Here is a 55,767-nt window from a genome sequence, read left to right as displayed (position 1 = left end):
CGGCGTGCCGGTCGGGATGATATTTCTGGCTCAAGGACTTGTAGGCGGCCCGAATCACTTCGGTCGGGGCGTCGCGTGAAACCTTGAGGTTGTCGTAGTGGGTGTGCATCAAGCAGAAAGACGCAATGGCGGTGGTCGACAACAGATAACGGCAAGTCGCCGCGAATATCAAGCCTGATCGCGCGGGCCGGGCCTGGCGCGGACAAGTCTCGCGCAACCGGGGGATGGGGTCTGCGGGGTGGCGAACAAAGCGCCGCCGGCACGTGCTGACCGGATGGAGGATGCCATGCCCGGCCCGCGCCGGGGCGGGAAACGCGCGCGGCGGCCTGCCTGGCGCCGACGCTGCTGGCGCCGCGCCGCGCCGCCGCGCCGCCGCGCCGTTGCGCTGGCGAGGCTACGACCCCATGCCCTGGCGCTGCTGGTGGTGGCTTCGGTGGCGAGCGGTGTCTGGATGCTGTCGACCGCCATCGACCTGTCGCGCATGTCCTGGCATCCGGGGGTGGCGCGCGATGTGTCGGTCTGCGTGGCGGGGCTGGCCGGCGTCACGGCCTTGCGCATCGCGCCGTGGCCGCTGGTGTTGTTTTTTGGCGGCAACATGGTCTGGATGGCCCTGACTTTTGGCATGCTCTTCGTCGACGCGCAAACGCGGCTGTGCGCCAACTACCTGCTGGGTGACCAGCGCGTGGCCGGCTTCGGGCTGATCGTCGGTGCCGTCGGTCTCGGCGCGTGGCTGCTGGCCCGGGTCGCGTGGGTGGCGTTGGCGGATGCGGATGCGGATGCGGATGCGGATGCGGATGCGGATGCGGATGCGGATGCCGCAGGATCGGCGCGCCAGCAGAAAACACTAAAGAAATCCAGCTGCCTGCCGATAATGGCGGCCAATGATGAGCATCAGAGCGAGGGGCCAGCCTGACCAGAGCCCCGCTTGAACGGGTACGCGAGGCAGGGGCTTCGTGCGCCATTTGATAGGGGCGAGTGCATGCTGAGAAGAATCAAGGCGGAACAGCTGCAGATTGGCATGTTCGTGGCAAGGCTGGGCGGGCCGTGGATCAATCACCCGTTCTGGCGCTCGCGTTTTCTGGTGACGAGCGACGAGCAGGTGGAGCAGATCCAGTCGGCCAACGTGCAGGACGTCTGGATCGACATCCTCAAGGGCCGGAACCTGCCGACACCGGCGGCGCCGGAAACGATGGAGGCCGACGACGCCAGCGACGATCCCGAGTCGAGTTTCGAGGACGAACTGGAGCGTGCGCGCGAACTGATCAAGACCGGCCGCGTGCTGGTCGGCAACCTGTTCAACGACGTCCGCATGGGCCGCGCGCTCGAAACCAACGGCGCGCTGCTGCTGGTGGACTCGGCGTCGACATCGCTGTCGCGCCATTCGCAGGCGCTGCTGGCCATGGCCCGGCTCAAGGTCAAGGACGACTACACGTACCTGCATTCGTTCTCGGTCTGCGCGCTGATGATCGCCGTGGGCCGCAACCTCAAGCTGCCGGACGGCGAGGTGCGCGAACTGGGCCTGGCCGGGCTGGTGCACGATATCGGCAAGCTGACGCTGCCCGAGTCCCTGCTGATGAAGGGCGGCGACCTGTCGCCATCGGAAGAGGAGCAGATGCGCCGCCATCCGTCGGCCGGCTACCGCATCCTGAACGAGGCTCGGCTCTACACCAACATTCCGCTCGATGTCTGCGTGCACCACCATGAGCGGGTGGACGGGCGCGGCTACCCGTTCGGGCTGCTGGAGCACGAGATCAGCGTGCACGCCAAGATCGCGGCCATCTGCGACACCTACGATTCGCTGACCTCGCCGCGCCCGAACCACCCGGCGTGGTCGCCGGCGCGCGCCATGGAATACATCGCGGTGCGCGTGGACACGCTGTTCGACCGCCGCGTGTTCAAGGCGTTTACGCGCACCATCGGCATCTACCCGCTGGGCACCGTGCTGCGGCTGCGTTCGGGCCGGCTGGCGGTAGTGTGCGGCCAGAACGAAGGCGAGCCGCTGCGGCCGCGGGTGATGGTGTTCTACTCGGTGACCGATGCCAGGCCGTTGCCCCCCGAGGTGCTGGACCTGACCCAGGCCGACGACACCGTGATCGCGTTCGAGGACGCCCGCCAGTGGGGCTTCAGCGACGAACAGCTCATGGCGATGTACGCGCCGCACGCAAAGTAGGGCGGCGCGCAGGGGGTCTCAGTCCTGCAGTACCCAGGGCGACAGCCGCAGCGCGTCGGTGACGAAGTCGTTGAAGGCGCGCACGCGGGCGCTGTGACGCAGGTCCGGATGGGTCAGCAGCCACAGCGGGGTGTCGAGCGCCGGGTCGGGTTCGTCCAGCCGCACCAGCGACGCGTCGGCATCGCCCAGCATGCATAGCAGCATGCCGGCGCCCATGCCAAGCCGTACGGCCTGCGCCATGGCCACCAGGCTGTCCGCGCGCACGGCGCAGCGGTCCGGAGACACGTTGGCCAGCGCCCAGCGGGACTGCGCCAGATGCGCGAGGCTGTCGTCGGGCACTACCCACCAGTGGCCGGGCCAGTGCGCCTGGGCGGGCGCTTCCATGCGGCCCAGATAATCGCGCGACGCATAGGGCGCGGTCTGCAGCCGTCCCACGTGCCGGCCCAGCAGGTGCTCGGGCGGCGCCGAGGCTGGCCGAACGGCCACGTCGGCCTCTCGGCGGGTCAGGTTCAGGAAGTTGTTGTGGATCACCACCTGCAGTTCGATACGGGGATGCCGGGCCCTGAAATCGGCCAGGATCGGCATCAGCAGCCCATAGGCGAGCGTATCGGTGGTGGTCACGCGCAGCGGGCCGCCCAGTTCGGTGTCGCGCCCGGCCAGCACGCGCTGGGCGGCGTCGATCTGTTCGCCCACGCCGTCAAGCTGCCCGGCCAGCGTTTCGCCGGCCGGCGTCATCACATAGCCGCCCAGGTCTCGCGAAAACAGCCGTGTGCCCAGGTCTTCCTCCAGCTTGTTCAGCCGCCGCAGCACGGTCGAATGATTGACCCGCAGCGCCCGCGCCGCCGCCGCCAGCGACCCGTGCCGGCTCACGGCCAGGAAGACGCGCAGGTCGTCCCAGTCTGCCTCCTGCATTTTTGCATTGCCTTTCCGCGATTTGTGCGAATGGTTATGCCGATCTGCAGAGCCTACAGTGTGGCGGAAGGAAGGGCAACCGGGGTTGTCCGATAGGAGGAGAGCACCATGGCGTGGACGCTGTTGGTCGTGGCGGGACTGATCGAGATCGTGATGGCGCTGGCGCTGAAGCACACCGATGGCTGGACGCGCCCCGTGCCGACGCTGCTGGGCATTGGCGCGGCGCTGGCCAGCATCTACCTGCTCAGCGCGGCGTTGCGGCAACTGCCGGTGGGCACCGCCTATGCGGTCTGGACCGGCATCGGGGCCATTGGCGTGACGCTGGTGGGCATCCTGTTCCTGGGCGAAAGCGCGTCGCCGGCCCGGCTGGCGCTGATCGCGCTGATCTTCGTCGGGATCGGCGGCCTGAAGCTGCTTCCGGCTTGAGACAAGTCCGAATTTGCAGGATCAGGCACGCAAAGTGTGGCGCCGGGGCGCATGGCTAGTAGACTTGTCGCCTGTTCCGAACCGAATGCCTTTGCATTGCCTTGATGACATTTGACGCCCTGCTGGACCTGTTCCAGCAACGCATTCCCGCCCATCCGTGGGCGCAGATCTCGCTTTATGTGCTGGCGCTGATGGTGATTGCCGCCATCGCGCAGTGGCTGGTGGCCCGTGTGGTGGGCCGTGTGGTGTATCGCGTGCTGAGCCTGTCGGGCAACCGCGACTGGGCGGCCGCGCTGATGCGCCACCGCACCTACCGCCGGCTGGGCTACGCGGTGTTCCTGGCAGTGATCACGGTCGGCATCAGCCAGGTGCCGGACCTGGGCAAGTTCTCGATCCTGATCGAGCGGCTGGCGCATGCCGGCACGTGGGTCAGCGTGTTCCTGATGCTGTCGGGCGTGCTTGGCGCCTGGCAGACCGTCTTCGCCAACAGCCGCCGCGCGCAGACGCGCTCGATCAAGGGGTACGTGCAGATCGCCCAGCTGGCGCTGTGGCTGGTGTGCGGGGTGCTGGTGCTGTCGATCCTGATCGATCGCTCCCCGCTGTGGATGCTGTCCGGTATTGGCGCGCTTTCGGCGGTGCTGCTGCTGGTGTTCAAGGACACGCTGCTGTCGCTGGTAGCCAGTACGCAGCTGACATCGAACGACATGCTGCGCATCGGTGACTGGATCGAGATGCCGCAGTCGAATGCCGACGGCTTCGTCATGGACATCGCGCTGCACACGGTCAAGGTCAAGAACTGGGACAACACCGTGACCACGGTGCCGACCTACAAGCTGTTCTCGGAGAGCTACCGCAACTACCGGCACATGTTCGAGTCCGGCGCCCGGCGCATCAAGCGCACGCTGCGCATCGACGCCACGTCGGTACGGTTTCTGGACGATGCCGAAGTGCGCGCGCTGATGCGCTTCCGGCTGCTGCACGACTACCTGGAGGTCAAGCAGCAGGAGGTCGAACAGACCAACCGGGCGCTGCAGGGCCCCGACGCCGATCCCGTGAACCGGCGCCGGCTGACCAACCTGGGCACGTTCCGCGCCTATGGCATCGCGTTCCTGCGCGCGCATCCGGATATCCATCACGACCTGCTGCTGAACCTGCGCATGATGGAACCGGACTCGCAGGGCATTCCGATCGAGGTCTACTGCTTCAGCACGCGTACGGGCTGGATGGACTACGAGCGCATCCAGGGCGATATCTTCGACCACCTGTTTGCGATCCTGCCGGAGCTGGGGCTACGCCTGTACCAGGCGCCGTCTGGGGCCGACCTGAGCGGCCTGCGCGATTCGCCGCGCGGCGCGCATGCGGCGCTGGCCGCGGCGGCGGCCGACCCGGGCGCGCGCGAGCCGATGGCGGCGCCCACGGACCGGGCAGACCGGGTGATGTGACGGGAGTCAACCGTCGGGCCGTGCGTCAGGGGGTGCTCAGGCCTTGCGCGGCTTGACCTTGCTGGCGGCTTCCTTGGCGCGATGGCGGGCGGTATCGACATCGCCGGCGTAGGCCAGCGCCACGCCCATGCGGCGCTTGGTGAACGACTCGGGCTTGCCAAAGAGGCGCAGCTCGGTCTGCGGCACACGCAGGGCATCGTCCACGCCGTCGAACACGATGCCTTGGGCGTCGACGCCGCCGTAGATCACCGCGCTGGCACCCGGGGCGCGCAGGCTGGTGTCGACCGGCAGGCCGAGGATGGCCCGGGCGTGCAGCTCGAATTCGTTCTGCCACTGCGAGATCATCGTCACCATGCCGGTGTCATGCGGACGCGGGCTGACTTCACTGAACCAGACCTGCTCGCCCTTGACGAACAGTTCCACGCCGAACAGGCCCTGGCCGCCCAGATCCGCCGTCACTGCGCGGGCGATATGCTGGGCCGTTTCCAGCGCCTTCGGGTGCATCGGGTGCGGCTGCCAGCTTTCCACGTAGTCGCCAGCCACCTGCACGTGGCCGATCGGCTCGCAGAATTGCGTTTCCACCTGGCCATTGGCTCCGACCGCGCGCACGGTCAGCAGCGTGATTTCATAGTCGAAATCGATGAAGCCTTCCACGATGATGCGGCCGTGGCTGACGCGGCCGCCGGCCATGGCGTAGTCCCACGCCGCCTTGACGCCCTCGGGGCCGTCGATCTTGCTCTGGCCCTTGCCCGAGCTGCTCATGACCGGCTTGACCACGCACGGGTAGCCGATGCCGCCGTCGATGGCAGCCTGCAGTTCTTCGAGCGAATCGCAGAACTTGTACGGGCTGGTGGGCAGGCCCAGCGTTTCGGCGGCCAGGCGGCGGATGCCCTCGCGGTCCATCGTCAGGCGCGCCGCGCGGGCGGTGGGGATCACGCGGACCACGCCGGCGGCTTCCAGGGCCTCAAGCATCGGCGTGGCGATGGCTTCGATCTCCGGCACCACCAGGTCGGGGCGCTCGGCTTCGATCAGCGCCTTGAGCTGGTCGCCATCGCTCATCGTGATGGTGCGCGCGCGGTGCGCCACCTGCTGACCCGGCGCGTTCTCGTAGCGGTCCACGGCAATGGTTTCCACGCCCAGACGCTGCAGCGCGATCAGCACTTCCTTGCCAAGCTCGCCGGAGCCCAGCAGCATGACTTTGGTGGCGGACGGGGAGAGGGGGGTTCCAAGGGTGGTCATGGCGGGGGCTCGGCGGGAAGGAAAAAACGGGATTGTATACGGCTGGCAGGGGCACGGGCCAGCGTCGCGCCAAAAACGGAAAGCCCCGCCGGAGCGGGGCCTTTCCACGGTCTCTGGCCTGACTCAGGCCATCGGGGCCGGCAATCAGTAGGCGATCTTCGCGCTCAGGCTGATGGCGCGCGGGTCGGCCGGCTGGGCGTAGTTTTCGTACTGGAAGGCCCAGTATCGCTTGTTGGTCAGGTTGGTCAGCGCCGCGCGCAGCGTTAGCTCCTTGCCGGACACGCGCGTGTTGTACGTGGCGCCGAGGTTGAACACCGTGTACCCGCCGAGGTTCAGGTTGTTGGCGGCGTCGGCCTTCATCGGACCGGTGTACTTGCCGTCCACGCCCACCTTCAGGCCAGGCACGAACGGAATGCGGTACGCCACGCGCCCTGTCAGCATGAAGTTAGGGGCGCCCGCCACGCGGTTGCCGATGTTGGTATCGCCTTCGGTGTACTCGGTGTGCAGGAACATCGCGCTGCCGCCCACTTCCCACTGCGAGCCGATCCGCGACGAGCCGGCCAGTTCCAGGCCCTGATAGACCGACTGGCCATCCTGCACGAAGGTCGGCAGCGCGCCCGCGCCGTTGTCGCGCGAGAATTCGCTGCGGCGCTCGATGCGGAACAGCGCGGCGGTACCGGTCCAGACGCCCTGGTCGGTCTTGGCGCCCACCTCGTACTGGCGGCTCTTGGCCGGCGTCAGGCCCTGGCCGGCGTTCGCGTAGTTGGTGGCCACCACGCCGCCACCGTCGAACGACTCCACGTAGCTGGCGTACAGCGTGGTGCTTGGCATCGGCTTGAACATGATCGCCGCGGTGGGCGTCAGCAGGCCGTTCTTGGTGAAGCTGGTGTCACCCGTGCCCGTGCCGGTAAAGCTGTTCTGTTCGTAATTGGTCACGCGCAGGCCGGCCAGCACCGACCACTTGTCGGTCAGGTGCATCGTGTCGCTGACGAAGGCGGCCTTCTGGGTGGTATCGCCGGCGCGGTACTTCTGGAACGCCGTGTTGCTGTAGTGCACGCCCGTGTACGGACCATACAGGTTGCCGGAGGCCAGCAACGGGTCGTTGAAGAAGTTGCTGGTATAGCGGTCGATCTGCTGCTGCCAGCTCACGCCGGCCACCAGCTCGTGGCGGAACTGGCCGGTGCGGAACTTGCCCTCGACCATCGTCGTCCAGTTGCTGAACTGCTGGTTCTCGGCGCCGTCGTAGCGCGAGCTGGTGTAGTTGCCGGCAGCGTCCGACACGAAGAACGTGCTTTCGTTGCGGCTGCGCGCCTGCTTGCTGAAACTGTAGGTCGTGCTGACCGTCCAGTCGGGGTTCAGGTTGTAGCGCAGGCCGGTCTGGTAGACCTGGAGGTTCGAGTAGAAATGCGTGTCCGGACCGGCGTAGAGACCGCCGCGGCCGCTGATCACGCCGGGCAGCTGGTTGCCGCCGAGGCCGCCAAAGTAGAACGACGGCGTCGCGCCCCAGGTATTGCGGTCCTGGTAGATGCTGTCGAACGTCCAGGTCAGGTCGCGCGTGATGCGGGCATCCAGGCCCAGCGACACCGAATTGCGGTTGATGCCCACGGCATTGGCCGGCTTGCCTTCCTCGTGCGTCACGTTCAGGCGGTAGCCGAACATATTGTCCGGGCCGGCCCGGCCGCCCACGTCCACGTGCTCCGTCCATACATGCGACGACCGGTAGCCCAGTTCCACGCTGGCCGTGAACTGGTCCGTCGGCTTCTTCGTCACGTAGTTGACCGTGCCGCCCGGGTTGCCAAAGCCGTACATGAAGCCGGACGCGCCCTTGAGCAGTTCCACCTGTTCAAGCTGCTCGTAGGGCAGCGTAATGCCGTAGGCGATGAACGGCATGCCGTTGATCTTGTACGCATTGCGCCAGTCCAGCTGCAGGCCGCGCACGGTGGTGTACGACGCCCAGGCGTTGTTGCCGTTGCTGTTGTCCGACACCGAGGCGTCGTTGAAGAACACATCGCCCACCTTGGTCACCTGGCGGTCAGCCAGGTCTTCGCCGCTTACGACCGTGGTGGAGAACGGCGTGTCCAGCTGCGAGCGGCTGCCCAGCGCACCGCCGGAAGCCTTTTTCCGAAGCTGCGGACCCAGATCGATGTCCTGCGTGGCGCTCACGGTCACCGACGGCAGGGCCTGTTCGGCCGGCGCGGTCTGGGCCATGGCAGCGCCGCACAGCGGAAAGCCGGCGAGGACGGCCATGCGGGCAAAGGCGGCGAGAGGGCGGATGCGCGAAGGTGCGTGCTGGCGGCGGGATGCCGGCGACGGGCAGGACGTCATGGTGCGGTTTGGCTCACAAATGAAAACGTAAACCGTAATGCGAACAACTCGCATTACGGAATCAAGGGGCGAATGATGCCCAGTGAGCCGTTGAATCGTCAAGGAAAAGCCATGGTCCCGGCACGGCCTTCGTCATATTTCCAACACGTCGCCGCGTGGATGCAATCCGGACAAGACAGGCGCGCCGGTCCGCTGCTTGCCGGGTGTCCGGCCGAGGGTCAGCGCAGCCCGAGCAGGTCTTCCAGCGTGCGGGCCAGGGCGGACACGCGTGGCCCGACGCGCTTCTGCATGGTGTCGAACGTGCCCGTCCGTGCCGGAACGCCGCCATTGACCACGAACCATTGGGAATCGACCGGCCTGCATAGCGGAACGGCGAAACCGAACACGTCGTGCCGCCATTCGGCCCGGTTCGAGCAATAGCCGAGCACTTCCAGGTCCTGCCGCGCCTGCGCCAGGGCCGGTGCGGCGCGGCGCCAGGCGTCGGGCGACGCCAGCCGCAGGCGGTTCAGTACCGGATCGCGCAAGGCGGCCGGCACGCGCCACAGCCATGCCTTGCCGATGGCGGTGGTCAGCATCGGCAGTGCCGCGCCGATGTCGGGCGGCATCACCAGGTTGTCGGTCGAGCGCGCCGTTTCCACGTAGATCATCTGGGTGCGGTCGCGGATGCCCAGCGACACGGCGCCGCCTATCTCGTCGGCCAGCGCCTTCATCAGCGGGCGCGCCACCTGGCGGATCTGCATGCTCGCCAGCAGCGGGTAGCCCGGCGCCAGCACCGGCGCGCCCAGCCAGTACTTGCCCAGCGCCGTCTCATGGCGCAGGTAGCCCAGCACGGCCAGCGTGTGGGTGAGCCGCGCCACCGTGGATTTCGACAGTCCGGTGCGCTGCACGAAATCGCGGTTGCCCAGCAGCGCCTCGCCGGGTCGATAGGCCAGCAGGATGTCGATGCCGTTGGCCAGCGTGCGGGCGAACTGGCGGTCGGCCGGGTCGTCGCCCGGGGCTGGCAGAGACGAGGCGGGGCTGCCGGGGAGGCTGTCGCGTGTCATGCCAGCAGCGCCTCGACTTCTGCCACCAGTTCGATCAGGCGCGGTCCCATCTCGCGTTCGAGCTTGCCGGGCTTCATGCGCGTGGCGGGCACGCCGCAGTTGAACACCAGCGTTTCGCCATCGGTCGGCTGCCGCATGGGCACGGCCACGGCGTGGACATCGGGCAGCCAGTCGCCGGCCGAGCGCGTGAAGCCGAGCGCCGCCAGATCGTCGATGGCGTCCTGGATGGCGCCTGCATGGCGCTGCCAGTCGTCGGGCTCGGTCTCGCGCAGACCGGCCAGCACGGCGGCGCGCAGGTCGGCAGGGGCCTGGGCCAGCCAGGCGCGGCCGATGGCCGAAGCCAGCATCGGCAGCGACGCGCCAATATCGGGCCGGAACGCGATGGCGTCGTGGCCCCGGCTGGTTTCCACATAGACCATGCGCAGGCGGTCGCGCAGGCCCAGCGACACCGACCCGCCCATGCGGTCGGCCAGCGCCTTCATCAGCGGGCGGGCCACTTGGCGCACGCGCAGGCTGGCCAGCAGCGGATACCCGAGCGACAGCGCCGTCGATCCCAGCCGGTAGCGGCGCAGCCGGTCGTCGTAGAGCAGCAGCCCGCGCACGGCCAGCGTGTAGGTCAGCCGGCTGATGGTGGCCTTGGACAGCCCGGTGCGCTCGGCCAGTTCCTTGTTGCTGAGCACCGTTTCGCCCACCCGGAAGCACTGCAGCAGCGCCAGACCGTGCGCCAGGGTCGTGGCGAAGGCCGGATCGGGATGATGGTGGGGGAATTTGGGTACGGGCATGGGCTGTCATCCTACCGAAGCCAGTATGGCGCCGGGCCGTCCAACGTTCAAGATAGCGAAACAACGATGCCGCCATATCGAAGCGGGGCGTACGCTTCGGTTCCATCACAAGACAAGAGATCGATGGAGCGAGACGATGATTCGTGATCCGGACGTATTCCAGCCGTTCCTGCTGTCGCTGCGCCGCTTCGTGCGCGAGCGGCTGGTACCGCGCGAAGCCGAGGTGGCCGAGCGTGACCTGGTGCCCGAGGACGTGGTCAATGCCATGGCCGCGCAGGGCATGTTCGGCTATTCGATTCCGGAGGAATACGGCGGCGCCGGCATGACCACCGAGGAACTGGTGCTGGCCGCGATGGAACTGTCGCAGTGCTCGGTGGCGTTCCGCGCCCGCGTGGGGACCAATACCGGGATCGGCTCCGAGGCCCTGGTGGCCGACGGCACGCCCGAGCAGAAGGCGCGCTACCTGCCGCGGCTGGCCAGTGGTGAACTGACCGGGTCGTTTGCGCTGACCGAGCCCGACGCGGGGTCCGACGCCACTGCGCTCAAGACCACGGCCGTGCGCGACGGCGACCACTACATCCTGAACGGCACCAAGTGCTTCATCACCAACGCGCCCATTGCCGGGTTATTCACGGTGATGGCGCGCACCGATCCGGACAAGGCCGGCGCGGGCGGCATCTCGGCGTTCATTGTGCCGCGTGGTACACCCGGGCTCGGCACCGGGCAGCCGTACCAGAAGATGGGCCAGGCCGGCTCGCCGGTGTCCGAGGTCTATTTCAACGATTGCCGCGTGCCGGCCGCCAACCTGATCGGCGGCGAGGAAGGGCAGGGCTTCAAGACGGCGATGAAGGTGCTGAACAAGCAGCGCATCCACCTGGCCGCGCTGTGTACCGGGCCGGCCATCCGCATGCTCGACGATGCGGTGCGGTTTGTCACCGGGCGCAAGCAGTTCGGGCAGGTGCTGGCGGACTTCCAGCTGGTGCAGGCGATGATCGCCGACTGCCAGACCGACATCCACGCGGCCCGTGCGCTGATCCTCGACACGGCGCGCAAGCGCGACGACGGGCAGGACGTGACGATGGAGGCGTCGATCTGCAAGTATTTCGCGTCGGAGATGTGCGGCCGCGTGGCCGACCGCTGCGTGCAGCTGTTCGGCGGCTACGGCTATATCGCCGACTATGGCATCGAGCGTTTCTACCGCGACGTGCGACTGTTCCGGCTGTACGAGGGTACCAGCCAGATCCATCAGCTCAACATTGCCAAACGCACGTTCGCGCAGGCCGGCACCCGCTGAGCGGCACCGTGCCATCGACAAAGACGGAGACAACATGTTCAAGCCCATCCTGATTGCCGCCGGCCTGGCGTGCGGCATGGCCCTGATACCGATGATGCCGGTCCACGCGGCGGATGCCGATGCGAAATATCCCGGCAAGGTCATCCGCCTGGTCGTGCCGTTCGCGCCGGGCGGGTCCACCGACATCGTGGCGCGGCTGATTTCCGAGCCGCTGCGCGAGGAACTGGGCCAGACCGTGATCGTCGACAACCGCCCAGGCGCGGGCGGCAATATCGGGGGCGATATCGTGGCCAAGGCCGCGCCGGACGGCTACACGCTGCTGATGGCCGCCGCCGGGCAGATCGCCATCAATCCGAGCCTGTACGCGAAGATGAGCTACGAGCCTGCGCGCGACCTGGCGGCCGTGACGATGATTGCCCGCGACCACAACATGATGGCCGTCAACGCATCGCTGCCGGTCAGGAACGTCAAGGAGTTCGTGGCCTACGCCCGCGCGCATCCGAACCAGATCACCTTCGGCTCGCCCGGCAACGGCAGCCCCGCGCAACTGGCCGGCGAACTGCTGAACCAGACCGCCGGCCTGAAGATGCAGCATGTGCCCTACAAGGGCAGCGGCCCGGCCGTGGCCGACCTGATCGCCGGCCATATCACGCTGATGATCGACAACATGCCGGCGATCTGGCCGCACGTGCAGTCGGGCAAGCTGCGGGCGCTGGCGGTGACCAGCGAGAAGCGCGCCTCGGGTGCGCCCGACGTGCCCACCGCCGAGGAAGCCGGGCTCAAGGGCTACGTGGTGACGGCGTGGAAGGGGCTGATGGTGCCGGCCCATACGCCGCGCCTGAACCAGGCCATGGTCAAGGTGCTGGCGCGGCCCGAGATCCGCAAGCGGCTGATCGAACAGGGCGCCGAGCCGGTGGGCAATTCGCCCGAGCAGTTCGCGCAGCAGATCAAGACCGATACCGCCTGGTGGGCGGCGCTGGTGAAATCCACCGGCACCACGCTGGACTGACCATGACATACGTATCCCCGCCCGCATCCCCGCTCGGAGGCGCGCCCGCATCCCCGCACGGAGGTCCGCATGCAGGCCCGCCCGCAGGCCCGGGCCCGCTGGCCGGCGTCCGCATCCTCGACATGGCCACGGTGCTGGCCGCGCCGTTTTCCAGCACGCTGTGCGCCGACATGGGCGCCGAGGTGGTCAAGCTCGAACTGCCCGACGGCAGCGATCCGCTGCGCGGCCTGGCGCCGGTCAAGGGCGACCTGGCGCTGTACTGGAAGGTCACGAACCGGGGCAAGCGCGGCATCACCCTCGATGTGCGCAAGCCGGCCGGCCGTGCACTGTTCCTGAAGCTGCTGCCCGAATTCGACGTGCTGGTCGAGAACTTCCGCACCGGCACGCTCGACCGCTGGGGCCTGGACCTGGCCACGCTGCACCGGGCCAATCCCCGGCTGACGGTGCTGCGCCTGACCGGCTTCGGCCAGACCGGCCCCTACGCGCAGCGCGCCGGGTTTGCGCGGATCTTCGAGGCGATGAGCGGGTTCACGAACCTGACGGGCGAGCCCGGCGGCGCGCCGCTGCACATGAACTATCCGATGGGCGATATGGTGGCCGGTCTGTTTGGCGCATTTGCCATCGCCAGCGCCATGGCCGAGCGCCGCCGGGCGGGCAACGAGGCGATGCCGGGCCAGGAGATCGACCTCGCCGCAACCGAGGCGCTGTTCCGCGTGCTGGAGCCGCTGGCGGTCGAATACGAGCAACTGGGGCAGGTGCGCGAGCGCGCCGGCAACCGGGCCACGTACACCGCCCCGTCGAACATGTACGCGACGGCGGACCGCCAGTGGGTGTCGCTGGTAGCCTCGTCGGGACCGATCTTCCGGCGGCTGTGCCAGGCCATCGGCCAGCCGGCCATGGCCGACGATGCCCGCTTTGCCACCAATCCGTCGCGCGTCAGGCATCTGGACGCCCTGGACGCCGCCATCAAGCAGTGGTTCGCGGCGCATGCCTACGCGGACGTTGCGCAGGCGCTGGCCGCGCACGAGATTCCGTTCAGCAAGATCTTCTCGATTGCCGATATCGTCGACGATCCGCACTTCCAGGCGCGCCAGGCCATCGTGCGGCTGCCCGATCCGGATCTGGGCACGATTCCGGCGCCCTGCGTGGTGCCGAGATTTTCCGGACATGCGCCGGCCCCGGCGCGCAGCGGGCCGGGCGTCGGCGAACACAATGCGGAGGTGTATGGCGGGCTGGGGCTGACCGCCGACGATATCGACGGGCTGAAGCGCGAGGGGGTGGTCTGAGGCGGGCTGCCGGCGGGAACGGCGGCAATCAGGCGTCGATCACCCGCCGCGCGAACCGTTCCAGATAGTCCATCAGCAGGTCGGCGCCGCGCGCGGCATCGGCCTCGTTGCCGCTGGCGATGGCGCTGGCCATCGCCAGGTGCGCCTGGGCGCCCTCGGCAATCTCGCCTTCGTGCTGGTAGGCGTACCAGAAGCGGCGGCACTGCACGATCAGCGGGATCACGGCCTTCACGGCCGACCGGTTGCGGCAGGCGGCATGATTGACGTGGTCCAGCGCCTGGTCGGCGGCCATGTATTCGTCCAGGTTGCCGCGCTGGGCCGCCTTGACCATCTTCTGGGCGCTGGCCAGCAGCGCCTTGCGCTGGGCGTCGGTGGCGCGCCGCGCGGCGCTGGCGGCGATCAGCCGTTCCAGCACGCGGCGGGTGGCAATCACGTCCAGGTGGTCCATCACGTCGATGGTCGACACCATCAGCCCGCGGCGTGGCTGCTGCACGATCAGGCCCATCGACACCATGCGCATCAGCGCCTCGCGCACCGGCGTGCGGCCCAGTTCGGTCATTTCGGCCAGTTCGGCCTCCACCACCGGGCTGCCGGGCGCGATCTCCAGCTTCGAGATCATGGTCTCGATCCGGTCATAGGCGATATCGGCGGCGCGGCGCTTGCCGGTTTCCGGCGCGTGTGCGGTCGTACCCAGGGAACTGGAAGCGTTAGGCATCTCGAACGAAGAAGCGGGGCCCGCCAGCCGGCAGGGCTGGCGGTGGCCGTCATTATGCCGCAGGAGGGCGGTGCGTCAGAGCGTGGCGCCGATCTTGCGCAGCTCGGGGATGGCCGGGGCCTTGGCCACCCAGAGTTCGTCGAACTTCTTCACGACCGGCTGCGGGTCGTAGCTGGACGCGCTCTTGAATGCCACCGACGACTGCTTGAGCTTGTCCACCAGGCCGGCTTCGGTGGTCACGATGTCGTTGATCTGCGCCGTCAGCGCCTGGTTGACCAGCTGCCGCACCAGGTCGCGGTCCCTGGCATCGAGCCCGGCCCAGATGCGGCCCGACACCAGCGGCGCGAACGGCATGAACAGAGCGTTCATCGGCAGCAGCGCCTTCGAGATCTTGTCGTATCGCTGGTTCCAGGACAGTTCGATGTCGGCTTCCAGCCCGTCCACCTGGCCGTTGGTCATGGCGTCGAACACAGCCGGGGTGGGGATCGGCGTGGGTGCGGCCCCCAGCATCGAGTAGAAGTCGCGGTAGACCGGCGTGGGGTTGATCCGCAGCTTCATGCCCTTGAGGTCGTCGGGCGAGCCGATGTCCTTGGTGGCGAACACCACGCGCATGCCCGTGATGCCCCAGCCCAGGCCGATGGTGCCGGTTTCGCGCGGCAGGGCATCGAGCAGCTTCAGCGCGGCCGGCGTGCGCACCAGCCTGGCCACGCTGGCCGTGGAGCGCACCAGGTACGGCGCGTTGATGGCGGCCACGCTCGATACGCGCGAGCCCAGTTCGGCGGCCTGGATCCAGCCCATGTCGAGCGCGCCCGACTGCAGTTGCTGCATCATCGCCGATTCGTTGCCAAGCTGGCCCGAGTGGAACACCGTGACGCTGAGCCGGCCGTCGGTTTCCTTCTTCAGCGATTCGCCGAACGCCACGGCGGCACGGTTCCAGGAATGCCCGGCCGGCGTGATCAGGCCCAGGCGGAATTCCTTCGTGGTGGCGGCGCGCGTGGTGGACGTGATCACCAGCGGCGCGGCGGCGGTGGCCAGCGCGGTGGTCTTCAGAAAGCGGCGGCGGGTGAAGTGGGACATGGCAGGCTCCTGTACGTTCGGGGGGATGTCGAGGGGTAGAGGGAAGGGGAAACGGCTACTTCAGCAGCCCGATGGACAGGCTGGGGAACAGCGACAGCAGCACCAGTCCAACGCAGCTGATCAGGAAGAAGGGCAGGGTGATCATGAACATCTTGCCGGGCTTGGCGCCGGTGACGGCCGACGCCACGAAGAAGCTCAGCCCCACGGGCGGCGACATCAGCCCCAGCACCAGGTTGATCACGATGACCACGCCAAAGTGGCGCGGATCGATGTGATAAACCTCGGTGGCCACGGGCAGCAGGATCGGCACGGTCATGATCAGGCCCGGAATGCCGTCGATGACGGTGCCGATGATCAGCAGGATGACGTTGGCCAGCAGCAGGAAGGCAATCGGGCTGTGCGCCACGGTCTGGATCCAGGTGGCCACCATCTGCGGGATCTTCCCGTAGATCAGCAGCCACGAGAACACGGCGGCCGCGGCCACCAGGAACAGCACGATGGCCGAGTAGATGGCCGAGCGCAGCAGGATGGCCGGCAGCGTGCGCATGTCGAATTCTTTCGTCACATAGCGCCCCACCAGCGCCGCGGCCAGCGCGCCGACGGCGGCGGCCTCGGTGGGATTGGCCAGGCCGGCCAGGATCGAGCCGACGATGACGATCGGGATCAGCAGCGTCGGGCTGGCCTGCAGCACGGTCGTCGCGCGCTCGCGCAGCGTCCGGCGGGCGCTGCGCGGGTAGTTGTAGAACATCCCCATGATGGCGATGATCACGAAGAACAGCAGTGTCAGCAGCACGCCGGGCAGGATGCCGGCGATCAGCATGTCGCCCACGGCCACCTGGGCCAGCACGCTGTAGACCACGAACATCACCGACGGCGGAATGATGGGCCCGAGCATGCCGCCGTAGACGGTCAGGCCAGCCGCGAAGGTCTTGTCGTAACCCTGCTTTTCCATCTCGGGCACCATGACCTGGGCCATGATGGCCACCTGCGCGGTGGCCGATCCGATGATCGACGACACCAGCATGTTGGCCAGGATGTTGACGTAGGCCAGGCCGCCCTTGACCGAGCCGACGAAGGCCATCGACAGGTCCACCAGCCGGCGCGTGATGCCGCCGCTGTTCATGATTTCGCCGATCAGGATGAACAGCGGGATGGCGATCAGGCCGTAGCTGTCCACGCCGGCAAACATCTGCGTGGGAAACGACTGCAGCAGCACGGTGTCGCCGGTGCTGAAGATAAAGGCCAGGCCGGACAGGCACAGGCAGATGCCGATGGGCACGCCGGCCAGCATCACGGCGCAGAAGAAGAGGGTGGTGGTCATGGCTTCAGTTCACCGATTCGGCATCGCCGACGTAGAACTCGGGGTAGGCCCGGCGCGGCGCCAGGTCCAGGTCTTCAAGCAGGTTGGCCAGCGCATGCAGGCTCAGCGTGAAGGCGAACAGCGGCATGATCAGCTGCAGCACCCACATCGGCCATTCCAGCGTCTGCGTGTGCTCGGTGTAGAGGAAGTTGAACGACTGGGCCGCGTATTCCCTGGCGTCGAAGTGAAAATTGGCGATGCCGACCGGGTCCATCCACAGCCAGCACATGGCAATCATGGCCAGCCCGAACACCAGCACGCCGCCCGTGGCAATGACCTTGGCGGCGCGGGCCAGCTTTGGCGGCAGCTGCTCGGTCAGCAGGCCCACCGCGAAATCCAGGCGCAGGCGCGTCATGACCGATGCGCCGACGAAGGTCAGCCACACCACCGCATAGACCGATGCCTCGTCCACCCAGTAGAGCGGCAGGCCGGCATAGCGCGTAGCCACGTTCAGCAGGATCAGCAGCACCAGCAGGGTCATCAGCCCGCCAAGCGCCAGGCGCTCCACGGCAAGCACCGCATCGGAGGCGCGCAGCACCCAGCGCACCGGGCGCGCCACGGGTGGGCTGGCGGGGGCTGCGTCCGCCGTGATCGAGGAGAGGTCGGGCATGCTGTAAAGCTCCTGTGCGTGGATGTCGGACGGGCCGGATCGAGCAAGTTGGATGCCAGTCGGCGCGCCAGGGCGCCGGCCGGCATCGCGGGCGTCAGGCCACCGACTGGTACTCGGCCGGCCGCGTGGCCAGCGCCTGGTGCACGACCTTTTCGACGAAGGCGCGTTCCTCGCCGATCAGCGGCAGGCGCGGCCGGCGCATGTGTTCGGTGCCCACGCCCACGATGGCGTCGATCAGCTTCAGGTTCTGCACGAGCTTGTTCGACACGTCGAGATGGAGCATCGGCGTCATCCAGCGGTAGAGCTTCAGTGCTTCGGCGAAATTGCCGGCGCGCATGAGGTCGAACAGCGCCACGGTCTCGCGCGGGAAGGCGCAGCCCACGCCGGCCAGCAGGCCGTCGCAGCCGAGCGCCAGCCCTTCGTAGGCCAGGTCGTCCACGCCCATGAAGATCTGGTAGCGGTCGCCCACGGTGTTGCGCAGGTCGGTCACGCGGCGGATGTCGCCGGTGCTTTCCTTGACGGCCGCGATCCACTTGCAGTCGGCCAGTTCGGCCATGTGCTCGGGCTTGAGATCCACCCGGTAGGCCACCGGGTTGTTGTAGACCATTACCGGTTTCTGGGCCGCCTCGGCCATGGCGCGCACGTTCTGCATGGCCTCGCGGGCGTCGGCCACGTAGATCACCGACGGCATGACCATGAAGCCGGCGACGCCCAGCTTGTTGGCGCCGTCGATATAGCGCAGCGCGTCGCGCGTGCTGGTCTCGGACACATTGGCCAGCACGGGAATGCGCCCGTCGGCGGCCTCCAGCGCAATGCGCGCCACGTCGAGCTTTTCTTCCAGCGACAGCGTGCTGGCCTCGCCCAGCGATCCGCACGTCACCAGGCCGTGGATGCCGTTGCGGATCTGGAAGTCGATATGGCGGATGGTGCCTTCGGCATCGATGCGCTCGTCGGCGTGGAACTTGGTCGTGACGGCCGGGAAGATGCCGGTCCAGCGCGGATTGCTCATGAGGAACTCCTCGGTTGGGAAGGTGAGGCTGCGCACCTGGCGGTCTGTCGATCGCTCCGGTCCGCCGCAAGAAAATATCTTCTAAATATATTAAGGATATCTTTGCAAAGTAATCCAGCACGATCCATGCCAGTGGAAACCCGGATAGGCGGCGGGGCGGAAAACGGCGTCAGGCCGTGGATTGGAGCGGGGTACGCCTCGTCAGGCGTGGGTCAGGGCAGGGCAGGACAGGGGCTGAAGGGGGCAGGATGGGGCATCGCAGGGCACGCATGCACGCCGTCATGCACCGCAGGCGGGGGGCGTGCACCGAGACGGCCCGCACGGCTCGGCATCGGTCGATCGGACACCGGCTGCGCACCGGAGGCGTCCGGACAGACATGGACGCTCCGGGCGTCGCCGTCCCCGTTTCGCAGACAAAGCCATTCCCCGGGGACCGGTCTCGCCGCCCCGGGTCCGCCGCTTTTTTGTAGCGACTTAATTCAGTTCGTCATCCTTGTAGTATTTGGTGCCTTTGGCAGTCAGTTCCAGCGCCAGGCCCTTGTCCGTGATCTGGTACAGCCAGATCCCCGGCCCGACGGCCACTGCGCCCTGGTAGGAAGAGCCGCTGTCGCCGGCCTTGGCTGCGGCGGTCGACTGTCCGCCGAAGGTCCAGCCTGACTGGATGAAGTCGTTCAGCGCGGATTCCTTCTCGAACACCCAGACAAGCTGGAACTTCTTGACTCCGATGCCCAGCCCCGCCTGCAGCTCGACCATCTTCATGTAGGTCATGGCCTTGGTCTTGTTATTCACCGCGATGCCTTCGCCAGTGCCGCTGCCGGCCAGCAGGATCTTCATGCCGAAATTGCTGAAAGCCGCGTAGCCGGCCGCCGAAGCCACGGCGCTGCGGGCCGATGGCTGCGCCTTGTACAGCGCATCCAGTGCCTTCTGCGCAGCAGTGCGCACCTCGGCCTGCTTTTCGGATTTGCTTGCGCCCAGTGCGATCGCCGGGACCGCGATCAGGGTAGGGAGTGCCAGGATGGCGATTCGTCGATTCATTGCTGCCCCCTTTCTTCGTAATGGGGCGCCAGGCCCCTTGCTTTTGCAGCACGGCCAGTATGCAACGCGTCGGTTGCCTCGTTCGATCGCCGGTTCACCGTACTGTCGGGCGCCCGCCGGGCACCTCTTTCTTGTGAAACGCCGGATCGTATCCCAGACTAGACGATGGAAGGCAGTGCGGCAATCTGGCCCTGATGCGGCCAGCTTTCGGCCTGCTTCGAACCCGTGACAGTCGGTTCCGCGTTCGCCGGGGCAGCCATGAAATCTGCCGCTATGGTTTGTGCGTTGATGGCGTTGCTGGCGTTGACGGCTTGTGCCGCGCCGGAGCGCCGGCAAGCAGTGGGCGACTTCCGCTCGAGGGCCGTCACGCGTGCCGATGGCGGCGTCAGCGTGGCCGTCTCGGTACTGTCCGCGCGCGAGAGCGCGGAGGTCTATGGCGTGCCGTTGGCCGACAAGGCCACGCAGCCGGTCTGGGTTCAGGTTCGCAACGACGACGACCGGCCGTACTACCTGCTGTTCCCCGGGCTCGATCCCAACTTTGTCCCGGCCTCCGAGGCCGCCGACGCGTTCGCCGAAAACGAGCCTGCCGATGTGCAACGCCAGTTGCGCGACCGCTTTGCGGCGCTGGCTTTCCGCAATCCGGTGCCGCCCGGTCAGACCGTCTCGGGCATGGTGCTGACCAGCCTGGAGGAAGGCGTCAAGCTGGTGCAGATCGACCTGGCTGCCGATGGCCGCACGCGCACGTTCTCGGTGTTCACCGTGGTGCCTGGCTTCCGTGGTGACTATCACGCCAGCGAGGTGTTCACGCGCGAGATCTATCCGCCCGAGGCCATCCGCTATCTCGACGACGATGCCGCATTCCGGGCCGCCCTGGAGGCGCTGCCATGCTGCGCCACCAACGGCGACGGCTCTCGCAACGGCGATCCATTGAACCTGGTCATCGTGGGCGGCCTCGATGACGCCTTCCCGGCGCTGGTACGGCGCGGCTGGCGTCCCACCGAGACGAAATGGTCGGGTGCCATCATGCGCGTGGTGACATCGGCGCTGTCTGGCGATCGCTACCTGAACGCGCCGGTCAGCGATCTCTACCTGTTCGGCCGTGCGCAGGACCTGGCGCTGCAGAAGGCCCGCGATTCGGTTCACCAGCGCAACCACCTCCGGCTCTGGCTCAGCCCCCTGCGGTATCAGGGCAAGCCGGTATGGGTGGGCCAGATCAGTCGCGACATCGGCAGCCGCATGACGATCCATTCGCCCACGCTGACTACCCACAAGATCGACCCCGATGTCGACGAGGCGCGCACGGCGCTGGCCGAGGACATGGCGTACTCCCAGAGCCTGGCCGTGGTCGGCTATGTGGGTGGCGTCGGACCCGCGCCGCAGCAGGCGCCGCGTCAGAACCTGACCACCGACCCGTATTACACCGATGGCGACCGTCTGGTCATGGTGTTCTACCAGCGCCCCGTGTCCCTGTCGGCGATCCGCCGCTTCAGCTGGCATGACGAGAGCGGGCCGGACGGCCGCCGTGCCACCGGTGTCGGGGTGGGGCGATGACCGCCGCACCGCGTATCCGGCGTCGGGCGGCTGCCCTGGCGCTGGTGGCCTGCATGGCGATACTGCTGGCGGGATGCACCACCTGGCAACGGCCCGCCCCGGACCGCGACGAGCCGCTGCGTGCCCGGGCGGTCAGCGTCACGAAGGAAAGCATCACGCTGCGCGCCGCCGTATTGGGCAAGATGGAAAGCCACCGCCTGCTGGGCGCGAATATCGGTGCGCTGGGCGTGCAGCCGGTCTGGATCGAGGTCCGCAACGACACCTCGCAGTCGCTGGCGCTGCTGCGCACCGGGACCGATCCCGACTACTTCTCGCCGCTCGAAGTCGCGTGGTCGCTGCACGGATGGTTCGGCGGCAGCAGGAATGCCGAGATCGACGACTGGTTCAACCAGGCGGGATTCCAGAATCCCGTGCCGCCCGGTGAAACCCGCTCGGGCATCGTGTTCACCAACGCCGCACGCGGCACCAAGCTGCTCAACGTGGACCTGCTTGGCAACCAGCGCCTGGTGGTCTTCACGTTGTTCCTCAGGGTGCCGGACGACGCCGACGACCCGAATTTCTCGCGGTCGCTGTTCGCATACCCCGATCCCCAGGTGACGGACTATCAGGACCTGGCGTCGCTGCGTGCCGCGCTGGAACGCCTGCCATGCTGCGCGACCGACGCCAGCGGCCAGCACAGCGGCGATCCGCTCAACGGCGTGGCCATCGGCGGGCTGGAGGATTTCGGGGCGGCCATGGTGCGCCGGAACTACCGCCGCAATCACCAGCCGCCCGATGACACACAGTATGTGTTCGGCCGCGTCCCGGACGCCGTCCTGCGCAAGCAGGGACATGCCGGGGCGGTGTCGCCGAACTGGATCCGTGCCTGGCTGGTGCCATTTCGCTATCGGGGGCAATCCGTCTACGTCGTGCAGATTGGCCGGCCAGCCGGCGGTCGTCTGGGCGCGGCCGCGGCGCAGGCCGTGCTGCACGAGGACGTGGACGAGGCCCGGAACATGGTGGTTCAGGACTGCATCTACTCCGAAGGCCTGGAGAAGCTCGGCTTTGTGACCGGCGTCGGCCCGGTCAGCCGGCAGCAGGAGCGCAGCAGCCTGAACGGGGCCCGTTACTTTACCGACGGCCTGCGCGCGGTCATGTTCTTCGTGACCCGGCCGCTCAGCATTGCGGATCTGCAAATCCTGGACTGGGTGCCCCTGGGCGCGCCCCCGAAGACCGAAGCGATCGAAAAGGATCAGCATGCAGCCGAGGATACCGCGCGGGCGCGCTAGGCCGCTGTGGGGTGGGCGGCCCCGCCGGCCGCGCGTTGCCGGTCGCGCAGGGGCACTGGCCTGTGCCTGCCTGATGCTGGCCGGCTGCGCATCGAAGCCGCTGGTTCCGTATTCCGCCGACACGCCGCCGCTGGTGCTGGTGCCGGCCGCCAACGCGGGGGTGCGCGACGCCCGCGGGCGTTTCCGCGAGATCTATTGCGCGGTCCTGAATGCGCGTCAGCAGGATCTGCCCGACCACCGGCCGTGCGCAGACGCGTTGACGCGCGTCGGGACCGAGCCGGCCGGCACCGGCAAGCCGGTCGATCTTGGCCCGTCGCGACGGCATCTGTTGGCGATGATCGTGCCCGGCATCGGATACGAGTGCTTTGAGCCCTGGCTCGATCCACCCGGCACGGTGGCCACCCATGTGCGGAAGTTTGGCTACGATGCCGTGCTGCTTAGGGTGGATGCCCTGTCGGGCTCGGCCCACAATGCGCGCCAGGTGCGCGATGCCGTGCTGGGGCTGCCGGCGGGCCCCGATGGGCCCTATGTCGTGCTGATCGGCTACTCCAAGGGCGCGCCCGACATCCTCGAGGCCGTCGCCGGCTATCCGGAAATCAGCAGCCGTGTGGTGGCAGTCGTCAGCGCGGCCGGTGCCGTGGGCGGCTCGCCGCTGGCCAACGATGCCGAGCAGTACCAGGCCAACCTGCTGCAGCACTTCCCTGGCTCCAAATGCGAGGCCGGCGACGGCCGGGGCGTGGAAAGCCTGCGGCCGGCCGTCCGCAAGGCATGGCTGGCCGATCATGCGCTGCCTGGGTGGCCGCGCTATTACTCGCTGGTGACATTCCCGGCCCCGGACCGCATTTCGTCGATCCTTCAATCGAGCTACGAAAAGCTGGCGCGCATCGACGCCCGCAACGACAGCCAGATGATCTTCTACGACCAGATCGTGCCGGGCAGCGCACTGGTGGGCTACGTCAACGCCGACCATTGGGCGCTGGCCGTGCCGGTCGCGCGCTCGCGGCCGACCATCGGCGCCATGTTCGTGACCCGGAACGCCTATCCGCGGGAAGCCCTCACCGAAGCGTTGCTGCGATTCATCGAGGAGGATCTGGCGAGCGGGGCTGCCAGGTAACCGCACCGAAAAAAATGCCGCGCCCAGGGAAGGCGCGGCCATCAAGCGCCCGCAACCGGGATATGTCCGGGCGCGTAGCAAATCTAGCGGAATGAACGTGTGACCGATTGTGTCCGTATAGGTGTCTTTCTGGACATACAAAGGCCGCTCAGGTCCGGTAATCTTTGGCGCGTCAGAGGGGATAGCTCACACCGTGATGTGAGCCATATCACAGATCAGGAGATCGCGATGGTACGCAATGCCTTACGCGACGCGGTGATGCTGGAGCAGTACGTCAAGTATCTGCAGACCCGGGTCGCCAAGCAGCAGGCGGTTGTCGCAAAGCTCATGGAATGCGGGCTGGACCCACACGAAGACCAGGTGGTGCTGGCGAACCTGGAGGGCGCCACCGAAGCATTGGCGCGCCAGCTCGACCAGCACAGCGTCAGGCCTAGGCCGGGGCTGGCACTGGTCTGATCTTCGAAGGCGGCAGGCCCCTTGCCCACGGCGCCGATCGCTATTGCGACGGGGCCATCGCTGTCTCGATGGCATCCACCAGTTCCTGAAGCCGCAGCGGCTTGCCGCACACTGCGTCGAAGCCCGATTCGATGGCCGCGCGCCGGTCCTGCTGGCGCGTGAAGGCGGTCAGGGCGACGGCGGGCACGCGCTGCAGCGCCTCCACGGCCTCGCGTACGCGGATCTCGCGGATCAGGTCATTGCCATCGCGGCCGGGCAGGCCGATATCGCTGATGACCAGATCCGGCGTGATGCGTGCCACTTCGTCCAGCGCCTCTTCGCAATCGCGCGCCGTACGCACCCGCGCGCCGTAGTCCGTCAGGATCGCGGACAGTGCCGCCGCCGCGTCGGCATCATCCTCCACCACGAGCACGTCCAGCGCCGTCAGCGGCACCGATTGCTGCAGCGCCGGCACCGCTTCGCTGGCTGCGGGCGGCTCGGGCGCGCGTGCATCGGCGAGCGGTATGACCACCTCGAAGGTCGCGCCCAGGCCGGCCCCGGCGCTGAACGCCTGCACCGTGCCGCCGTGCATTTCAGACAGGTGCTTGACGATGGCCAGCCCCAGGCCCAGCCCGCCGTGCTGGCGGCGGTTGGTGTCCTCGCTCTGGGTAAAACGGTCGAACAGCAGCGGCAAGAACTCGGCCGGGATGCCGCGTCCGGTGTCGATCACGCGCACGTGCAGGTAGTCGGTGTCGGACGACACGTCGATCCGCACCGTGCCGTCGGCGGGCGAGAACTTGATTGCGTTGGACACCAGATTCCACAGGATCTGCTGGAAGCGGGCGGCGTCCAGCCAGGCCCACTCCGCCGTGGCCGGGGCCAGATGCAATTCCAGCTTGATCTGCCGTTCGGCAGCCTGCGCCTGCATGGTGTCCAGCGCGCCGCGCACTACCTCGGCCACGTTGGCGCGCTCGCGTTCGAGCTTCATCTTGCCCACGTTGAGCATCGACACGTCGACCAGGTCGGCCACCAGCCGGCGCTGGATGGCTACGTTGCGCTCCACGGCGGCGAGCCCGCGCCGGCCTTCCTCGGTATCGATATGGCGCGCCAGCACGTGGGTCCACACCGAAATCACGTTGAGCGGGTTGCGCAGCTCGTGCGACAGGATGGCGATGAAGTCGTCCTTCATGCGGTTCAGCCGCTCCACGGCGGCCCGCGCGGCCTGCTCGCGCTCGATCAGCTGTTCGCGCTGTCGTTCCAGGTTGATGTGGTCGGTGATATTCGACACCACGGCCACCTTGACCCCGGTTTCCAGTACCGCCGATATGCTCCACTCCAGGTGCATGGTCTCGCCAAGCGCGTCGTCCAGCGGGAACGTGCCCTGCCAGCCGTCCAGCCGCGCGTGGCCTGTGGCCTCTACAACCTGCTCGCGGTACTCCGCCGGGGCGAAGGCGGCCACGGGCTGGCCCACCAGTTCGGCCTCGGTGCGCCTGAGCAGCGTGAGCATGGCCGGGTTCACGTCGACAAAGCGCCCGGCCAGGTCCAGCGTGCAGATACCGCCGATGGCCTGATGATAGATCGCGCGGAAACGTGCCTCGCTCTCGCGCATCGACCGCTCGGCCGCGCTGGCGCGCAGCAGCGACGCAATGGTGGCCACCAGCACGCCAGGCTCGGCAGGGTGGATCAGGTAGGCGCTGGCACCGGCATCGAGGCCGCGTACCTTGTCGTAGTCGGCCACGTAGGTTGCCGACAGGTGCACCACGGGCACGGTGGCGGTTTGTGGCCGCTCGCGCAGTATGCGGCAGACCTGGAAGCCGTCGATATCGGGCAGGTTGACGTCCAGCACCACGGCCGACACGCTGGTGTCGGCCAGCTGCAGGGCTTCCTGCCCGCTTTCGGCCTCGATCGTCCGGTAGCCTGCCGCGGTCAGCACGCGCACCGTGGCGTAGCGCGTCACGGGGTTGTCGTCGACCACCAGCACCAGCGATTCCGAAGCGCCGGGCAGGAGTGCGTTGCGGTGTTCATCCGGCATGGTCGTCTCCGGCGTCGGTTGCCGGGCCGGCCGGGCGCAGGGCATCAGGCGTGGCGTCCGGGCTGGGGTAGGTCGTGGGCAGCGTCACGTAGAACCGCGAACCGACGCCGACCTCGCTTTCGAAGCCCACGTAGCCGCCCAGCAGCTCGGCCAGGCGCTTGGAGAGCGCGAGGCCCAGGCCCGAGCCCCGATAGCGCCGCTGCAGCGGCGAATCGATCTGCACGAAATCCTGGAACACCTCGCCGTGCGATTCGGGCGGGATGCCGATGCCGGTATCGCGCACCGAAAACGTGATCGTGTCCGGCGTGTCGCAGATGGCCGACACGCGCACCTCGCCGCTGGGCGTGAACTTCAGCGCGTTGGAGATGTAGTTGCGCAGGATCTGCGATAGCTTGCGGTTGTCGCTGAACAGCTTCGAAACGCCGTGCGGCTCCTCGAAGATCAGCGACACGTCGGGATTGGTCAGCACGGGCTTGAACATGCCGCGCAGGGCGTCGAACAGCGCCACCATGTCGAACCAGGCGGGCGACACCTCGACACGGCCGGCCTCCAGCCGGGCCAGGTCCAGCAGGTCATTGACCATCTCGGCAAACTCGGCGGCCGTGTCGCGCACGAAGCCGACCTGCTTTTCCTGCTCGGGCGTGAGCGGGCCGTCCACGCGGTCCATCAGCAGCCGCGTGATGCTCTGGATGGCCACGATCGGCGTCCGGAACTCGTGGCTCATGTAGGCCAGGAAGCGGCTCTTGAGCTCGGTGGCGTGACGCAGCTTTTCGGCCTGGATGTCCAGCTCGGAATAGAGCGCCACCACGCCGCGATTGGTTTCCTCGATTTCGGCGCGCAGGGCTTCCACCTCCTGCGCGCGGGCGTCCAGCGCGGCGCGCAGCGCGGCCACCTCGTCGGGCGCCGCGGAGCTGGCGGATGGTGCGGACGGCATGGATGGGTCGGGCATGGCGTTGTCCGGGATCGCGTTCTGGGCGGTCATGTCAGATCTCCGCGCGGCGGATCACCACCACGGTGGCGTCGTCCCGCCCACGGGTGAATTTCCAGAGTACGAAGGCGGCCACGATGGCCGGGTCGCGCTGCAGCACGGTGGCGTCGTCGAACTGCCAGCGCGACTGGATGCCGTCCGAATGCAGGATCACCAGCGCATGGGCGGGCCAGTCCAGTTCCTGTTCCTGCACCGAGCGAATCTGGATGCCGGCCGTGCCGTTCTGGCTGACCAGCGTGCGGTCGCCGATGCCGGAAATCACGCGTCCCACGATGTTGCCCGCTCCGGCAAAGCGGATGCGCTGGCTGCCGCCGTCGATGCGGTAGGCTCCGATGGCGGCGCCACGCGTGCCGCGCAGCGCGACATGGGCGCGCTCGACGTATTGCGCGGGGCTGGCGCCGCGCTGCGGATCGAACACCGTCAGCGCCGCCCTGGCGGCGTCGGCGGCATCGGGGCCGTGGCCCAGCCCGTCCACCACCACCACGTCGGCGCGATGATCGTGCACGGCCACGCCCCAGCCATCGCCGCTGACCTGCTCGCCGGGCGCGGCCACGCAGATCGCGCCCACGGCGAAGCCACCTTTCAGCCGGTGCGGCTTGCCGGCGGCGTCGCGGTCGCGATAGAAGCGCGCCAGGATCAGGCTGCCCACGCCGGGCTGGGTGTGCACATCGAAATCGTCGGCCAGCCGGCTGACGGCGCCCAGGCCCTGGCCAGCGCTGCCGGCCGTGGAGTAGCCGTCCTGCATGCAGGCCGGCAGGTTGGCCATGCCGGGCCCGTCGTCGATCGACATCAGTTCGATGGCCAGGCTGCCGTCCACCTCGCACGCGGCCAGCAACAGCCGGCCACCCTGTGCGTGGCGCACCAGGTTGTTGCCCAGTTCGTTGACGGCCACCGCCAGGCGGCCGGAATGGATGGCGTCGAACCCCAGCCGCGCAGACATCTCGGCGGCATGGCGCCGGGCCTCGCCCACGCGGCTGGGGTCGCTCATCGGCACCGCGTGATGCGGGCCGTGGCCCTTACTTCCACCGAGTGATGCTGACACAGGTTCCCTCGCCAACTTGCGTGCGGATCTCGAACTCGTTCACCAGCCGGCGCGTGCCCGACAGGCCCATGCCCAGGCCGCTGCCGGTGGTCCAGCCGTCGACCAGCGCCTGCTCGACATCGGGAATGCCGGGGCCGTGGTCCTCGAAATGCAGGCGCAGTCCGCGCCGGCTGCCTTCGGCCAGGGTTTCCCAGCGCATCTCGCCGCCGCCGCCGTACACCATCGTATTGCGTGCCAGTTCACTGGCCGCCGTAATCATCTTAGTCTGCTCCACCAGCGAAAACTTCAGTTGGGACGTCAGTGTGCGCACCACGGCGCGCGCCTGCACGATGTCGCGCTCGTCGTGGATGGGGGCGCTGCCCGCCGGGGCAAGTTCGGTCGCCACGTCAGGCCACCCGGGCGGCGTCGAGCATCGCCATGCCGCGTTCCACGTTGAGCGCGGTCTTCACGCCGCTCAGCGACAGCCCCAGTTCCACCAGCGTGATGGCCACGGCCGGGCGGATGCCCACCACCACGGTCATGGCGCCCAGGATGCGGCTGATGTCGGAGATGCTGACCAGCATGCGGCCGATGAAGGAATCGACCATTTCCAGCGCCGAAACATCGATCAGCACCCCGTGCGCGCCGGTCTTCTCGACCATCGCGGCCAGGTCTTCCTGCAGTAGCAGGGCGGTCTGGTCCTGCATGTCGATCTGGATGGTGACCAGCAGGTGCTTGCCCATCCGCAGGATTGGAATTCGTTCCATGGCTGGCTCGCGCGGTTCAGTTGGGGCTGCGGGCCACCGTGTGCCCCGTCATGCGCATGGCCGTGGCCAGCGCGTCGGCCAGTGTCGACTTGGTGATGATGCCCTGCAGGTCGATGCCCAGATGCACGATGGTCTGCGCGATCTGCGGCCGGATGCCGCTGATGATGCTTTCGGCGCCCATCAGGCGGATGGCCGTCACGGTCTTCATCAGGTGCTGCGCCACCAGCGTATCCACGGTGGGCACGCCGGTGATGTCGATGATGGCCAGTTCGGAGCCGGTTTCCACCAGCCGTTCGAGCAGCGATTCCATGACCATCTGCGCGCGGCTGCTGTCCAGCGTGCCGATCACCGGCACGGCCAGCACGCCGTCCCAAAGCTTGATGACCGGCGTGGACAGCTCCATCAGTTCGTGCTGCTGGCGCACGATGATTTCCTCGCGCGTCTTCTGGTACGCGGAAACGGTCCACTGCGCCATGCGGTCCACAATGGCCGAGGTGATCCAGATCACGGCGATCTGGCCGTCCACACCCGCGCTCTGGCGCTGCAGCGCATCGAAGACCGGGCGTTTCAGCGCCAGTACGAAGCCGCTGGTCACGTCGGCCGTCTCCCCCTGCGCGGCCCGGTTGCGCGACAGGTGTGCCAGGGTGTCGCGCAACGTGCCCCACGGGCCGTTGCTGAAGTTGCTGGCGTCGCCGTCGGCGCGCAGGCCCGCTTCCAGGCCCTGCAGGATGGCCGTCTGTTCGGCCGCCACGTTCTGCGTCAGGCCGCGGCCATCGGCATAGTCGTGGTATTCCGCCGTCCAGCCGCGCAGGATGTCTTCGTGCTCGGCGCGCAGGAGGTCGGCAAGTCGCTGGTTTTCGGTGCGCATGGGCGTCGCTATGATGGGTTGGGGGTGGCCGGCGCAGGACTGCGTCGGCGGATAGGGATCCCAACCCATTCTAGGAGAGATTGATAGCTCACACTATCGGCGTCCGGCTGATTGACGGGACAACCAAAATCGGCGTTGCCCACGGCAGCCGGGAGCAAACGCCTTATCGGTAACACCGGTGCCGTTGTGAGAATGCGCCGACACTGGAACGGGACCGCCCCGGCTGACGGCGCCCCGCGCCCCTGTCTAGTCTGTAGCATCGGACAAAGGAGGGGTGACTGTGGACTGGCTTGATGCGCTGCAATGGCCCGCCATGGCTGTGACCGTGCTGGCCACCTGGCTGGTGGGCAGCGAATCGGCGCGCCGCCGCAAGGCGGGATTCTGGGGCTTCCTGGTCAGCAACGCGATGTGGGTGGGCTGGGGATGGCATACGGGCGCCTGGGCGCTGGTGGCGCTGCAGTTCGCGCTGGCCGTGCTCAATATTCGCGGCCAGGCCAAGGCCGACCGCGCCCAGCATGGCGGCAACTCCGGCCAGGAGCGCGCCCCCGGCTGAATCAGGGTGGATATCAGGATGGACGCGACATCGGACCTGATCGTGGCAACGCCGCAAGGGCTGTACTGTCCCGCCGGCGACTTCCATATCGACCCCTGGCGGCCGGTGGCGCGGGCCGTCATCACGCACGCCCATGCGGACCATGCCCGCCCCGGCAACGGCCATTACCTCTGCGCCGAACCGGGCCGGGGCGTGCTGCTGGCACGCCTGCCGGGGATATCGCTGGACACGCTGCCGTACGGTCAGCGCATCACCCACCATGGCGTGACCCTGAGCCTGCATCCGGCCGGCCACGTGCTGGGCTCCGCCCAGGTGCGGCTGGAACACGGCGGCCAGGTCTGGGTAGCCTCGGGCGACTACAAGGTCGAGCCCGAGGGCACCTGCGCGCCGTTCGAACCGGTGCGCTGTGACACGTTCATCACCGAAAGCACGTTCGGCCTGCCGATCTACCGCTGGCCGCGCGAAGCCGCGCTGATGGCCGAGATCTTCGGCTGGTGGCAGGACAACGCGGCGGCGGGCCGGGCCAGCGTGCTGTACTGCTACGCATTCGGGAAGGCCCAGCGCATCCTGAACGGGCTGATGCGCCATGCCGGCGCGGCGCTGGCCATGCCCGGGCCGATCGTTACCCATGGCGCGATGACCGCGCTGAATCACGCTTACGCAGAAGCCGGCGTGGCCTTACCCCCGACCATGACCACCGCGGACCTGCCCGCGCGCAGCCCGGCCCTGCGCCGGGCGCTGGTGCTGGCGCCGCCATCGGCGCAGCGATCCACCTGGCTGCGGCGCTTTGGCGAGGCGTCCGACGCGTTTGCCAGCGGCTGGATGCAGTTGCGCGGCACGCGCCGGCGGCGCGGCGTGGACCGCGGCTTTGCACTGTCCGACCACGCGGACTGGCCAGGACTGCTGTCGGCCATTGCCGCCACGGGCGCGGCGCGCGTGATCGTCACCCATGGCAACGTGCCGGTCATGGTGCGCTACCTGTGCGAGCAGGGCCTTGACGCGCAGGGCTTCCGCACCGAGTTTGGCGACGACGACGATGCCACCGGCGCCGCCGCGGAGCCGGCGCCCGACCCAGCCACGGCGGACGCACCGGCCGGGGAGGGCACGCCATGAAGGCGTTTGCCGATCTCTACAGCGAACTCGACGGCACCACGTCGAGCAAGGCCAAGCTCGCGGCGCTGGCGCGCTACTTCGGCAGCGCGGCGCCGGCCGACGCCGCGTGGGCGGTCTACTTCCTGTCGGGCGGCAAGCCGCGCCAGATCGTGCCGGTGGCCGCGCTGCGCGCGCTGGCGCAGCGGGCGGCCGGGCTGCCCGAATGGCTGTTCGAGGAAAGCTACCAGGCCGTGGGCGACCTGGCCGAGACCATCGCGCTGCTGCTGCCCGACGCCGATCATGTCGACACGGCCGGGTTGGCCGAGTGGGTCGAGCAGCGCGTGCTGCCGCTGCGCGACCTGGCGCGCGGCCAGCCGCCCGAAGTGCTGAACGATGCGCTGGACGCGCTGTGGCGCCCGCTCGATGCGCGCGGCCGGCTGGTGCTGTTCAAGCTCATCACGGGCAGCTTCCGCGTGGGGGTGTCGAAGCTGCTGGTCACCCGGGCGCTGGGCGAGGTGGCCGGTATCGATCCGAAACGCGTGGCCGAGCGCCTGGTCGGCTATACGGACATCCGCACGCTGCCCACGCCAGCGCGGTTCCTGGCCCTGATCGGGCCGGAACGGGCCGAAGGCGAAGCGGGCAGCGGCGATCTGGCGCGCGGCGGCCAGCCGTACCCGTTCTTCCTGGCCCATCCGCTGCAGGTGCCGGTCGAGGAATTCGACGCTGTACTCGGCGCCCCGTCCCGCTGGCAGGTGGAATGGAAGTGGGACGGCATTCGCGCCCAGCTGGTGCGCCGCGAGGGCCGGACGTGGCTGTGGTCGCGCGGCGAGGAACTGATCACCGAGCGGTTTCCGGAGCTGTCGGACGCGGCGCAGCGGCTGCCGGACGGCACCGTGCTCGACGGCGAGATCATCGTCTGGATCGATGGCCGCGTGCAGCCGTTCGCGTTGCTGCAGCAGCGCATCGGCCGCAAGACCGTGGGCGCGAAGCTGCTGCGCGACGCGCCGGCCATCCTGATGGCGTATGACCTGCTGGAATGGCAGGGGCAGGACTGGCGCGCCCGGCCGCAGGCCGAACGCCGTGCGCAACTGGCCCGGGTGGTTGCCGACCACATCCACCCGGCGCTGGAACTGAGCCCGCTGGTCGAGGCCGACGACTGGCCGCACTTTGCCCGGTTGCGCGACACATCGCGCGCGCTGGGCGTGGAAGGCTTCATGCTCAAGGGAGCCGATGCGGCCTACGGCGCGGGGCGCACGCGCGACGTTGGCCTCTGGTGGAAGTGGAAGATCGACCCCTACACCGTGGACGCCGTGCTGATCTACGCGCAGCGTGGCCATGGGCGCCGCGCCAGCCTCTATACCGATTTCACGTTCGCGGTCTGGAACGCGCCGCCCGGCACGCCCGACCGCGCGCTGGTGCCGTTCGCCAAGGCCTATTCGGGGCTGACCGATGCCGAGATGCGCGCCGTGGACGCGATCGTGCGGCGCACCACCGTGGAACAGTTCGGCCCGGTGCGCAGCGTCACGCCGAGCCAGGTGTTCGAACTGGGCTTCGAGGGCATCGCGCGCAGCGGCCGCCACAAGAGCGGTATTGCGGTGCGGTTTCCGCGCATGCTGCGCTGGCGCACCGACAAGCCGGTGGAAGATGCCGACACGCTCGATACGCTCGAAGCGATGTTGCCGGCGGACGGAGCGAAGGACGCCGCATGAGCGCCGGTGACACCCCGTTCGTCCAGGCCCCGCCGGTGGTGGAATCGCTGCCGGCGCTGTTCGCGGCACGGCACTGGCAGCCGTTCGATTTCCAGCGCGCCGTCTGGCAGGCCATCGGCGAGGGCAAGAGCGGGCTGCTGCATGCCACCACGGGCACCGGCAAGACCTATGCGGCGTGGCTCGGCGCGTTGCTCGCCTACGCGGCGCCGCCGGCGCGGGCGGGCGCGCTGCCGCCCCCGCTGACCGTGCTGTGGCTGACGCCGATGCGGGCGCTGGCCGCCGATACCACGCGCGCGCTGCAGGCACCGCTGGCGGAACTGGGGCTGGACTGGACCGTGGCACTGCGCACCGGCGACACCGGCAGCAGCGAACGCGCGGCCCAGGCCCGGCGGCTGCCGACCGCGCTGGTCACCACACCCGAAAGCCTGTCGCTGCTGCTGACCCGGGCCGATGCCCGCGATGCGCTGGGCCGCGTGCGGCTGGTGGTGGTCGACGAATGGCACGAACTGATCGGCAGCAAGCGCGGCGTGCAGGTGCAACTGGCGCTGGCACGGCTGCATGCGTGGCAGCCGGATCTGTGTGTCTGGGGCCTGTCGGCCACGCTGGGCAATCTCGACCATGCGCGCGACGTGCTGCTGGCCGGCGTTCCGGAACGCCGCCGCGTACTGGTGCACGGCCATACGCCCAAGACGCTGATCGTCGATACGCTGCTGCCCGATGCCGCCGGGCGGTTTCCGTGGGCCGGCCATCTGGGCCTGTCGATGCTGCCGCACGTACTGCGCGAACTGGAGTCCAGCAGCACGTCGCTGGTCTTCCTGAATACGCGCTCGCAGGCCGAAATCTGGTATCAGGCCATGCTCGATGCGCGGCCGGACTGGGCCGGGCAGATCGCGCTGCATCACGGCTCGCTGGACCGTGCGGTGCGCGAATGGGTGGAACTGAACCTCAAGAATGGCGCGCTGCGTGCCGTGGTCTGCACGTCGAGCCTGGACCTGGGCGTGGACTTCCTGCCTGTCGAACGCGTGCTGCAGATTGGCTCGCCCAAGGGCGTGGCGCGGCTGCTGCAACGGGCCGGGCGGTCGGGGCATGCGCCGGGGCGCGCATCGCGCGTGACCGTGGTGCCCACGCACAGCCTCGAAGTGGTGGAATCGGTGGCGGCGCGGCTTGCGATCCAGGCCGGTCGTATCGAGGCACGCGAATCGCCCGACAAGCCGCTTGACGTGCTGGCGCAGCATCTGGTGACCGTGGCGCTGGGCGGCGGCTTCCGGGCCAACGCGCTGCTGGCCGAGGTGCGCCAGGCGTGGGCCTATCGCAACCTGACCGACGACGAATGGCGCTGGTGCCTGGAGTTCGTGCGGCAGGGTGGGCCTACGTTGTCCGCGTATCCGGACTACCGGCGGGCGATGCCCGACGACGCGGGCGTCTGGCGCGTGCCCGATGCCCGGCTGGCGCGGCGGCATCGCATGAGCGTGGGGACCATCGTCAGCGACGCATCGATGCAGGTCCGCTTCTGGACGCGCGCCGGTAGCGGCGGTGCGTCGCTGGGCACCGTGGAGGAGGGGTTTATTGCGCGCCTGGCGCCGGGCGACTGCTTCCTGTTCGGCGGCCGCCTGCTGGAACTGGTGCGCGTGCAGGAGATGACGGCCTACGTGCGCCGCGCCACGGGCAAGCGGCCCTCGGTGCCGCGCTGGAACGGCGGCAAGATGCCGCTGTCGACCGAACTGGCCGACGCCGTGGTGACCACGCTCGACGCCGTGCAGGCAGGCGAGCTGGACCCGGCCGCCACGCCCGAACTGCCGCTGATCGCGCCGATCGTGGCGCTGCAGGCGCGCTGGTCGGCGCTGCCGTCGCCACAGACGCTGCTGGCCGAAAGCCTGCATTCGCGCGAAGGCTGGCACCTGTTCCTGTATCCGTTCGCGGGGCGCTCGGTGCATCTGGGGCTGGGCAGTCTGCTGGCGTGGCGGCTGGGCCAGAAGGTGCCAGCCACGTTCTCGGTGGCGGTGAACGACTACGGGCTGGAACTGCTGGCGTCGGCGCCGGTGGACTGGGCGCAGTGGCTGCCACAGGTGCTGGCCGAAGAACGCCAGCGCGACCTGGCTGCCGACGTGCTGGGCAGCCTCAACGCCGGGGAACTGTCGCTGCGGCGCTTTCGCGAGATTGCACGCGTGGCCGGCCTGATCTTTCAGGGCTATCCCGGCGCGCATCACAGCGCGCGGCAGCTGCAGGCATCGTCGAGCCTGTTCTACGAGGTCTTTCGCAAGCATGACCCAGGTAACCTGCTGCTGGGCCAGGCCGAACGCGAGGTGCTGATGCAGGAACTGGACGCGCACCGGCTGGCCGACACGCTGCGGCGCATGGCGACGCGGCGGCTCGACCTGCGCGTGCTGCAACGGCCGTCGCCGCTGGCCTTTCCGCTGATCGTGGAGTTTCTGCGCGAAAAGCTCAGCACCGAGAAGCTGGCCGACCGCATCGCGCGAATGCTGGCGGAGCTGGAACAGGCGGCCGCGCAGCCGGAGGACGAAACCGGCGGCAAGGCCGGCACCTACCGCGGGCCGATGCACGACACCCCGCCCGCCGTGGACGCCGAGCGCGTGGCCGAACTGGCGCGCTTCGGCATGGCCGACCACGCCGGGCCGGCCGGGCCGCGCAGGCCCCGGCGGCCACGCAAGCCGTCGAAGCCGCTGCCGCTCCTATGAATCTGGCTGCCATGACTCCGCACGAAGCAGGGGCGCAGGCCGTGACGCTGGCCGGCGAGACCGTCTGGCTGCTGCCCCAGCACGCGGTCTGGTGGCCGGCTGCGGCCATGCTGCTGGTGGCCGACGTCCATATCGGCAAGGCGGCGGCGTTCCGCGCGCTGGGCCAGCCCGTGCCCCATGGCACGACGGCTGACAACCTGGCCCGCCTGCTGAGCCTGGCGCGGCGCTATCCGGCGCGGGACCTGGTGTTCCTGGGCGATTTCCTGCACGCGCGGGCGGCCCGCACGGCGTCGGTGCTGCTGGCGCTGCACGACTGGCGCCGCGCCATGCCGTCGCGCGTACGCTGCACGCTCGTGCGGGGCAATCACGACACGCACGCCGGCGATCCGCCACCCGAACTGGGCTTCGCCGTGGCGACGGAACCGCTGGTGGCGCCGCCATTCGCGCTGTGCCACGAACCGGGCGCGCGTGCCGAAGGCTACGCGCTGGCCGGGCACCTGCATCCGGCCTGCGTGCTACGCGGCACGGGCGCCGACGCGCTGCGGCTGCCGTGCTTCGTGGTGGGGGAGCGGGGGATGATCCTGCCGGCGTTCGGTGCGTTTACAGGGCACGCCACGGTGCGGGCGGGCCAACGCGAGCGGCTCTATCCGGTCGGTGACGGGCGGGTGTGGGCGCTGCCCGGTGGATGATGTCTCGCGCTGGATGCGCCGTGCCCTCTCCCCCGGCCCCGCTCCCGCCCTGCGGGGGAGGGGAGCAAACCGTTGGAGACTGCCATGCCTGCGGGTTGTCTCCCCTCTCCCATGTATGGGAGACGGGTCGGGGGAGAGGGCAGGCAGTACAACCCGCGAGTGCCCAGAATCGAACCGCCCGCCCGGGGAGCAAACCGCCGCTGCGCGGCGCGTCAGTCTCCGGCAATCACCTTCAGCAGCAAATCGAGTTCCACCGGCTTGATCAGATGCACATCGAAGCCCGCGGCGGCGGTCTGCTCCCTGTCCGACGCCTGGCCGAAGCCGGTCAGTGCCACGTAGCGCGTGCCGGACAGCGCCGGCATGCCGCGCAGCGCGTGGATGACCGCGAAACCGTCCATGCCGGGCATGGCCAGATCGATCAGCGCCACGTCGGGCCGCACCCGCGCGGCGGCGTGGATGGCTTCCATGCCGTCGTAGGCGATCGTCACATGGTGACCCGACATTTCCAGCAGGATCGACATGCTGTCGGCCGCGTCGCGGTTGTCGTCCACCAGCAGCACGCGGCGCTCGTGGCCACCGCCATGGTCCGGGCCGCCGCTGCTGCTTGGTGTTTCGGCCGCAGGCGCCAGCGGCAACTGGACGGTGAACGTGGCGCCCAGCCCCGGGCCTTCGCTGGCGGCGGCAATCGACCCGCCATGCATTTCCACCAGCGAGCGGCACAGCGACAGGCCGATGCCCAGCCCGCCCTGCGCGGTACTGCCGGGCCGGTCTTCCTGTGCGAACAGATTGAAGATCGATTCCAGCGATTCGCGCGCAATGCCCCGGCCGTGGTCGATGACCTGGATCACCAGCGTGCGGTGGCGCACCGACGCCGAGATGGCGATCTGCGCGCCCGGCGACGAGAATTTCGATGCATTGAGCAACAGGTTCTGCATGACCTGGCTCAGCCGGGTACGGTCGGCGTACAGCGGCAGCGGCAGGCTGTCGGTGGTCACGGTCACGGTCTGCGACTTCGCCGCCAGTGCCGGTTCGGCGGCCTCGATGCCAAGGGCGATGATGTCCCGCGTGTCAACGGGCTCCAGCCGCAGGTCGATCTTGCCGGCGGCGATGCGGCCCACGTCGAGCAGGTCGTCCACCAGCCGCGTCAGGTGCGACATCTGGCGCTCGACCAGGCCAACGCTCTTCTGCATGGCCTGCGGGTCCTCGGGGCGCATCTGCATGACGGTCAGCGCGTTGCGGATCGGCGCCAGCGGGTTGCGTAGTTCATGGGAAAGGGTCGCCAGGAATTCGTTCATGCGTCGTTCCGATTGCTCCAGTTCCTCAAGCCGCTTGCGCTCGCTCATGTCGCGCGTGACCTTGGCAAAGCCGCGCAGGGCGCGCGTTTCATCGTAGACCGCCGTGATCGTCACGTTGGCCCAGAACAGCGAGCCGTCCTTGCGCACGCGCCAGCCTTCATCCTCCACGCGGCCCTGGTCGCGGGCGATGACCAACTGGCGGCCGGGCTTGTCGGCGGCCACGTCGTCGGGCGGGTAGAACACCGAGAAGTGCTGGCCGACGATTTCGTCCCGGCGGTAGCCCTTGATGTACGACGCGCCGGCGTTCCAGCTGATGACATGGCCGGTCGGGTCGAGCATGAAGATCGCGTAGTCCTTGACGCTGTCGACCAGCAGCCGCAGGGTTTCCTCGCTCTGGCGCAGCGCCTCGGCAGTGGCGCGCTGCGCGGTCATGTCGCGCGTGACCTTGCCGAAGCCGGTCAGCTTGCCGTGATCGTCGTACAGGGCGGTGATGATCACGTTGGCCCAGAACTGCGTGCCGTCCTTGCGCACGCGCCAGCCTTCGTCCTCGAAGCGGCCCAGCCGGGCGGCGGCTTCCAGTTCCGTGTCGGGCCAGTGGCGCGCCTTGGCCTCTTCGGTATAGAAACGCGAAAAATGCTGGCCGAGGATTTCGTCGCGGCTGTAGCCCTTGATGCGGGCGGCGCCGGCATTCCAGCTCATGACGTGCCCGGTGGCGTCAAGCCGGAAGATGGCGTAGTCGTAGATCGACTCGACCAGCGTGCGATAGGAGGCGTCGTCGCCGATGTCGCGGTGCGGCACCGGATCGCGGGCGGTACGGGACATGATCTGAGGGGCTGGCATGTCTCTAGTTTAGTAGCCTGAAAGGATAACCCGAGACAGGCCGTTCGCTGGGAAGGCGCCGCAAGTGTGTTGCAAATCAGCCGTCCGGGGCGTGGACCGAATGCTTCTCATGCTTTCGGAGATCTGCCAGCGCCGGCGCTGACGCGGCCGGTCGAACGGCTGGCGCCAAGGGGGGCCGCCAGTCGGATAAAAGCTGACAGACCGGACGCCGCCGTTGGGTTAGACTCGCAAGATTCCTGCCCGATGTCTCCCGCCGCGCCACGTCGGGCGCCGGAGATCGAGTGCCTGGACCCAAGGAGACGTCCCGCATGTATGCAGAGTCTGCGCTAGACCGCCGTAACTCCGATCAGGGCACCGACCCGGCCGCAGCCGGCTCCGCGTCGCCCGTATCTCCTGCGTTGCCCGACGCGCCGCCGCGAGACCTGCGCCGTGTCCCCATCCATCCCGATTTCTGGTATCCGCTGGCCTGGTCGCGCGAGGTCAAGGCCGGCCGCGCCCATGGCGTGACATTCGCCGGCGACCCCATCGTGCTGGTGCGCACGGCCACCGGCAAGGTGTTCGCGCTGGAAGACCGCTGCGCGCACCGCCAGGTGCCGCTGCATGCCGGCGTGGTGGACGGCGAGTCGATCCGCTGCTGCTACCACGGCTGGACCTACGACTGCACCGGCCGCTGCATCGACGTGCCGTACCTGGGCAAGGAACGCCTGCCCAACGGCGTGCGCGCCTACCCGTGCCAGGAACGGGCCGGGCTGATCTTCGTGTTTCCGGGCGATCCGGGGCTGGCCGAGCAGAAGCCGCTGCCCGAGTTCGCCTCGGTGTCGGACCCCAAGTACAAGACCCGCCGCCTGGGCCGCGCGGTCAACTGCCACTATTCGTTCATGCACGAGAACCTGATGGACATGAACCATCAGTTCCTGCACCGCAAGCAGATGGGCATGATGCGGGCGCGCTCGCTGGGCCGCCGCCGTGGCGACGACTTTGTCGAGGTGGACTATGTGTTCGAGCGCGAGGGCGGCAAGCAGCCGGTGGGCGAGGCGCTGGTGTTCGGCAAGGACGGCGGCCAGAACAACAAGGACGTGATGACGGTCCGTACCGGCTATCCGTACCAGACGCTGCAGATCCGTTCGGGGTCCGGCACGCTGGTCATGGACCTGTGGATCGTCTATGTGCCGCTGGACGCCGCCCAGCGCACCAATCGCACGTTCGGCATGCTGTCGATCCGCCGGCCCGGCATTCCGCTGCTGCTGGATGCCGCCTGGCCGCTGCTGGTGTGGTTCACCGAGCGGATCTTCAAGGAAGACCGCGAGATCGTCGAGATGGAACAGGCGGCCCATGACCGCCAGGGCGAGGACTGGAACCACGAGGTGTTCCCTGTCATCAAGGAACTGCGCGATCTGCTGCGCCAGTGCGGCGCTCGCACGGTGATCCCTATCCACCCGGTGCCGGCCGGGCTGGGCTGAGCCGAGCCGCGTATTCCAGGCGCGCCCGGGTGCCGGGGGATGCTCCGGCACCCCGGGGCGTCCGGGATCCCCGGGGCAAACTCAGGCCTGGACGGCCTGGGCCAGCGTCGGATAGTCGGTGTATCCCTGGGCCGGCTGGCCCGGGCTGCCATACAGCGTGGCGGGGTCCACCGCGTTCAGCGCGGCACGCTGCTTCAGGCGATCCACCAGATCCGGGTTGGCGATATAGGCGCGGCCAAATGCCACCGCGTCGGCGTTGCCGCTTGCGAGCACGGCCTGTGCGGCATCCTGGTCGAACCCGTCATTGGCAATGACTGCACCGCCAAACGCCTGTTTCAGCTGCCCCAGCAGCGCACCTTCCCCCTGCGTTTCCCGAACGAACAGGAAGCCAAGCCCGCGCTGGCCCAGCGCCTGGGCCACATAGCCAAATGTTTGCGCCGGCTGCGTCTCGCTCATCGAATGGCTTGGCGAACGCGGGGCCAGGTGCACGCCCACGCGGTTGGGGCTCCAGACCGCCGTGACGGCGTCTGCCACTTCCAGCAGGATGCGGGCGCGGTTTTCGACCGATCCACCGTAGGCATCGGTGCGGGTGTTGCTGCCGTCCTGCAGGAACTGGTCCAGCAGATAGCCGTTGGCGGCATGGATCGTCACGCCGTCGAAGCCGGCGGCCTTGGCATTGGCTGCGGCGCGCCCGAAATCGGCCACCACCTGCCCGATTTCCTCCACGGTCAGCGCGCGCGGCACCACGAAGGGGCGCTGCGGACGCAGCAGGCTGACGTTGCCGCCAGCCGCGATGGCGCTGGGCGCCACGGGCGTGCGGCCATCGAGCAGGCTCGGGTCCGAAATGCGGCCCACATGCCACAGCTGGGCCACGATTCGGCCACCGGCCTGGTGTACGGCATCGGTCACCTGTTTCCAGCCGGCAACCTGTTCGTCGGACCACAGGCCCGGCACGTTCTGGTAGCCCACGCCATCGGGCGACACGGGCACCCCTTCGGAAATGAGCAGCCCGGCGCTGGCGCGCTGGGCGTAGTACTCGGCCATCAACGCGTTGGGAACATGTACCGGGTCGGCAGCGCGCAGACGCGTCAGCGGCGCCATCACGATACGGTTGGGCAGTTGCAGGTCACCAATCTGGAGCGGATCGAAAAGGGTAGTCATAAGCTTATGCGGCTGGGCTATAAAGCTTTCAAAATGAAAGTATCGAAAGCATAGCAGCGCGCGGTAAGATCGCTATCGTTGTTTCTGTACATGTCCGTTGTTCACGCTGGAACAATCACGGGAGGGGGCATGATGGATGTCACGCACGCTGCGCTCAGGCAGGTGGGTCGGCCGCTGATGGTGATACTGGCGCTGCTGATGAGCGCCTGCGCCGGGTTGCCGCAACGGCCGCCGCTGGCGCCCGAGACGGCACTGCAGGATACCGGCGACACCGTGCTGGCGCGCGGCATGGCCCCCAGGCTGGCCCAGCATCCGGGCCAGTCGGCGTTCTATCCGCTGCTGTCCGGCACCGACGCACTGGCGATGCGGATCGCCCTGGCGCGCACCGCGCAACGCAGCCTCGACGTCCAGTACTACATCTTCGATGCCGATAACACCGGCCTGACGCTGCTGGCCGAGATCATGGCCGCCGCCGACCGGGGCGTGCGGGTGAGGGTGCTGCTGGACGATATCCACCTGGCGCGGCAGGACCGCGCGCTTTCGGCCGTGGACGCCCATCCGAACGTCGAAGTGCGGGTGTTCAATCCGTTCGCCAGCCGCAACGTGCGGCTGTTCGAGTACGTGACAGATTTCCGGCGCATCAACCGCCGCATGCACAACAAGTCGTTGACGGCCGACAACCAGCTGACCATCGTCGGCGGCCGCAATATCGGCGACCAGTACTACGGCGCGGCGGACACCGATTTCACCGATCTCGACCTGCTGGCCGCCGGGCCGGTGGTGCCAGAGGTGTCCGCCGTATTCGACGACTTCTGGAACAGCGAGGCCGTGTATCCGCTATCGGCGATGGCCAAGCCGCTGAGCGGCGACGAGGCGGCCACCCAGCAGCAGAAGCTGCGCACCTACCTGGACGAGCACGCCGTGAACATGCGCGCCACGCCATACGGGCAGTCGCTGCTGGAAACCGGCATCGTGCAGTTGCTGCGCGACAACAAGCTGCCCGAGTACTGGGGGCAGGCCACCGTGATTGCCGACCGCGCGGCCAAGGTGCTGCTGCCGCCCGAGGACGATTCGACGCACGCGATTCCCAAACTGGTGAAGTTCATGGAGACCGCGCAGCACGACCTGACGCTGATCTCGCCCTACTTCGTGCCGCCGGAATCGGCCATGAAATGGCTGACGGACATGCAGAAGCGCGGGGTGCAGGTACGCATCCTGACCAACTCCTACGGCGCCACCGACGTCTCGGCGGTCCACGCCGGCTATGCGCCCAAGCGCAAGGCGCTGCTCAAGGCCGGGGTGATCCTGTACGAACTGAAATCCACCGCCTATGCCGAGATGGCCAGGCAGAAGCGCCACCGCGGCCCGGGCGGCAGCAGCCGTGCCAGCCTGCACGCCAAGACCTATATGGTCGACCGCCACGAACTGTTTATCGGATCGCTGAACCTGGACCCGCGCTCGGCACGGCTCAATACAGAGATGGGCATCGTCGTCGACAGCAAGGAACTGTGCGACGTGCTCGCGCAGGGCGTCGACGATGCGCTGCTGGACGCGGCGTACCAGGTCGTGCTCAGCGACGACGGGGAATCGCTGCAGTGGGTAACCCGCGAGGGCGGGGTGGTGCGCACCTACACCAGCGAACCCGATATGAACGGGTGGGACAAGTTCAAGCAGGGCGTGCTGCGGATGCTGCCCGTCGAGGAGCAGTTGTAGGGCGAGGCGTTGCCCGATTTTCTTCTCTTTCCCTCATTTCGCCTCATTTCGCCTCATTCCGCTTCATTTCGGCGGCCCATCGGGCAATGGCGTCGTCCTGCCATGAAATGCGTGCCGTGTCGAGCCCCGCGCCCAGAGGCTTGGTGCTGCCCCCAACATAACGGGTCGCCATTCATCAGATACAGCGTGTCGAAGGATCTAGGATAAAAGGGCCGGTATCCCGGCCCTGGGGTATCCCATTGATTGACAGAAACATTATCAGTTTGTCCAGAATGGCACCGATAGCGCGGCCATGATGCAGCCATGGCGAACAATCTCAATCCTCAGAACAATCATGACATGAGATTGCATATTCAAGGGAGAGAACCCATGCATAATGTTCAGGAACGCTACCAGATCGATTCCGGTGGCATCAAATGCTTCAATCAGGGATTCCTCGATGTCGACCCCGCCGTGATTGCCTCGGCACTCCAGGAAAAGGGATATTTCAGTTTCGAGTCGGCCATCACGGAAGAAGCCCTGGCAGCCATCGAGAAATCCGCAACGGCCAAAAGGTTCGGCCTCAATCATAATGACGTGACCGGTGTCTATGCGGGGCGACAGTACTACTTCGTCAATCTGCTGGCGAAGTCGAAAGTCTTTTACGATTTCTGTACGTCGGATTTTGTTTTCGATGTATGCAGAAGTTATTTGGGTAAGGTCTTCAGACTGAAATCGTTAAGGTACTACGAAACACTTGGCGGTTATGCCATGCAATGGCATACGGATAACAAAACCGACAAGGGTACTGCCCAAATACCTGGCCTCATCTTCATTTTCTACGTATCCGACGTTGCTGATGGCGAGTTTCAGTATATCGAGGGCTCTCATCACTGGTCCGGGGAAAAGGCTTATTCCGATTATTCCGAAGACTTCATCAGCAGGAATTACGCCGACAAGATCGTTTCATTCAAATATCCACGGGGCTCGCTGATCATATACAACACGTATGGTATTCATCGAGCCAAGCCAGTGCTCGACCGGAGATTCATCAGGAAGAGCGTATTTTTCCAAGTGGACAGCGAGATCACCAACAGCGAACCCATCATCATCAATCCAAATTTTGTGGAAAACCTTTCGGAGGACGTCAAGACCTATCTCGGATTTGGCAGCCAATCGGAGTACGAGATCTTTCCCACGACGAATCTCCTCACGCTTGACAGCAGCCAATGCAGCGCGCTCCATATCGTATCCATCCTGCTCAAAAGATGGTTTGTGGAAAATGCCCGCGCGAGCATGAGGCGGTTTCCGATTCTCCGAAAAGTCAGAGCGTCACTGCAGAGCGGCCTGTCATTCGCCAGGCAGCGCAAGGCCCACGCCGCCAAAGAGGCGCTGCCGGAATGATTCGACTGGGGCGGTACGGGCGCCGGGTTTGCGCCCGGCGCGGGCAATTGCCGGGCGGCGTTATTTGCCGGCTTCAGGCCGTATCGAAATCGCCGTGGCCTCTGTATAGACCGCCTCGATCCGATCTCCCTTCTTGATTTTGGCCAGGCGATCCGGATCTTCGACCATCAGGTCTACCGTGTGCCCCTTTGGACCCTTCACAGTGACGGTCCTGGCGTCGGCGTTCACTGCGACGACGTCTGCCGTGACGGTCACCTCCCGGCCCATCGTTCCTCCGGGCTTGGCGCCGGGCACGGAGCGGTCGGAAATCACGCGTTCGTGCCGGGCCAGCGGGCCACTTCCCTTTTTCAGGCTGAGTGTCAGGGCTTCCTTGTATTCCACCGTGACGACATCGCCGAGATGCAGTTGGTCGAAATTCCGCGCCTCTTCTCCGACCACCACGTCCATTTCCTTGCCCTTGTCTGTCTTTAGCGTGACGGTTCTCGTCACGGGGACGATCTTGACAATCTTGGCCGTCGTCGTCGCGGTCCCTGTGGCCGTCATATGGTCGGGCCCTCGCGTCACATCCACCTTGGCTTCCGGCTGCGCCCATGCGGGACAGGCTACCGCCATCATCACGGCGAGGCCCATCAGCGTTCTGCTTGTCATGGCGTTCTCCTTCTTGTTCTCACGGGACTGCGAGGGTCCGCGTGTTGGTCGCGCTTCCGTCGCACTTCAGCTTAGGTCATTCGCGCAACAACGCCGACAGGATCGCAGCACGCCAGCGCGCGACCGCAAGGGGCCGTCCCCGGCGGCTCGACCGGCGTCATCGGCGGCAAACTTCATCGGCCTCAAGAGGGGGATCGGGGAGGGCTGTAGTCAGATGCTGCGCACATTTCGTATGCGCCCGCATCCGTTGCAGATGCCGACCCGCGGCACGCCAGCGTCATGTGGCTCTTGATACATGGAGACGGGCGCGCGGTCGGCGGAACAGCCTCGGACCGCGCAAGCGCGCTCGATGCGCACGGCAAGGTGCCCATCGCCGTCAGGCTGGCGGACGGTGAGGGCGGGTCTACGGCCCGCCCTGATGGAGGGAGTCCGGATCCGGCGGAACCGGATCCGCAGGCATGCCGTGGCTGACAGGACCGTCATCCACGGCGCTGCCGATCAACGATGCAGCAGTTCGCGGAAGCCGGCGATCAGCCGGTGCATGTCGGCCGCCGTTAGCGCGCCCATGGTCGAAATCCGGAACAGCTGCGAAGACAGGCCGCCCTGGCCCGCATAGATCACGAAGCCGCGCGCCTTGAGGCCGTCGTGCAGTTGCTCGTACGTGACGCCTTGCGGCAGCTTGTACGCGCGCAGCACCACCGACGACTGGGCTGCCGGCCACAACGCCTCGATGCCCAGCGCCGCCAGGCCGCTGCGCACTTCCTCGGCCAGTGCGGCGTAGCGTTGGTGGCGCGCCTGCCAGCCGCCTTCGTCGCTGTGCTCGCGCAGCGCCTCCACCAGCGCATAGAACGCGTGGACGGACGGTGTGAACGGCGTGTTGCGCTGGTCCTGCTGCTTCGCGTACCGGGCGATATCCAGGTAGTACGTACGGCTCACCGCATTGGCCAGCGCCGCGCGGCGCACGATCACGAAGGCCGCGCCGGGCACGCCGTGCAGGCACTTGTTGGCGGTGGCTGCCACGGCGTCGATATTGCCGCTGAAGTCGATGGCCTCGGCGCCGAAGCTGCTTACCGTATCGGCCAGCAGGCGCACGCCGCGCGCCTGGCACAGCGCGTCAATGGCCGGCAGGTCGTTCAGGCGGCCCGTGGTGGTCTCGTGATGGATCACGGCCAGGTGGGTGATGGCCTTGTCAGCCCCCAGCGCCGCGTCGATGCGGGCCAGGTCCGGCGCTTCCATCCATTCATGCTTCACCACCGTGTGCGGGATCTGGTACTGCGTGGCGATCTGCGCGATGCGCTCGCCATAGACGCCGTTCTGCACGATCAGCAGCTTGCCTTGCGCCGGGACCAGCCCGGCGATCATGCTTTCCAGCGCCGCCGTGCCGGAACCGCTCATCAGCACCGCCGTCCAGGTGGCGGGGTCGAGCCGGTAGATGTCGAGCAGCCGCTGGCGTGCTTCGTCCTGCAGGTCGAAGAACTCGCTTTCGCGGTGGCAGAGGTCTGTTTGCAGCAGGCTCTTGCGGACGCGTTCGGACAGCGTTACCGGGCCGGGATTCAGAAGCAGCATGCGTTCTCTCAAGCGGATTTGGAGTCAGGCGTTGGATCAGGCGTAATTGGCGTTGCCCTGGTCGGCGCCGATCTGGCGGCCCAGGCGCGTGGACACCTGCACGGGCGTCACCGACGGGCGCGGCAGGTCGTCCGGCGAGCCGGGGCGCGTCTGCAGGCACACAAAGTTCGGGCCCGCCGTGGCCGTGGCTGCGCGGGCCAGGACGTCGTCGAGCATGGCCAGGTTGTCGCCCTCGATGGCCGACGCGTAGCCACACGCCGCCGCCACGCCGGCGAACGACACGTTGTGCGACACCGTGGCCTGTCCGCCCGTGGAATCGTGGGCGTTGTTGTCCAGCAGCACGTGCGTCAGGTTGGCCGGGCCATAAGCGCCCAGCGTGGCAAACACGCCCATGCGCATCAGCGCGGCGCCGTCGCCATCGACCGCCACCACCTTCAGGTCCGGGCGCGCCAGGGCCAGCCCCAGCGCGAACGGCGTCAGGCAGCCCATCGATCCCACCATGTAGAGCTGGTTCGGCCGGTCGTCCAGCGCGTAAAGCTCGCGGCCGCAAAAGCCGGTCGATGCCAGCACCACGGTCGAATCGACCGGCGTATGGGCAATCACGCGCTGCAGCGCGTCCGTGCGGCTGGGCAGCGTGGCCGCACCGGTGCGGGACACCTCCGGCAGCGCCTTGTCTCGCGCGATCGGGCCCTTCTGCGACTTGAGCGGGTAGGGCGCGACGCTGCCCTTCTGCATGATCAGCGCGTACGGGCGGCCGGTGGCGTCCATATGGGCGATGGCCCGATCCAGTGCCGGGCCCACGGCCTCCGGCTCGGTCGGGAACAGTTCCCACGGGATGTCCATCGTGTCGAGCATCTGCGGCGTCACCGGGCCCATCAGCGCGTGCTGCGGTTCGTCCGATGCGCCGCCCGGCTGGCCGCGCCACGTGACGATCAGCAGCTGCGGCAGGCGGAACGTCCAGGTCAGCGACGTGAGCGGGCTCACCGCGTTGCCCAGGCCCGAGTTCTGCATCATCGTGATGCCGCGCACGCCATTGCGCGCACCCTGCGTCACCCCGGCGATGAACGCCACGGCATCGCCCTCGTTGGCGGCCGACACGTAGTGCAGCGACGGATCCTGCACCACGTAGTTGATGAACGGCGTCAGGTACGAGCAGGGCACGCCCGCATACCACGCGAAGCCGCGCTCGCGCGCGGCTTCCACGAACTGGACCGCCTCGATCATTGAGCAGCCTCGCCGTTGCCCACCGCGAACGGCGTCTGGCCGTGCGCGAAATCGCCGGCGCGGCGGAAGTCGTCCAGGTCGTTCACGCCACGCCAGTGGCCGTGCACGTACTTGACTTCCACCTGCTCGCCGGCGGCGACCAGCGCGTTGAGCAGGTCGGGCAGGTCGAGCTTGTCGAAGTCCGGGCGCTGGCGCAGTTCGCCCAGCAGCGTCTGCAGGCGCGCACGGCCTTCGCCACGCACGTTCATCAGGCCGATCCAGCGGCCGTGCGGGGCGTCGCCTGCCGGCACGTCGTCCGAGATCTTCTTCAGCAGCACCTTCTGGCCGAACAGGTCGCGGTCGTCCGATGCCGTGCACCAGGCAAAGTCACGCACGCTCTGGTTCGACGGCGCCGATTCCGACGAATCGATCACCACGCTGAACGGCGCATCGGTGTCCACCAGATCGCGCAGGATGTAGCTGCGGAACAGCAGGTCGCCGTAGGCGATCACGGTGTCGTTCTGCAGCGTGTCGGCGGCGGCGGCCAGCGACGCCAGCTCGCCGGTTTCGGCATAGCGGTCGTTGCGCACCAGATTGATGCCGGCCGCGTCGATGGCTTCGGCCTTGTAGCCGCCCACCACCGTGATGTCGTTGATGCCCTGGTTCTTGAAGCCGTCCACCAGCCAGCGCAGCAGCGGCTTGCCGGCCACCGGCAGCATGACCTTGGGCTTGTCCTCGGTCAGGGCCTCCAGGCCCTTGCCACGGCCCGCCGCCAGCACCACGGCCGAACCCGGTGCCTGGCCGCCGGTCAGGTAGATCTTCTCGGCGGCCGAGTATTCGTCGGCATCCTGCAGGCGGAAGATCTCGTTGACGGTGGCGATGCGGTCTTCCACATTGACCAGCGTCTGGTTCTCGTAGATGTCCTTCGCCACGGCCTGCATGCCCGACGCCGCCACGCGGATCAGGTGGTTGGCCCAGATGATCAGGCTGATGCCAGCCTTGCGGAACACGTCCGTCGGCGTGCTGTAGTACTTGGTCGGCACGATCACCAGCGGGGCGCGGTTGCCCCATTCGCGCGCGAACGTCACGATCTCGTCCGCCTTCGACAGCTTGCTGTGGATCAGGATGGCGTCCGCGCCAGCCTGGCGGTAGGCTTCGGCGCGGCGCAGCGCCTCTTCCATGCCCCAGCCCGCGATCAGGGCTTCCACGCGGGCCACGATCGAAAAGTTGTCGTCGGCCTGCGAATCCTTGCCGGCCTTGATCTTGCCGCAGAACTCGTCGATATCGGCCAGCGGCTGCTGCTCGCCGCCGATGAAGCTGTTGGTCTTCGGGAAGATCTTGTCTTCGATGCAGACACCGGCAATGCCGCGCTGCTCCAGCTTGCGAACCAGGCGGCGCACGTTGTTGAAGTTGCCGTAACCGGTATCGCCGTCCAGCAGGATGGGCAGGTCGCTGGCGTCGGCCATGAATTCCAGGTTGTCCACCACCTGGGTCCAGCTGGCCTCGTTGTTGTCGCGCACGCCGAACTGGGCCGAAATGGCGAGGCCGGACGCCCAGATGCCCTTGAAGCCGGCCTCGCGCACGATGCGCGCGGACAGGCCGTTGTGGGCTTCCATGATGAATTCAAGCTCGTTCGAGAGCAGCATCTGCCGCAGGCGCGCGGCGCGCGACAGGGGCGCCGAAGTACCGGAGGTGGCGAGCAGGTTCGGGTCGATGGCGTTCATTGGGCGATTCCTACGGGCAGAAGTTGGGGCAGGACTTCAACGGCTGCGCGCGAGACGTCGCCGGGGAAATCGATTTCGATCCAGGGGGCGCCGGTCACGTCGGCAGTGTCGAATACGTGGGACTGTTCCAGCAGCAGGTCGCGCACGGCTTCCTCGTGCGGCATGTTGGCGCGGCCCGAGTCGACGTAGCCCTTGACGATCTCGGCCAGACGGCGCGCGCAGTCTTCCTTGAAGCGGAAGAAGCCCACCGACTCACCGATCGTGTCGTACTGCAGGTCGGCCATGAGCTGCTTGCGCAGTTCCACGGGCACGCCGTCTTTCAGGCACAGCTTCACGGGCTCGTCGCCGGCTTCGAAGTCGCGGTCGATCAGCAGGCGGTTCACGGTATCGCCGGCCACCAGCTTGGTCATGATGCGCTCGTCGTAGAGCACGTCGGCGTCCATCAGCAGCACGTCGCCGCCGCGCGTCATGGCATCGGCCACGGTATGCACGGTCAGCACGCTGCCCAGGTCGTAGCGCGTGTTGATCACGATTTCGAGGTCGCGGCCGATACGGGCCAGCTCTTCCTTGACCTGGTCCGGCTCGAAGCCGAGCGCCAGCACCACTTCGGTCACGCCGGCGGCGTCAAGCAGGCGCAGGTGACGTTCGAGCAGCGTCAGCCCGTCAAAGCGCAACAGGCATTTCGGGAACTGCTTGCCCGGCTGTTGCTGAAGTCGCAGGCCAAGGCCCGCGGCAAGAATGATTGCTCGCATCACGTTGTTCTCATGAGAAATGAATGGTCCGCGCTAGCCCCGCTCAGCCGCCAGGGCGTGCGCGGCGCGACGGCGCTGGAACTTCCGTTCGCTGAAATGCAGATACACCAGTCCGGGAATGCCGAGCACCAGCTCGCGCACCCGCTTGGCCAGCGACAGCGCCAGCGCGGCATCGGGCGGCAGGCCCACCAGCGGCGCCAGCAGCAGGTAGCCGCCTTCCTGCGCACCGAGCGACCCCGGAATGGCAAACGCGGCACCCCGAATGGCCTGGCCCACGCTTTCGAGCAGCAGCGCCTCATGCCAGTCCACCGGATGCCCCAGGAAATAAAGAATCAGCCAGACCTCGCCGGTGCCGGCGACCCAGCCCAGCAGGTTAAGCCCGAAGCTGGCCGCCACCTTTTTGCGGTCGCGATAGAGTTCCCGAATCGCACTGTCCACGGCGTCGGCACGCAGCGCCAGCCCGGCCCAGCGGCCCGGTTTGGCGTTGCTGCCGTCGCCAGGCCGGGGATCGGCGGCATCGGCATCCGTGGCCTCGGCGCGCTTGCCGAACAACTTCTGCCCGATGCGCATCATGCGGCCAAACATCCCACGCCGCTGCAGCACGCAGAACGCCAGCACGCAGGCGCCCAGCACCACGGTGACGGCGATGATCGGGGTACGGTACTCGGACATGTCGCCGTTGGCGCCGAACACGGCAATGCCCAGCAGCGCGAACAGCATCTGCGACAGCGCCTGGGTGGTGGTGCTGACCGTGATGGCGGCCGCCGCGTCGCGCATGCGCGCGCCGCGATGCGACAGGTAGCGCACCATCAGCACCGGACCGCCGATCTGGCCGGCCGGCAGCAGGCTGTTGACCGATTCGCCGGTCCAGCGGGCCTTGAGCGCGCTGCAGAACGATCCGTGGCGGGTCTTGCGGTCCAGCAGCACGGCAATGGCGCCGGCATCGAGCGCCAGCGGCACCAGATGGAACGCGGCCACCACGGCCAGCCCCCAGCCGGCCGACATCAGCGTGGTGGTCACCGCGCCAAAGCCCTGCCAGGCCAGCAGCCCGACAAACAGCGCCGCGCCTACCGACAGAAGAATGAAAGCTGCACGATTCACGCTGCCGACTACCTCGCTGACTTCCCGCCCAGCAGGCGTCGGAACACCTGGCGGAACCCGAAGTACGCCACGGCGTCCTTCATGTTCGAGATGAAGCGCAGCCACGGGCGCATGCCCGGATCGGTCACATATTCAAAGGTCAGCGACACGCGGATCTCGTTCGGGCCCGCAGGCGTGATGCGGTGCCGCAGCTTGTCGCCGTCGAACAGCACGATGCCGCCCGGCGGGATCTGCACCGAACCCGGTTCGTCGGCGATATCGGGATTGCGCGTGTGCAGTTCGTAGTCGAGCCGGCAGGTCGATTCGTCCAGCACGCCGATCAGCAGCGTGTAGCGGCGGCCGTCGTAGTACGACGTGTCGTAGTGCCAGCCGATGTGGTCGCCCTGGCGCGTGTAGTAATAGAGCGCGTAGGCGTGCGGATCGGTTTCCGGGCAGGCCTGGAGCTTGTCGCCGGTCACGGCTTCCAGCCAGCCGATCAGCGCCTTCGAGCGGTACAACTCGGCTATGAACGGCGCCTTCTCGTCGATCGTGTGGCGGCTGACGCTGCCGCCCTGCTTGTGGCCGGGCAGGTAGTTGCGGTTCAGGCCAGACTGCAGCGAGCGGGCCAGCGCCACCAGTTGGGCGGTTTCGTCCGGGCCCAGGAACTTGTCCAGGTACAGGAACGCGCCCTGGCGGTCGAAGTCCTGGCGCAGGGCGGGGGTGTCCAGTTGCGACACCACGCCGGCCACGGCGGCGTCCGGGCGGCGCGTGGCCGGACGTGCGGTCGCGGGTTCGGCTTCGCGCGCCAACTGCGGGGCGATGGCGATGTCGCCGGTAACTTGCTCTGGCATGGGCTGCCTCAGTGTTCGGTGGAGGTTGCGACTGGCCGGGGGCGCCGCATGACTCGCCAGTAATCGATGATGACCAGTACGGCAAAGAGCGGGGCGCCGATCGAGGCGGCGGTCAGGAAGGGACCGATGCCATCCGTCAGCGTCACCAGCGGCAGCAGGTACAGCACGTCTTCGGTCTCGAATCCGCCAGCCGATGCCTGCTTGGTGCCACTTTTGCCAACCCGCGATTCTATACGCATGCGCAGGAAGAAGATCAGCGCCACGGCAAGGCCCGCGATCGTGCCGCGCAGGACCGGCCCGAAAACACCCGGCGTGCCGACTGGCGCGGTCGTATTGGCCACGGCCATGCCGAAGCTGACGAACAGCAGCACCGTAATCAGCGCGTCGCTGGCCAGGTCGTAAAAGTGGCCGATCTTGCTCGATTTGCCACTGATTCTCGCCAGTTCGCCGTCGGTATGGTCGACGAAGTTCGAAATGACGACGAGCAGCGCGCCCCAGTTGGTCCACGCGTAGCCACCCTGCGCAATGCAGGCGATGCCGGCGACGCCGATCAGCAGCCGCAGCGTGGTCAGGTGGTTCGGGGAGACACGGGTGTTCTTGAGGGGCCGCACCAAATGGCGGGCAAGGCGGGCATCCCAGGTGGACGGCAAGGGCGGTTCATCCGGGTATTTAGGGGATTTCTGGTTCATCCGTCAAAACTGATCTGGAGGGGCGGCTCCGGCACTTCGGCGCGCCAGGCGATGCGGAACACTACGCCTACGACGCCCGAAAGACAAGTTCACCAGAATACGCCCTTTCCCGCACCCGTGCAGCGGGGGCGGGTCAAGGACGTTCCATGGCGGATTTCGCGCGCGCCGTCGCTCCGGGCGAACCTGTCACTAAAGTTCTTGCTTAACTATTGGATGTCTCTATACTAAAGGACATGCTTAACTATTCCGATCCTCTCGACGCCACGTTCCAGGCATTGGCCGACACCACGCGGCGCACGATGCTTGTTCAACTGGCACGCGGACCGCTGTCGGTCTCGGACCTGGCCAAGCCGCTGGCGATGTCGTTGCCGGCGGTGATGCAGCACCTGTCGGTGCTGGAACAGGCTGGGCTGGTCAGCACCGAGAAGGTCGGTCGGGTACGTACCTGCCGCATGGCGCCCAATGCGCTGAGCGAGGCAGAGCAGTGGATCAGCGCCCGCCGCGCCGAATGGGAAGGCCATTTCGACCGCCTGGGCGAATACCTGGAAACCATGAAAAAGGAGGCAGCATCCGATGGCACCCGCGACCGCAACCGTAACGAAGACTGATACGCCGCAGCACGCCCCGCACCGGCTGACCATATCGCGCGCCTTCAACGCCCCGCGCGACCTCGTTTTCAAGGCCTGGAGCACGGCCGAGCACCTGAAGCACTGGTTCTGCCCGCAGGGCTTCACCGTGCCGGCCTGCGAGATCGAGTTCCGTCCGGGCGGCAAGTTCGACCTGTGCATGCGGTCGCAAGGCGGCGAATTCGAGCACTGGATCCGGGGCCACTTCGTCGAGGTCATGCCGCACGCGCGGCTGGTGATCGACATGACCGTAGTCACCGTCGATGGCAAGCCGCTGTTCAACGCCCTGACGACGGTCGGCTTCGAAACCGTCTGCGGCGGCACCGAGATGAGCGTGACGCAGGACTACACCTTGCTCGATCCGTCGGCCGGCGACTTCACCCGTGGCGCCGAGGAGGGCTGGAAGCAGACGCTGGACCGCCTGGCGCAGGAAGTGGCCCGTATCGTCGCCGAAGCGCCGCCGCGCTCGGTGGCCCATGGCACCTTCTCGATTTCGCGCACTTTCGAGGCCCCGCCGGCCCTCGTGTTCCGCGCGCTCAGCGACCCGGCCGCCAAGGCCGAGTGGTTCCACGGCGGGCAGGGATACCAGACCGTGTCGCGCGCCATGGACGTGCGGCCCGGCGGCCGCGAGCATCTGCAGGGCAAATGGGATAACGGGCTGGTGTCGACGTTCGACGCGGTGTATTTCGACGTGATTCCGAACGAGCGGCTGGTCTACAGCTACGAGATGCACATGGGCGAACGCAAGATCTCGGTGTCGCTGGCGGTCTTCGAACTGAAAGCCGTGGGGCAGGGCACGCAGCTGACGCTGACCGAGCATGGCGCATTCCTGGACGGCTACGACGATGCGGGCTCGCGCGAGCACGGCTCGGGGCTGCTGCTCGATGCAATCGGTGAATGGGTCAGGCAGGCACGCTGAAGCTCGGGAGCCTCAAGAACAGGAAGGGACCGTGGCGTGGCACGGCGGCCGCGCGAGAAAAATCGCGTGTAACTCAGCCTTGAAAAATCGGCAGCACGAAGTCATCCACCTGGCTGAGATGGTTTACCCGACCCGTTGCCTATGCTTCCCAACGGGTGAGCGAGGGCGGTTGCCGGATGTCCGGCGGCGCGCCCTCGCAGGCCCGGGTGTGCGTGGCGCATACGGCTGGCGAGGCGGCTGGCCGGCGCCTGCGCCGTAGCTTGACTGCACCGAATCCGGGAGCTTGCGATGCCAGAGACCCTGCCAGGATCGATCGATGTGATCATCGATATCCACCATGACAACCACTTCGATGCCGTCAAGCTCAGGAATGCAGGGGTCAGGGCAGTGATCCACAAGGCCAGCGAGGGCGCTACGTTCAAGGACCCGGTCTATCGCGAGCGTCGCGAGCAGGCACTGGCCGCCGGGCTGCTGTGGGGCGCCTACCACTTCTCCAGCGCCCGCCCGGCCGCCGATCAGGCGAAGAACTTTCTCGATGCCACGCAGGCAGGGGATCCCGACGTGGACAATCGCGCCACGCTGTTCTGCCTGGATTTCGAACCCAGTTCGAGCGGGCCGGACATGACGCTGGCGCAGGCCCATGACTTCGTGGCCCGGGTCCGGGACAAGACCGGCCGCTGGCCAATGATCTACGGCGGCAACATGCTGCGCGACGCCGTGCAGGCACATGGCGCCGACCCCATCCTCAAGAATTGCCCGCTCTGGTACGCGCGGTACCGAGGCGAGCCGATCGGCATTCCGATGGATACCTGGCCGCACTTCACACTCTGGCAATACACCGACGGCAGGCTCGGGCCCCCGCCACATGCGTTTGCCGGAATGACCGCGACCGATCGCGACTGCTACCTGGGAACCGAAGCCGCACTCAAAAACGCATGGCCGTTTGCCGATTATTTCAAGACGGCACCCGGCGCGAATGACCAGAACGGATAGCCGGCGCGGTGTGCGGCCGGCCCGGATCGCCTGCGGCCTAGCAGGCTGCTGAAATACCTCGAGCCATAGTCGGCGCGCGGACATGTTCAAACGTTGATCTGAGAACTCGACACGATCCACTTTCCCAACATCGCATGCGCGGCGCCGACACCTTCACCGAAAGCTTGTTCACAATGCGGCGGCTGGACGATTTCGTACCGAAGTCTCATCCACTGCGTTCGATCCGGACGATGGCCAATCTGGCACTGGCGAAGATGGATCGGCTGTTCGCCGAGATGTATGAGGCCGACATCAAAGGCGGTCGCCCGAGCATCGCACCGGAGAAGCTGTTGCGGGCGATGCTGTTG

The 55,767-nt window shown here is 67.4% G+C and carries 50 protein-coding genes and 1 pseudogene (1 of these 51 only partly in view); 23 read left to right on the top strand and 28 right to left on the bottom strand.

What is annotated here, in order from left to right:
• On the bottom strand, window positions 1–109 hold the beginning of the coding sequence (locus tag BLQ58_RS06300) for a J domain-containing protein (protein WP_092596431.1). Its footprint begins 968 nt before the window's first position; only the first 109 of its 1,077 coding nucleotides appear in the window; it begins with the start codon at window positions 107–109; its stop codon lies beyond the left edge, outside the window.
• A gap of 177 nt (window positions 110–286) precedes the next feature.
• Between BLQ58_RS06300 and BLQ58_RS06295 the strand changes: the two genes are divergently transcribed.
• Both BLQ58_RS06295 and BLQ58_RS06290 read left to right on the top strand, forming a co-directional pair.
• Window positions 287–913, top strand: a complete 627-nt coding sequence (locus tag BLQ58_RS06295) for a hypothetical protein (RefSeq protein WP_139186065.1) — start codon at window positions 287–289, stop codon at window positions 911–913.
• A 66-nt stretch (window positions 914–979) separates the two neighbouring features.
• Window positions 980–2,170: an HD-GYP domain-containing protein gene (locus tag BLQ58_RS06290; RefSeq protein WP_092595655.1), complete on the top strand. Its 1,191-nt coding sequence runs from the start codon at window positions 980–982 to the stop codon at window positions 2,168–2,170.
• Window positions 2,171–2,188: 18 nt separating this feature from the next.
• On the opposite strand, the gene BLQ58_RS06285 is transcribed toward BLQ58_RS06290, so the two are convergent.
• Entirely contained in the window at window positions 2,189–3,082 is an 894-nt protein-coding gene (locus BLQ58_RS06285; protein ID WP_092595653.1) for a LysR family transcriptional regulator, read from the bottom strand.
• A 108-nt stretch (window positions 3,083–3,190) separates the two neighbouring features.
• On the opposite strand from BLQ58_RS06285, the gene BLQ58_RS06280 reads away from it, so the two are divergent.
• The gene (locus BLQ58_RS06280) at window positions 3,191–3,508 is read left to right on the top strand and encodes a DMT family transporter (protein WP_092595651.1); all 318 of its coding nucleotides are present in this window, start codon (window positions 3,191–3,193) and stop codon (window positions 3,506–3,508) included.
• A 104-nt stretch (window positions 3,509–3,612) separates the two neighbouring features.
• Window positions 3,613–4,950 (top strand): mechanosensitive ion channel family protein, encoded by a 1,338-nt coding sequence (locus BLQ58_RS06275; RefSeq protein ID WP_092595649.1) that lies wholly within the window; start codon window positions 3,613–3,615, stop codon window positions 4,948–4,950.
• A 36-nt stretch (window positions 4,951–4,986) separates the two neighbouring features.
• Here the strand turns inward: BLQ58_RS06275 and purT are convergent, their stop codons facing one another.
• The 4 genes from purT to BLQ58_RS06255 form a co-directional block, all read right to left on the bottom strand.
• Window positions 4,987–6,189: a formate-dependent phosphoribosylglycinamide formyltransferase gene (gene purT / locus BLQ58_RS06270; RefSeq protein ID WP_092595647.1), complete on the bottom strand. Its 1,203-nt coding sequence runs from the start codon at window positions 6,187–6,189 to the stop codon at window positions 4,987–4,989.
• A gap of 144 nt (window positions 6,190–6,333) precedes the next feature.
• The gene (locus tag BLQ58_RS06265) at window positions 6,334–8,514 is read right to left on the bottom strand and encodes a TonB-dependent siderophore receptor (protein ID WP_092595645.1); all 2,181 of its coding nucleotides are present in this window, start codon (window positions 8,512–8,514) and stop codon (window positions 6,334–6,336) included.
• 218 nt (window positions 8,515–8,732) lie between these two features.
• Window positions 8,733–9,557, bottom strand: coding sequence for an IclR family transcriptional regulator (locus tag BLQ58_RS06260; RefSeq protein ID WP_092595643.1), 825 nt, complete (start codon window positions 9,555–9,557; stop codon window positions 8,733–8,735).
• Window positions 9,554–10,339 carry an IclR family transcriptional regulator gene (locus BLQ58_RS06255; protein WP_092595641.1) on the bottom strand — a complete coding sequence of 262 codons (786 nt, stop codon included), beginning with the start codon at window positions 10,337–10,339 and terminating at the stop codon, window positions 9,554–9,556. Before BLQ58_RS06255 ends, BLQ58_RS06260 begins: the two co-directional genes overlap by 4 nt.
• A gap of 136 nt (window positions 10,340–10,475) precedes the next feature.
• On the opposite strand from BLQ58_RS06255, the gene BLQ58_RS06250 reads away from it, so the two are divergent.
• From BLQ58_RS06250 to BLQ58_RS06240, 3 genes are read left to right on the top strand one after another with little or no spacing between them, the layout of a single operon-like run.
• Complete coding sequence (locus tag BLQ58_RS06250; RefSeq protein ID WP_092595639.1) at window positions 10,476–11,633, top strand: acyl-CoA dehydrogenase family protein; 1,158 nt, start codon at window positions 10,476–10,478, stop codon at window positions 11,631–11,633.
• 34 nt (window positions 11,634–11,667) lie between these two features.
• A complete protein-coding gene (locus BLQ58_RS06245) occupies window positions 11,668–12,642 on the top strand; it encodes a Bug family tripartite tricarboxylate transporter substrate binding protein (protein WP_092595637.1) in 975 nt (324 codons plus the stop codon).
• Window positions 12,643–12,644: 2 nt separating this feature from the next.
• Window positions 12,645–13,928: a CaiB/BaiF CoA transferase family protein gene (locus BLQ58_RS06240; RefSeq protein WP_092595635.1), complete on the top strand. Its 1,284-nt coding sequence runs from the start codon at window positions 12,645–12,647 to the stop codon at window positions 13,926–13,928.
• A 28-nt stretch (window positions 13,929–13,956) separates the two neighbouring features.
• On the opposite strand, the gene BLQ58_RS06235 is transcribed toward BLQ58_RS06240, so the two are convergent.
• The 6 genes from BLQ58_RS06235 to BLQ58_RS06210 form a co-directional block, all read right to left on the bottom strand.
• Window positions 13,957–14,643, bottom strand: coding sequence for a GntR family transcriptional regulator (locus tag BLQ58_RS06235; RefSeq protein ID WP_092595633.1), 687 nt, complete (start codon window positions 14,641–14,643; stop codon window positions 13,957–13,959).
• 75 nt (window positions 14,644–14,718) lie between these two features.
• Window positions 14,719–15,720 (bottom strand): TRAP transporter substrate-binding protein, encoded by a 1,002-nt coding sequence (locus BLQ58_RS06230; RefSeq protein ID WP_092595631.1) that lies wholly within the window; start codon window positions 15,718–15,720, stop codon window positions 14,719–14,721.
• Window positions 15,721–15,775: 55 nt separating this feature from the next.
• Window positions 15,776–17,041: a TRAP transporter large permease gene (locus BLQ58_RS06225; RefSeq protein WP_092595629.1), complete on the bottom strand. Its 1,266-nt coding sequence runs from the start codon at window positions 17,039–17,041 to the stop codon at window positions 15,776–15,778.
• Window positions 17,042–17,045: 4 nt separating this feature from the next.
• Window positions 17,046–17,690, bottom strand: coding sequence for a TRAP transporter small permease (locus tag BLQ58_RS06220; RefSeq protein ID WP_092595627.1), 645 nt, complete (start codon window positions 17,688–17,690; stop codon window positions 17,046–17,048).
• 94 nt (window positions 17,691–17,784) lie between these two features.
• Window positions 17,785–18,699 carry a dihydrodipicolinate synthase family protein gene (locus BLQ58_RS06215; protein ID WP_092595625.1) on the bottom strand — a complete coding sequence of 305 codons (915 nt, stop codon included), beginning with the start codon at window positions 18,697–18,699 and terminating at the stop codon, window positions 17,785–17,787.
• Between the two features lie 474 nt (window positions 18,700–19,173).
• A complete protein-coding gene (locus BLQ58_RS06210; protein ID WP_139186064.1) occupies window positions 19,174–19,734 on the bottom strand; it encodes a lipid-binding SYLF domain-containing protein in 561 nt (186 codons plus the stop codon).
• Between the two features lie 288 nt (window positions 19,735–20,022).
• Here BLQ58_RS06210 and BLQ58_RS06205 point away from each other — a divergent pair, with 288 nt between their 5' ends.
• From BLQ58_RS06205 to BLQ58_RS06190, 4 genes are all read left to right on the top strand, one after another.
• Window positions 20,023–21,285 carry an LssY C-terminal domain-containing protein gene (locus BLQ58_RS06205; RefSeq protein ID WP_254775844.1) on the top strand — a complete coding sequence of 421 codons (1,263 nt, stop codon included), beginning with the start codon at window positions 20,023–20,025 and terminating at the stop codon, window positions 21,283–21,285.
• Window positions 21,282–22,553: an LssY C-terminal domain-containing protein gene (locus BLQ58_RS06200; protein WP_092595621.1), complete on the top strand. Its 1,272-nt coding sequence runs from the start codon at window positions 21,282–21,284 to the stop codon at window positions 22,551–22,553. The genes BLQ58_RS06205 and BLQ58_RS06200 overlap by 4 nt, the downstream gene beginning before the upstream one ends.
• Window positions 22,554–22,626: 73 nt before the next feature.
• The gene (locus tag BLQ58_RS06195; protein ID WP_092595619.1) at window positions 22,627–23,667 is read left to right on the top strand and encodes a lipase family protein; all 1,041 of its coding nucleotides are present in this window, start codon (window positions 22,627–22,629) and stop codon (window positions 23,665–23,667) included.
• 228 nt (window positions 23,668–23,895) lie between these two features.
• Window positions 23,896–24,123: a hypothetical protein gene (locus BLQ58_RS06190; protein ID WP_092595617.1), complete on the top strand. Its 228-nt coding sequence runs from the start codon at window positions 23,896–23,898 to the stop codon at window positions 24,121–24,123.
• A 40-nt stretch (window positions 24,124–24,163) separates the two neighbouring features.
• On the opposite strand, the gene BLQ58_RS06185 is transcribed toward BLQ58_RS06190, so the two are convergent.
• The 6 genes from BLQ58_RS06185 to BLQ58_RS06160 are packed head-to-tail and all read right to left on the bottom strand — an operon-like array spanning window position 24,164 to window position 29,778.
• The gene (locus tag BLQ58_RS06185) at window positions 24,164–26,134 is read right to left on the bottom strand and encodes a hybrid sensor histidine kinase/response regulator (protein ID WP_092595615.1); all 1,971 of its coding nucleotides are present in this window, start codon (window positions 26,132–26,134) and stop codon (window positions 24,164–24,166) included.
• The gene (locus tag BLQ58_RS06180; protein WP_092596425.1) at window positions 26,124–27,068 is read right to left on the bottom strand and encodes a sensor histidine kinase; all 945 of its coding nucleotides are present in this window, start codon (window positions 27,066–27,068) and stop codon (window positions 26,124–26,126) included. Before BLQ58_RS06180 ends, BLQ58_RS06185 begins: the two co-directional genes overlap by 11 nt.
• A 49-nt stretch (window positions 27,069–27,117) precedes the next feature.
• Complete coding sequence (locus BLQ58_RS06175; RefSeq protein ID WP_092595613.1) at window positions 27,118–28,110, bottom strand: ATP-binding SpoIIE family protein phosphatase; 993 nt, start codon at window positions 28,108–28,110, stop codon at window positions 27,118–27,120.
• A 28-nt stretch (window positions 28,111–28,138) separates the two neighbouring features.
• Window positions 28,139–28,549, bottom strand: coding sequence for an anti-sigma regulatory factor (locus tag BLQ58_RS06170; RefSeq protein WP_092595611.1), 411 nt, complete (start codon window positions 28,547–28,549; stop codon window positions 28,139–28,141).
• Window position 28,550: 1 nt separating this feature from the next.
• Window positions 28,551–28,910, bottom strand: a complete 360-nt coding sequence (locus tag BLQ58_RS06165) for an STAS domain-containing protein (protein ID WP_092595609.1) — start codon at window positions 28,908–28,910, stop codon at window positions 28,551–28,553.
• 16 nt (window positions 28,911–28,926) lie between these two features.
• The gene (locus BLQ58_RS06160; RefSeq protein ID WP_092595607.1) at window positions 28,927–29,778 is read right to left on the bottom strand and encodes an STAS domain-containing protein; all 852 of its coding nucleotides are present in this window, start codon (window positions 29,776–29,778) and stop codon (window positions 28,927–28,929) included.
• 280 nt (window positions 29,779–30,058) lie between these two features.
• Between BLQ58_RS06160 and BLQ58_RS06155 the strand changes: the two genes are divergently transcribed.
• From BLQ58_RS06155 to pdeM, 5 genes are read left to right on the top strand one after another with little or no spacing between them, the layout of a single operon-like run.
• Entirely contained in the window at window positions 30,059–30,331 is a 273-nt protein-coding gene (locus BLQ58_RS06155; RefSeq protein ID WP_092595606.1) for a hypothetical protein, read from the top strand.
• Window positions 30,332–30,349: 18 nt separating this feature from the next.
• Window positions 30,350–31,444: a ligase-associated DNA damage response exonuclease gene (locus BLQ58_RS06150; protein ID WP_092595604.1), complete on the top strand. Its 1,095-nt coding sequence runs from the start codon at window positions 30,350–30,352 to the stop codon at window positions 31,442–31,444.
• Window positions 31,441–33,132, top strand: a complete 1,692-nt coding sequence (locus tag BLQ58_RS06145; protein WP_092595602.1) for an ATP-dependent DNA ligase — start codon at window positions 31,441–31,443, stop codon at window positions 33,130–33,132. Before BLQ58_RS06150 ends, BLQ58_RS06145 begins: the two co-directional genes overlap by 4 nt.
• The gene (locus tag BLQ58_RS06140) at window positions 33,129–35,828 is read left to right on the top strand and encodes a ligase-associated DNA damage response DEXH box helicase (protein ID WP_092595600.1); all 2,700 of its coding nucleotides are present in this window, start codon (window positions 33,129–33,131) and stop codon (window positions 35,826–35,828) included. Before BLQ58_RS06145 ends, BLQ58_RS06140 begins: the two co-directional genes overlap by 4 nt.
• Before the next feature lie 11 nt (window positions 35,829–35,839).
• On the top strand, window positions 35,840–36,517 hold the full coding sequence (gene pdeM / locus BLQ58_RS06135) for a ligase-associated DNA damage response endonuclease PdeM (RefSeq protein WP_254775827.1): 678 nt from the start codon (window positions 35,840–35,842) through the stop codon (window positions 36,515–36,517).
• A gap of 212 nt (window positions 36,518–36,729) precedes the next feature.
• On the opposite strand, the gene BLQ58_RS06130 is transcribed toward pdeM, so the two are convergent.
• On the bottom strand, window positions 36,730–38,634 hold the full coding sequence (locus BLQ58_RS06130; RefSeq protein ID WP_254775826.1) for a PAS domain-containing hybrid sensor histidine kinase/response regulator: 1,905 nt from the start codon (window positions 38,632–38,634) through the stop codon (window positions 36,730–36,732).
• Window positions 38,635–38,960: 326 nt separating this feature from the next.
• On the opposite strand from BLQ58_RS06130, the gene BLQ58_RS06125 reads away from it, so the two are divergent.
• Window positions 38,961–40,112 (top strand): aromatic ring-hydroxylating oxygenase subunit alpha, encoded by a 1,152-nt coding sequence (locus BLQ58_RS06125; RefSeq protein ID WP_092595594.1) that lies wholly within the window; start codon window positions 38,961–38,963, stop codon window positions 40,110–40,112.
• An 81-nt stretch (window positions 40,113–40,193) separates the two neighbouring features.
• On the opposite strand, the gene BLQ58_RS06120 is transcribed toward BLQ58_RS06125, so the two are convergent.
• A complete protein-coding gene (locus BLQ58_RS06120) occupies window positions 40,194–41,273 on the bottom strand; it encodes an alkene reductase (RefSeq protein WP_092595592.1) in 1,080 nt (359 codons plus the stop codon).
• Window positions 41,274–41,402: 129 nt separating this feature from the next.
• On the opposite strand from BLQ58_RS06120, the gene BLQ58_RS06115 reads away from it, so the two are divergent.
• The gene (locus BLQ58_RS06115; RefSeq protein ID WP_254775825.1) at window positions 41,403–42,986 is read left to right on the top strand and encodes a phospholipase D family protein; all 1,584 of its coding nucleotides are present in this window, start codon (window positions 41,403–41,405) and stop codon (window positions 42,984–42,986) included.
• Window positions 42,987–43,289: 303 nt separating this feature from the next.
• Window positions 43,290–44,369 carry a phytanoyl-CoA dioxygenase family protein gene (locus BLQ58_RS06110; protein ID WP_139186063.1) on the top strand — a complete coding sequence of 360 codons (1,080 nt, stop codon included), beginning with the start codon at window positions 43,290–43,292 and terminating at the stop codon, window positions 44,367–44,369.
• Between the two features lie 60 nt (window positions 44,370–44,429).
• Here BLQ58_RS06110 and BLQ58_RS06105 read toward each other — a convergent pair whose 3' ends face one another.
• The 8 genes from BLQ58_RS06105 to BLQ58_RS06070 form a co-directional block, all read right to left on the bottom strand.
• Window positions 44,430–45,017: a hypothetical protein gene (locus tag BLQ58_RS06105; protein ID WP_092595588.1), complete on the bottom strand. Its 588-nt coding sequence runs from the start codon at window positions 45,015–45,017 to the stop codon at window positions 44,430–44,432.
• A 498-nt stretch (window positions 45,018–45,515) separates the two neighbouring features.
• Window positions 45,516–46,583: a 2-aminoethylphosphonate aminotransferase gene (locus BLQ58_RS06100; protein WP_092595585.1), complete on the bottom strand. Its 1,068-nt coding sequence runs from the start codon at window positions 46,581–46,583 to the stop codon at window positions 45,516–45,518.
• Window positions 46,584–46,619: 36 nt separating this feature from the next.
• Window positions 46,620–47,807 (bottom strand): phosphonopyruvate decarboxylase, encoded by a 1,188-nt coding sequence (gene aepY, locus BLQ58_RS06095; RefSeq protein WP_092595583.1) that lies wholly within the window; start codon window positions 47,805–47,807, stop codon window positions 46,620–46,622.
• On the bottom strand, window positions 47,804–49,510 hold the full coding sequence (gene aepX / locus BLQ58_RS06090) for a phosphoenolpyruvate mutase (RefSeq protein ID WP_092595581.1): 1,707 nt from the start codon (window positions 49,508–49,510) through the stop codon (window positions 47,804–47,806). Before aepX ends, aepY begins: the two co-directional genes overlap by 4 nt.
• Entirely contained in the window at window positions 49,507–50,262 is a 756-nt protein-coding gene (locus BLQ58_RS06085; protein ID WP_092595579.1) for a phosphocholine cytidylyltransferase family protein, read from the bottom strand. Before BLQ58_RS06085 ends, aepX begins: the two co-directional genes overlap by 4 nt.
• Before the next feature lie 33 nt (window positions 50,263–50,295).
• A complete protein-coding gene (locus BLQ58_RS06080; RefSeq protein ID WP_092595577.1) occupies window positions 50,296–51,363 on the bottom strand; it encodes a lysylphosphatidylglycerol synthase domain-containing protein in 1,068 nt (355 codons plus the stop codon).
• An 8-nt stretch (window positions 51,364–51,371) separates the two neighbouring features.
• On the bottom strand, window positions 51,372–52,193 hold the full coding sequence (locus tag BLQ58_RS06075) for a HalD/BesD family halogenase (RefSeq protein WP_092595575.1): 822 nt from the start codon (window positions 52,191–52,193) through the stop codon (window positions 51,372–51,374).
• A gap of 8 nt (window positions 52,194–52,201) precedes the next feature.
• Window positions 52,202–52,882, bottom strand: a complete 681-nt coding sequence (locus BLQ58_RS06070; protein WP_092595573.1) for a CDP-alcohol phosphatidyltransferase family protein — start codon at window positions 52,880–52,882, stop codon at window positions 52,202–52,204.
• A gap of 233 nt (window positions 52,883–53,115) precedes the next feature.
• Between BLQ58_RS06070 and BLQ58_RS06065 the strand changes: the two genes are divergently transcribed.
• The 4 genes and pseudogenes from BLQ58_RS06065 to BLQ58_RS06050 all read left to right on the top strand — a co-directional run.
• Window positions 53,116–53,490, top strand: a complete 375-nt coding sequence (locus BLQ58_RS06065) for an ArsR/SmtB family transcription factor (protein WP_092595571.1) — start codon at window positions 53,116–53,118, stop codon at window positions 53,488–53,490.
• Window positions 53,456–54,427 (top strand): SRPBCC family protein, encoded by a 972-nt coding sequence (locus BLQ58_RS06060; protein ID WP_092595569.1) that lies wholly within the window; start codon window positions 53,456–53,458, stop codon window positions 54,425–54,427. The genes BLQ58_RS06065 and BLQ58_RS06060 overlap by 35 nt, the downstream gene beginning before the upstream one ends.
• Window positions 54,428–54,715: 288 nt before the next feature.
• Complete coding sequence (locus BLQ58_RS06055) at window positions 54,716–55,420, top strand: glycoside hydrolase family 25 protein (protein WP_092595567.1); 705 nt, start codon at window positions 54,716–54,718, stop codon at window positions 55,418–55,420.
• Between the two features lie 134 nt (window positions 55,421–55,554).
• Window positions 55,555–55,767 (top strand): annotated as a pseudogene (locus BLQ58_RS06050) (IS5/IS1182 family transposase); the annotation flags it as partial.

It is taken from the genome of Ralstonia sp. 25mfcol4.1 (assembly GCF_900104095.1).
Lineage (GTDB): Bacteria > Pseudomonadota > Gammaproteobacteria > Burkholderiales > Burkholderiaceae > Cupriavidus.
This window is presented reverse-complemented; position numbering and strand designations above follow the sequence as displayed.

What these genes read in the sequence shown, in the direction of transcription:
- BLQ58_RS06295 (WP_139186065.1), top strand. Translation starts at nt 287, where the DNA reads ATGCCCGGCCCGCGCCGGGGCGGGAAACGCGCGCGGCGGCCTGCCTGG.
- BLQ58_RS06070 (WP_092595573.1), bottom strand. Translation starts at nt 52,882, where the DNA reads ATGAACCAGAAATCCCCTAAATACCCGGATGAACCGCCCTTGCCGTCC.
- BLQ58_RS06130 (WP_254775826.1), bottom strand. Translation starts at nt 38,634, where the DNA reads ATGTCCCGTACCGCCCGCGATCCGGTGCCGCACCGCGACATCGGCGAC.
- BLQ58_RS06175 (WP_092595613.1), bottom strand. Translation starts at nt 28,110, where the DNA reads ATGAGCGACCCCAGCCGCGTGGGCGAGGCCCGGCGCCATGCCGCCGAG.
- BLQ58_RS06260 (WP_092595643.1), bottom strand. Translation starts at nt 9,557, where the DNA reads ATGACACGCGACAGCCTCCCCGGCAGCCCCGCCTCGTCTCTGCCAGCC.
- BLQ58_RS06140 (WP_092595600.1), top strand. Translation starts at nt 33,129, where the DNA reads ATGAGCGCCGGTGACACCCCGTTCGTCCAGGCCCCGCCGGTGGTGGAA.
- BLQ58_RS06085 (WP_092595579.1), bottom strand. Translation starts at nt 50,262, where the DNA reads ATGCGAGCAATCATTCTTGCCGCGGGCCTTGGCCTGCGACTTCAGCAA.
- BLQ58_RS06225 (WP_092595629.1), bottom strand. Translation starts at nt 17,041, where the DNA reads ATGACCACCACCCTCTTCTTCTGCGCCGTGATGCTGGCCGGCGTGCCC.
- BLQ58_RS06210 (WP_139186064.1), bottom strand. Translation starts at nt 19,734, where the DNA reads ATGAATCGACGAATCGCCATCCTGGCACTCCCTACCCTGATCGCGGTC.
- aepY (WP_092595583.1), bottom strand. Translation starts at nt 47,807, where the DNA reads ATGATCGAGGCGGTCCAGTTCGTGGAAGCCGCGCGCGAGCGCGGCTTC.
- BLQ58_RS06060 (WP_092595569.1), top strand. Translation starts at nt 53,456, where the DNA reads ATGGCACCCGCGACCGCAACCGTAACGAAGACTGATACGCCGCAGCAC.
- BLQ58_RS06065 (WP_092595571.1), top strand. Translation starts at nt 53,116, where the DNA reads ATGCTTAACTATTCCGATCCTCTCGACGCCACGTTCCAGGCATTGGCC.
- purT (WP_092595647.1), bottom strand. Translation starts at nt 6,189, where the DNA reads ATGACCACCCTTGGAACCCCCCTCTCCCCGTCCGCCACCAAAGTCATG.
- BLQ58_RS06145 (WP_092595602.1), top strand. Translation starts at nt 31,441, where the DNA reads ATGAAGGCGTTTGCCGATCTCTACAGCGAACTCGACGGCACCACGTCG.
- BLQ58_RS06115 (WP_254775825.1), top strand. Translation starts at nt 41,403, where the DNA reads ATGATGGATGTCACGCACGCTGCGCTCAGGCAGGTGGGTCGGCCGCTG.
- BLQ58_RS06290 (WP_092595655.1), top strand. Translation starts at nt 980, where the DNA reads ATGCTGAGAAGAATCAAGGCGGAACAGCTGCAGATTGGCATGTTCGTG.
- BLQ58_RS06110 (WP_139186063.1), top strand. Translation starts at nt 43,290, where the DNA reads ATGGCGAACAATCTCAATCCTCAGAACAATCATGACATGAGATTGCAT.
- BLQ58_RS06075 (WP_092595575.1), bottom strand. Translation starts at nt 52,193, where the DNA reads ATGCCAGAGCAAGTTACCGGCGACATCGCCATCGCCCCGCAGTTGGCG.
- BLQ58_RS06275 (WP_092595649.1), top strand. Translation starts at nt 3,613, where the DNA reads ATGACATTTGACGCCCTGCTGGACCTGTTCCAGCAACGCATTCCCGCC.
- BLQ58_RS06215 (WP_092595625.1), bottom strand. Translation starts at nt 18,699, where the DNA reads ATGAGCAATCCGCGCTGGACCGGCATCTTCCCGGCCGTCACGACCAAG.
- BLQ58_RS06235 (WP_092595633.1), bottom strand. Translation starts at nt 14,643, where the DNA reads ATGCCTAACGCTTCCAGTTCCCTGGGTACGACCGCACACGCGCCGGAA.
- BLQ58_RS06190 (WP_092595617.1), top strand. Translation starts at nt 23,896, where the DNA reads ATGGTACGCAATGCCTTACGCGACGCGGTGATGCTGGAGCAGTACGTC.
- BLQ58_RS06150 (WP_092595604.1), top strand. Translation starts at nt 30,350, where the DNA reads ATGGACGCGACATCGGACCTGATCGTGGCAACGCCGCAAGGGCTGTAC.
- BLQ58_RS06100 (WP_092595585.1), bottom strand. Translation starts at nt 46,583, where the DNA reads ATGCTGCTTCTGAATCCCGGCCCGGTAACGCTGTCCGAACGCGTCCGC.
- BLQ58_RS06250 (WP_092595639.1), top strand. Translation starts at nt 10,476, where the DNA reads ATGATTCGTGATCCGGACGTATTCCAGCCGTTCCTGCTGTCGCTGCGC.
- BLQ58_RS06185 (WP_092595615.1), bottom strand. Translation starts at nt 26,134, where the DNA reads ATGCCGGATGAACACCGCAACGCACTCCTGCCCGGCGCTTCGGAATCG.
- BLQ58_RS06240 (WP_092595635.1), top strand. Translation starts at nt 12,645, where the DNA reads ATGACATACGTATCCCCGCCCGCATCCCCGCTCGGAGGCGCGCCCGCA.
- BLQ58_RS06160 (WP_092595607.1), bottom strand. Translation starts at nt 29,778, where the DNA reads ATGCGCACCGAAAACCAGCGACTTGCCGACCTCCTGCGCGCCGAGCAC.
- BLQ58_RS06125 (WP_092595594.1), top strand. Translation starts at nt 38,961, where the DNA reads ATGTATGCAGAGTCTGCGCTAGACCGCCGTAACTCCGATCAGGGCACC.
- BLQ58_RS06200 (WP_092595621.1), top strand. Translation starts at nt 21,282, where the DNA reads ATGACCGCCGCACCGCGTATCCGGCGTCGGGCGGCTGCCCTGGCGCTG.
- BLQ58_RS06280 (WP_092595651.1), top strand. Translation starts at nt 3,191, where the DNA reads ATGGCGTGGACGCTGTTGGTCGTGGCGGGACTGATCGAGATCGTGATG.
- BLQ58_RS06220 (WP_092595627.1), bottom strand. Translation starts at nt 17,690, where the DNA reads ATGCCCGACCTCTCCTCGATCACGGCGGACGCAGCCCCCGCCAGCCCA.
- BLQ58_RS06165 (WP_092595609.1), bottom strand. Translation starts at nt 28,910, where the DNA reads ATGGAACGAATTCCAATCCTGCGGATGGGCAAGCACCTGCTGGTCACC.
- BLQ58_RS06285 (WP_092595653.1), bottom strand. Translation starts at nt 3,082, where the DNA reads ATGCAGGAGGCAGACTGGGACGACCTGCGCGTCTTCCTGGCCGTGAGC.
- BLQ58_RS06055 (WP_092595567.1), top strand. Translation starts at nt 54,716, where the DNA reads ATGCCAGAGACCCTGCCAGGATCGATCGATGTGATCATCGATATCCAC.
- BLQ58_RS06265 (WP_092595645.1), bottom strand. Translation starts at nt 8,514, where the DNA reads ATGACGTCCTGCCCGTCGCCGGCATCCCGCCGCCAGCACGCACCTTCG.
- BLQ58_RS06230 (WP_092595631.1), bottom strand. Translation starts at nt 15,720, where the DNA reads ATGTCCCACTTCACCCGCCGCCGCTTTCTGAAGACCACCGCGCTGGCC.
- aepX (WP_092595581.1), bottom strand. Translation starts at nt 49,510, where the DNA reads ATGAACGCCATCGACCCGAACCTGCTCGCCACCTCCGGTACTTCGGCG.
- BLQ58_RS06245 (WP_092595637.1), top strand. Translation starts at nt 11,668, where the DNA reads ATGTTCAAGCCCATCCTGATTGCCGCCGGCCTGGCGTGCGGCATGGCC.
- BLQ58_RS06255 (WP_092595641.1), bottom strand. Translation starts at nt 10,339, where the DNA reads ATGCCCGTACCCAAATTCCCCCACCATCATCCCGATCCGGCCTTCGCC.
- BLQ58_RS06105 (WP_092595588.1), bottom strand. Translation starts at nt 45,017, where the DNA reads ATGACAAGCAGAACGCTGATGGGCCTCGCCGTGATGATGGCGGTAGCC.
- BLQ58_RS06180 (WP_092596425.1), bottom strand. Translation starts at nt 27,068, where the DNA reads ATGCCGTCCGCACCATCCGCCAGCTCCGCGGCGCCCGACGAGGTGGCC.
- BLQ58_RS06205 (WP_254775844.1), top strand. Translation starts at nt 20,023, where the DNA reads ATGGCGTTGCTGGCGTTGACGGCTTGTGCCGCGCCGGAGCGCCGGCAA.
- BLQ58_RS06195 (WP_092595619.1), top strand. Translation starts at nt 22,627, where the DNA reads ATGCTGGCCGGCTGCGCATCGAAGCCGCTGGTTCCGTATTCCGCCGAC.
- BLQ58_RS06120 (WP_092595592.1), bottom strand. Translation starts at nt 41,273, where the DNA reads ATGACTACCCTTTTCGATCCGCTCCAGATTGGTGACCTGCAACTGCCC.
- pdeM (WP_254775827.1), top strand. Translation starts at nt 35,840, where the DNA reads ATGACTCCGCACGAAGCAGGGGCGCAGGCCGTGACGCTGGCCGGCGAG.